The 57,671-nt window shown below is 60.9% G+C and carries 50 protein-coding genes and 2 pseudogenes (2 of these 52 cut by a window edge); 17 read left to right on the forward strand and 35 right to left on the reverse strand.

Features of this window, described 5'->3' with window-relative positions; genetic code table 11:
- The 4 genes from KW832_RS11245 to KW832_RS11260 form a co-directional block, all read right to left on the reverse strand.
- Positions 1-116: the start of a lipase family protein gene (locus KW832_RS11245; protein ID WP_218299954.1), read on the reverse strand. Its footprint begins 1,138 nt before the window's first position; 116 of the gene's 1,254 nt are visible here — the first part of the coding sequence; the start codon lies at positions 114-116; its stop codon lies off the left edge, out of view.
- 55 nt (positions 117-171) lie between these two features.
- Positions 172-1,158, reverse strand: a complete 987-nt coding sequence (locus KW832_RS11250) for a tripartite tricarboxylate transporter substrate-binding protein (protein WP_218299955.1) — start codon at positions 1,156-1,158, stop codon at positions 172-174.
- A gap of 66 nt (positions 1,159-1,224) precedes the next feature.
- Positions 1,225-2,097 (reverse strand): SDR family oxidoreductase, encoded by an 873-nt coding sequence (locus KW832_RS11255; protein ID WP_218299956.1) that lies wholly within the window; start codon positions 2,095-2,097, stop codon positions 1,225-1,227.
- A gap of 32 nt (positions 2,098-2,129) precedes the next feature.
- Positions 2,130-3,776, reverse strand: a complete 1,647-nt coding sequence (locus tag KW832_RS11260) for an AMP-binding protein (RefSeq protein WP_218299957.1) — start codon at positions 3,774-3,776, stop codon at positions 2,130-2,132.
- 101 nt (positions 3,777-3,877) lie between these two features.
- On the opposite strand from KW832_RS11260, the gene KW832_RS11265 reads away from it, so the two are divergent.
- The gene (locus KW832_RS11265) at positions 3,878-4,795 is read left to right on the forward strand and encodes a shikimate kinase (protein WP_218299958.1); all 918 of its coding nucleotides are present in this window, start codon (positions 3,878-3,880) and stop codon (positions 4,793-4,795) included.
- A gap of 407 nt (positions 4,796-5,202) precedes the next feature.
- On the opposite strand, the gene KW832_RS11270 is transcribed toward KW832_RS11265, so the two are convergent.
- Positions 5,203-6,141, reverse strand: a complete 939-nt coding sequence (locus tag KW832_RS11270; RefSeq protein ID WP_218299959.1) for a LysR substrate-binding domain-containing protein — start codon at positions 6,139-6,141, stop codon at positions 5,203-5,205.
- Between the two features lie 225 nt (positions 6,142-6,366).
- On the opposite strand from KW832_RS11270, the gene KW832_RS11275 reads away from it, so the two are divergent.
- Together KW832_RS11275 and KW832_RS11280 are read left to right on the forward strand one after the other, a co-directional pair.
- Complete coding sequence (locus KW832_RS11275) at positions 6,367-8,013, forward strand: carboxylesterase/lipase family protein (protein WP_255577682.1); 1,647 nt, start codon at positions 6,367-6,369, stop codon at positions 8,011-8,013.
- A gap of 352 nt (positions 8,014-8,365) precedes the next feature.
- Complete coding sequence (locus KW832_RS11280) at positions 8,366-9,586, forward strand: CynX/NimT family MFS transporter (RefSeq protein WP_218299960.1); 1,221 nt, start codon at positions 8,366-8,368, stop codon at positions 9,584-9,586.
- Positions 9,587-9,712: 126 nt separating this feature from the next.
- Here the strand turns inward: KW832_RS11280 and tnpA are convergent, their stop codons facing one another.
- The 12 genes and pseudogenes from tnpA to KW832_RS11335 all read right to left on the reverse strand — a co-directional run bounded on the left by tnpA (position 9,713) and on the right by KW832_RS11335 (position 17,788).
- Positions 9,713-10,144, reverse strand: a complete 432-nt coding sequence (gene tnpA, locus KW832_RS11285) for an IS200/IS605 family transposase (RefSeq protein ID WP_218299961.1) — start codon at positions 10,142-10,144, stop codon at positions 9,713-9,715.
- Between the two features lie 220 nt (positions 10,145-10,364).
- Positions 10,365-10,640, reverse strand: coding sequence for a hypothetical protein (locus tag KW832_RS11290; protein WP_218299962.1), 276 nt, complete (start codon positions 10,638-10,640; stop codon positions 10,365-10,367).
- Between the two features lie 8 nt (positions 10,641-10,648).
- Positions 10,649-12,598: a DUF3363 domain-containing protein gene (locus KW832_RS11295; RefSeq protein WP_218299963.1), complete on the reverse strand. Its 1,950-nt coding sequence runs from the start codon at positions 12,596-12,598 to the stop codon at positions 10,649-10,651.
- Between the two features lie 438 nt (positions 12,599-13,036).
- Positions 13,037-13,549 (reverse strand): S26 family signal peptidase, encoded by a 513-nt coding sequence (locus tag KW832_RS11300; RefSeq protein ID WP_218299964.1) that lies wholly within the window; start codon positions 13,547-13,549, stop codon positions 13,037-13,039.
- Positions 13,546-14,076: a DUF2840 domain-containing protein gene (locus tag KW832_RS11305; RefSeq protein ID WP_218299965.1), complete on the reverse strand. Its 531-nt coding sequence runs from the start codon at positions 14,074-14,076 to the stop codon at positions 13,546-13,548. Before KW832_RS11305 ends, KW832_RS11300 begins: the two co-directional genes overlap by 4 nt.
- On the reverse strand, positions 14,073-14,336 hold the full coding sequence (locus KW832_RS11310) for a chromosome partitioning protein ParB (RefSeq protein WP_218299966.1): 264 nt from the start codon (positions 14,334-14,336) through the stop codon (positions 14,073-14,075). The genes KW832_RS11305 and KW832_RS11310 overlap by 4 nt, the downstream gene beginning before the upstream one ends.
- Complete coding sequence (parA, locus tag KW832_RS11315; protein ID WP_255577684.1) at positions 14,333-15,094, reverse strand: ParA family partition ATPase; 762 nt, start codon at positions 15,092-15,094, stop codon at positions 14,333-14,335. The genes KW832_RS11310 and parA overlap by 4 nt, the downstream gene beginning before the upstream one ends.
- Positions 15,095-15,294: 200 nt before the next feature.
- A pseudogene (locus KW832_RS11320) lies at positions 15,295-16,119 on the reverse strand (replication initiator protein A); the annotation flags it as partial.
- Positions 16,120-16,144: 25 nt separating this feature from the next.
- Positions 16,145-16,447, reverse strand: a complete 303-nt coding sequence (locus KW832_RS11325; RefSeq protein WP_218299968.1) for an AlpA family transcriptional regulator — start codon at positions 16,445-16,447, stop codon at positions 16,145-16,147.
- A 92-nt stretch (positions 16,448-16,539) separates the two neighbouring features.
- Positions 16,540-17,136: a DUF2285 domain-containing protein gene (locus KW832_RS11330; protein ID WP_218338452.1), complete on the reverse strand. Its 597-nt coding sequence runs from the start codon at positions 17,134-17,136 to the stop codon at positions 16,540-16,542.
- Positions 17,093-17,371 (reverse strand): transcriptional regulator domain-containing protein, encoded by a 279-nt coding sequence (locus tag KW832_RS25915; RefSeq protein WP_370628681.1) that lies wholly within the window; start codon positions 17,369-17,371, stop codon positions 17,093-17,095. Before KW832_RS25915 ends, KW832_RS11330 begins: the two co-directional genes overlap by 44 nt.
- A 75-nt stretch (positions 17,372-17,446) precedes the next feature.
- Positions 17,447-17,788 carry a DUF2958 domain-containing protein gene (locus KW832_RS11335; protein ID WP_218299970.1) on the reverse strand — a complete coding sequence of 114 codons (342 nt, stop codon included), beginning with the start codon at positions 17,786-17,788 and terminating at the stop codon, positions 17,447-17,449.
- Positions 17,789-17,981: 193 nt separating this feature from the next.
- Between KW832_RS11335 and KW832_RS11340 the strand changes: the two genes are divergently transcribed.
- Complete coding sequence (locus KW832_RS11340) at positions 17,982-18,227, forward strand: helix-turn-helix transcriptional regulator (RefSeq protein ID WP_040329419.1); 246 nt, start codon at positions 17,982-17,984, stop codon at positions 18,225-18,227.
- Positions 18,228-18,323: 96 nt separating this feature from the next.
- Here KW832_RS11340 and KW832_RS11345 read toward each other — a convergent pair whose 3' ends face one another.
- The 5 genes from KW832_RS11345 to KW832_RS11365 form a co-directional block, all read right to left on the reverse strand.
- The gene (locus KW832_RS11345) at positions 18,324-18,671 is read right to left on the reverse strand and encodes a DUF2958 domain-containing protein (protein WP_218299971.1); all 348 of its coding nucleotides are present in this window, start codon (positions 18,669-18,671) and stop codon (positions 18,324-18,326) included.
- Positions 18,672-19,336: 665 nt separating this feature from the next.
- Complete coding sequence (locus tag KW832_RS11350; protein WP_218299972.1) at positions 19,337-19,645, reverse strand: DUF736 domain-containing protein; 309 nt, start codon at positions 19,643-19,645, stop codon at positions 19,337-19,339.
- Between the two features lie 503 nt (positions 19,646-20,148).
- Positions 20,149-20,613 (reverse strand): thioesterase family protein, encoded by a 465-nt coding sequence (locus KW832_RS11355; protein WP_218299973.1) that lies wholly within the window; start codon positions 20,611-20,613, stop codon positions 20,149-20,151.
- Positions 20,614-20,849: 236 nt separating this feature from the next.
- Positions 20,850-22,898 (reverse strand): ParB/RepB/Spo0J family partition protein, encoded by a 2,049-nt coding sequence (locus KW832_RS11360; protein ID WP_218299974.1) that lies wholly within the window; start codon positions 22,896-22,898, stop codon positions 20,850-20,852.
- Between the two features lie 95 nt (positions 22,899-22,993).
- On the reverse strand, positions 22,994-23,830 hold the full coding sequence (locus KW832_RS11365) for a DUF932 domain-containing protein (RefSeq protein ID WP_218299975.1): 837 nt from the start codon (positions 23,828-23,830) through the stop codon (positions 22,994-22,996).
- Between the two features lie 687 nt (positions 23,831-24,517).
- Between KW832_RS11365 and KW832_RS11370 the strand changes: the two genes are divergently transcribed.
- Positions 24,518-24,715 (forward strand): hypothetical protein, encoded by a 198-nt coding sequence (locus tag KW832_RS11370; RefSeq protein WP_218299976.1) that lies wholly within the window; start codon positions 24,518-24,520, stop codon positions 24,713-24,715.
- 286 nt (positions 24,716-25,001) lie between these two features.
- On the opposite strand, the gene KW832_RS11375 is transcribed toward KW832_RS11370, so the two are convergent.
- Entirely contained in the window at positions 25,002-25,886 is an 885-nt protein-coding gene (locus KW832_RS11375) for a hypothetical protein (RefSeq protein ID WP_218299977.1), read from the reverse strand.
- A gap of 54 nt (positions 25,887-25,940) precedes the next feature.
- On the opposite strand from KW832_RS11375, the pseudogene KW832_RS25680 reads away from it, so the two are divergent.
- A pseudogene (locus KW832_RS25680) lies at positions 25,941-26,099 on the forward strand (integrase); the annotation flags it as partial.
- 437 nt (positions 26,100-26,536) lie between these two features.
- On the opposite strand, the gene KW832_RS11380 reads toward KW832_RS25680, so the two are convergent.
- The 6 genes from KW832_RS11380 to KW832_RS11405 form a co-directional block, all read right to left on the reverse strand.
- Complete coding sequence (locus KW832_RS11380) at positions 26,537-29,575, reverse strand: EAL domain-containing protein (protein WP_218299978.1); 3,039 nt, start codon at positions 29,573-29,575, stop codon at positions 26,537-26,539.
- Positions 29,576-30,107: 532 nt separating this feature from the next.
- Positions 30,108-30,332 carry a hypothetical protein gene (locus KW832_RS11385; RefSeq protein ID WP_228896126.1) on the reverse strand — a complete coding sequence of 75 codons (225 nt, stop codon included), beginning with the start codon at positions 30,330-30,332 and terminating at the stop codon, positions 30,108-30,110.
- A gap of 279 nt (positions 30,333-30,611) precedes the next feature.
- A complete protein-coding gene (locus tag KW832_RS11390) occupies positions 30,612-31,193 on the reverse strand; it encodes a cysteine hydrolase family protein (protein WP_057228261.1) in 582 nt (193 codons plus the stop codon).
- A 202-nt stretch (positions 31,194-31,395) separates the two neighbouring features.
- Entirely contained in the window at positions 31,396-33,936 is a 2,541-nt protein-coding gene (gene ligD / locus KW832_RS11395) for a DNA ligase D (protein ID WP_218299979.1), read from the reverse strand.
- A gap of 6 nt (positions 33,937-33,942) precedes the next feature.
- Positions 33,943-34,953, reverse strand: a complete 1,011-nt coding sequence (locus KW832_RS11400) for a Ku protein (RefSeq protein WP_057228257.1) — start codon at positions 34,951-34,953, stop codon at positions 33,943-33,945.
- A gap of 8 nt (positions 34,954-34,961) precedes the next feature.
- The gene (locus tag KW832_RS11405; RefSeq protein WP_158004173.1) at positions 34,962-35,108 is read right to left on the reverse strand and encodes a hypothetical protein; all 147 of its coding nucleotides are present in this window, start codon (positions 35,106-35,108) and stop codon (positions 34,962-34,964) included.
- Positions 35,109-35,950: 842 nt separating this feature from the next.
- Between KW832_RS11405 and KW832_RS11410 the strand changes: the two genes are divergently transcribed.
- From KW832_RS11410 to KW832_RS11420, 3 genes are all read left to right on the forward strand, one after another.
- Positions 35,951-36,508, forward strand: a complete 558-nt coding sequence (locus KW832_RS11410; protein ID WP_057228256.1) for a DUF1003 domain-containing protein — start codon at positions 35,951-35,953, stop codon at positions 36,506-36,508.
- Between the two features lie 177 nt (positions 36,509-36,685).
- Positions 36,686-37,837: a DUF3182 family protein gene (locus KW832_RS11415; RefSeq protein ID WP_057228254.1), complete on the forward strand. Its 1,152-nt coding sequence runs from the start codon at positions 36,686-36,688 to the stop codon at positions 37,835-37,837.
- Positions 37,834-38,598, forward strand: coding sequence for a S9 family peptidase (locus KW832_RS11420; protein WP_057228252.1), 765 nt, complete (start codon positions 37,834-37,836; stop codon positions 38,596-38,598). The genes KW832_RS11415 and KW832_RS11420 overlap by 4 nt, the downstream gene beginning before the upstream one ends.
- 108 nt (positions 38,599-38,706) lie before the next feature.
- Here KW832_RS11420 and KW832_RS11425 read toward each other — a convergent pair whose 3' ends face one another.
- The 3 genes from KW832_RS11425 to KW832_RS11435 all read right to left on the reverse strand — a co-directional run bounded on the left by KW832_RS11425 (position 38,707) and on the right by KW832_RS11435 (position 41,648).
- Positions 38,707-39,183 carry a CBS domain-containing protein gene (locus tag KW832_RS11425; RefSeq protein WP_218299980.1) on the reverse strand — a complete coding sequence of 159 codons (477 nt, stop codon included), beginning with the start codon at positions 39,181-39,183 and terminating at the stop codon, positions 38,707-38,709.
- A 136-nt stretch (positions 39,184-39,319) separates the two neighbouring features.
- Entirely contained in the window at positions 39,320-40,075 is a 756-nt protein-coding gene (locus KW832_RS11430; RefSeq protein ID WP_057228247.1) for a hypothetical protein, read from the reverse strand.
- A 1,258-nt stretch (positions 40,076-41,333) separates the two neighbouring features.
- Positions 41,334-41,648, reverse strand: coding sequence for a hypothetical protein (locus KW832_RS11435; RefSeq protein WP_140426269.1), 315 nt, complete (start codon positions 41,646-41,648; stop codon positions 41,334-41,336).
- A 1,025-nt stretch (positions 41,649-42,673) separates the two neighbouring features.
- Between KW832_RS11435 and KW832_RS11440 the strand changes: the two genes are divergently transcribed.
- The 5 genes from KW832_RS11440 to KW832_RS25920 all read left to right on the forward strand — a co-directional run bounded on the left by KW832_RS11440 (position 42,674) and on the right by KW832_RS25920 (position 50,238).
- Entirely contained in the window at positions 42,674-43,501 is an 828-nt protein-coding gene (locus KW832_RS11440) for a hypothetical protein (RefSeq protein WP_218299981.1), read from the forward strand.
- Positions 43,494-46,724 (forward strand): DEAD/DEAH box helicase, encoded by a 3,231-nt coding sequence (locus KW832_RS11445; RefSeq protein ID WP_218299982.1) that lies wholly within the window; start codon positions 43,494-43,496, stop codon positions 46,722-46,724. The genes KW832_RS11440 and KW832_RS11445 overlap by 8 nt, the downstream gene beginning before the upstream one ends.
- Positions 46,725-47,277: 553 nt before the next feature.
- Positions 47,278-47,730: a hypothetical protein gene (locus tag KW832_RS11450; protein WP_370628683.1), complete on the forward strand. Its 453-nt coding sequence runs from the start codon at positions 47,278-47,280 to the stop codon at positions 47,728-47,730.
- A gap of 106 nt (positions 47,731-47,836) precedes the next feature.
- Entirely contained in the window at positions 47,837-49,072 is a 1,236-nt protein-coding gene (locus tag KW832_RS11455; RefSeq protein WP_218299983.1) for a hypothetical protein, read from the forward strand.
- Between the two features lie 848 nt (positions 49,073-49,920).
- Positions 49,921-50,238 (forward strand): PAS domain-containing protein, encoded by a 318-nt coding sequence (locus KW832_RS25920; RefSeq protein WP_218299984.1) that lies wholly within the window; start codon positions 49,921-49,923, stop codon positions 50,236-50,238.
- 195 nt (positions 50,239-50,433) lie between these two features.
- Here the strand turns inward: KW832_RS25920 and KW832_RS11465 are convergent, their stop codons facing one another.
- Entirely contained in the window at positions 50,434-51,411 is a 978-nt protein-coding gene (locus KW832_RS11465) for a LuxR C-terminal-related transcriptional regulator (protein ID WP_218299985.1), read from the reverse strand.
- A 662-nt stretch (positions 51,412-52,073) separates the two neighbouring features.
- Here KW832_RS11465 and KW832_RS11470 point away from each other — a divergent pair.
- Positions 52,074-55,268: an IPTL-CTERM sorting domain-containing protein gene (locus tag KW832_RS11470; RefSeq protein ID WP_218299986.1), complete on the forward strand. Its 3,195-nt coding sequence runs from the start codon at positions 52,074-52,076 to the stop codon at positions 55,266-55,268.
- Between the two features lie 215 nt (positions 55,269-55,483).
- Here KW832_RS11470 and KW832_RS11475 read toward each other — a convergent pair whose 3' ends face one another.
- Both KW832_RS11475 and KW832_RS11480 read right to left on the reverse strand, forming a co-directional pair.
- On the reverse strand, positions 55,484-55,654 hold the full coding sequence (locus tag KW832_RS11475; protein ID WP_304505078.1) for an ATP-binding protein: 171 nt from the start codon (positions 55,652-55,654) through the stop codon (positions 55,484-55,486).
- A complete protein-coding gene (locus KW832_RS11480; RefSeq protein ID WP_304505079.1) occupies positions 55,651-56,124 on the reverse strand; it encodes an Rrf2 family transcriptional regulator in 474 nt (157 codons plus the stop codon). Before KW832_RS11480 ends, KW832_RS11475 begins: the two co-directional genes overlap by 4 nt.
- Before the next feature lie 120 nt (positions 56,125-56,244).
- Between KW832_RS11480 and KW832_RS11485 the strand changes: the two genes are divergently transcribed.
- Both KW832_RS11485 and KW832_RS11490 read left to right on the forward strand, forming a co-directional pair.
- Positions 56,245-57,462 (forward strand): NnrS family protein, encoded by a 1,218-nt coding sequence (locus KW832_RS11485; protein ID WP_218299987.1) that lies wholly within the window; start codon positions 56,245-56,247, stop codon positions 57,460-57,462.
- Positions 57,463-57,528: 66 nt separating this feature from the next.
- On the forward strand, positions 57,529-57,671 hold the 5' end (the start) of the coding sequence (locus tag KW832_RS11490; RefSeq protein WP_218299988.1) for a DUF2249 domain-containing protein. 154 nt of this gene lie beyond the right edge of the window; 143 of the gene's 297 nt are visible here — the first part of the coding sequence; the start codon lies at positions 57,529-57,531; the stop codon falls past the right edge of the window.

A 57,671-nucleotide genomic window follows, 5' to 3' on the forward strand; every position in this document is an offset into this window, starting at 1 on the left:
GCGCCTTCGCCACCGCCGCTGAGCAGGACGATTGCGGTGAGGGACAGAGTACAGGCAAAGGCGGCGGGGGTACGCTTGCGCGTGTTGGCGCGAGTGGGGTTCGGTGTGCAGTTCATGGTGCGTTGTCTGCAGGTCGTTGTGGCTGGGGGAAATGAAAAGCAGGAAGGGGTGTCAAGACTCAGCGGTGAAGCCGATCTTTCGCACCAGCGGGCGCCAGCGCTCCAAGTCGTCCTTGATAGCCTGACCCATGTCAGCTGGGCTCGAGCCCTTCACGGTGAGGCCCAGAGTGGCCATGCCGTCGATGAAGTCCTTATTCGACAGGGCGGTGACGATGGCAGTTGCGGCTGCGGAAACCACGGCAGGCGGCGTGCGCGCAGGTGCCAGAAAGCCATACCATTCCTCGATGGTCAGTTCGGGATGGCCCGCTTCCGCAAAGCTCGGAACTTCGGGCGTGAACGGCGTTCTCGCTGCGCCTGACGTCGCTAGGATGCGCAGCCTGCCGGCACGATAGAAAGGCAGAAAGTCACCCGTAGGGGTGCACATCGCTGCCACCTGCCCGCCAACCAGATCCGTCACCCCGGGCACGGACCCGCGGTAGGCCACGTGGGTCAGCTCCAAGCCACTTCGTATGCCCAGCAGAGCCATCAGGAAGTGCGGCGCAGTGCCAGCGCCTGGAGACCCATAAGATGCCTTGCCCGCGTTCGCCTTGGCCCAGGTGATGAAGTCCTGCACCGTTCTGACGCTGGCAGGCACCATAGGGCCCACTGCCAGTGCATGCGTCATCATGCTGGCTGTCGTTACCGGTGCGAAGTCACGCATGGGGTCGTAGCGCAAGCTGGGATAAACATGGGGGTAGATGGACAGCGTGCCCAACGGTGTCAGCAGCAGCGTCTTTCCATCCGGCGGTGCAGCCTTCACAAATTCGCAGGCCAGGCGGCCGCCTGCTCCAGTACGGTTATCGATGACTGCGCCTTGGGTTGCGAAAGCGCTTCCCATCAGCAACTCCGCCACGCGCCTGGCGGTGCTGTCTGCAGTGCCGCCTGCGGGAAATCCGCAGACGATGCGCACGATGTCCGGGGACTGTGCGAGGGCCCAGGGCGCGCCTGCAGCGCCTCCAAGGGCTGCGGCCGATTGCAGGAATTCTCTACGGTGAATCATGTCTGTCTCCTGGTGTTGTCGTTGAAATGAGCGGAATGGAACGTGGCAGGTAGGCCCTGTGCGGAGCTAGTGCGCCGCTTGGGCCGTCGTGGTCGGTGTCGGGCGTTCCGAAGATCGGATCTGTTCGTCCAAAAATGCGCGGGCTCCGGCGTTGAAGTGCGCAGAACCCCCAAGGCACTGTCCGCCGTCCACTGCCAGCACGACTCCGGTGATGTACGACGCCATAGGCGACGCGAGGAACACGGCCGCTGCCGCGATGTCCTGGACGTGCCCCAGGCGCCTTAGCGGAACGCTGTCTGCGAGCCGACCCAGCGCGCTGCCGGCGGACAGTCGGCGCAGACCCTCGGTGTCACCAATGGGGCCGGGCATGATGCTGTTGGCGCGGATGCCGTGGCAGCCCCATTCGAGTGCGAGGTTCCGCATCATGTTGTCGACACCTGCCTTGGCGGCACCCACGTGCAGCTGGTACGCATGCGGCAGGCTGGCCATGGCCGCAGTGATGAACAGAATGCAGCCCTTCGAATCGCGTAGTTGCTCGAAAGCGAGGCTGGCGGCATGGAAGGAGCCCATCAGGTCGATGTCCACCACGGTCCGGAAGCCGTTCACAGACAGGTCTTCGGCCGCGGCCAGGAAGTTGCCAGCGGCGCCGCAGACCAGGATGTCGATGGTGCCCAACTCGTCCCGCGTGGCTTGCAGCGCATGCGCCAGTTGCTCCGGTGCGCGCACGTCGGCCTGGTAGGCGCGCACCTCGCCGCCGTAGGTACGCAACTGTGCTGCGGCGGTGTCCAGGCGCACCTGCGTCCGACCGCAGATCGCCACGCGGGCGCCGTGGGCTGCGTAGGCGCCTGCGATGGCTAGGTTGATGCCGCTGCTGCCGCCGGTGATGAAGGCCGTTTTGCCGGTAAACAGGTGACGTGAAAGTGCGAGGGTCGTGTCCATAAAAAGTCCGTCGGAAAGAGAGAGGAAGAAACTCAGGCGCGCAGCAGCCGGCGCAGGACCTTGCCGACGGGGCTCTTGGGCAGTTCCGCGACAAAGTCGATCTGGCGGGGCACCTTGTAGGCCGTTAGGCCCGTGCGGCAGTGCTCAATCAGAGCCTGCTCGCTCGGCTGCGCCGGGCCCCTGGGCACCACGAAGGCGCGCACGGCTTCGCCCGTGCGTGCATCTGGCATGGACACCACTGCGCATTCGGCAACGCCCGGGTGATTGGCAAGCACGGCCTCGACTTCGTTGGGGTAGACGTTGAAGCCGGATACCAGCACCATGTCCTTGCAACGGTCTGTGATGGAAATAGCGCCGTGCGCTTGCATTCGCCCGACGTCGCCGGTACGCAGCCAGCCATCGCCATCTAGCACCTGCGCGGTTTCTTCCTCGCGGCCCCAGTAGCCGCGCATAACCTGAGGTCCGCGCACGCAGATCTCTCCCGTTTCTCCGAAGGGCAGATCGCAACCCTGAGCGTCTCGTACGGCGATCTCGGTACCCGGCAAAGGGAATAGACCGGTCTGCGCAGCACCATCGACCGCAGCCGACAGTACGAATGGCGACGCCTCGGTCAGCCCGTAGCCCTCGACGATGGAACGGCCTGCGCGGTGCAGCCAGTTGCTGGACACCGCAGGCTGTGTGGCGGTTCCACCGGCTACGGCAAGCCGCAGGCCGCCGAGGTCAATGTCCGCAAGCTCGGGAGCGCTGAGCATGCTGGCATAAAGGGTGTTGACGCCGCTGACCACGGTGCAGCCGCTGCCCAGCGCAATCGCGATAGCCTGCATGTCGCGGGGATGGCTCACAAGTCGGTTGTGGGCCCCCAAGTGCAGCATCAGGAAGCAGTTGAAGCTGAGTGCGAAGATGTGGTACAGCGGCAGGATGGTGGCCACGATTTCAGCGCCAGGCCGAAGGACCTTGCCGTACCACGCCGCGGCCTGCTCGAGATTGGCCACCAGATTGCGGTGCGTGAGCACCGCGCCCTTGCTCACGCCGGTGGTACCGCCGGTGTACTGCAGCAATGCCACGCCATCGCTCTGCGGGAGCACCGCATCGTGTGCCAAGCTGCAGGGCATGGACGCAAGGACGTCTACCCATCGCCAGGTACATAGTGCGTCTTCCAGGAAATCGGGCGAGGAATCTTCGCCGTGCGGCCGGTCCATGTCGCCGGGGGCTGTCAGCACCATGTGGCGCAGTTGGGTGCGGTGAGCCACCTCGCGCACCAGGGGTTCCAGGCTCTCCAGCGCCACGATCACCCTGGCGCCTGAATCGGAGAGTTGCTCGGCCAGTTCGCGCGCCGTGTACTGCGGATTGATGTTGACCACCACCATGTTTGCCTGCAGCACCGCCGCAAGTGCCACCGGGTACTGGAGCAGGTTGGGCATCATCAGCGCCACCCGGTCGCCGGTCGCAAGACCCGGGGCGCTGCGCAGCCAGTTGGCCAGGCGCGCACTCCATTGCCCGAACTCCGCGTAGCTGAGGGTGTGGCCGTCTTGGGTGAATGCTGGCAGTGCCGCATACCGCAGGCATGCCAGCTGGATCACATGTGCGAGCGATATGGGTGTGGCGCTGTCAACCGCCGCCGGCGGCTCCGTGGTCGCCGGAACCTGGGCCGACTGGTGCACTAACCATCTGGTATCCATGTGATGTCTCCTTGATGGTTGCTGATCGTAAACATGCATTTCTCAATTGAAAACGATCAAATAAGATAGACAGCTACGGCTTTACAGCGAGACAAGCATCCATGGCAGACACACCGCAAGATCCCGCGCTGGGGCGCGATGACCGGCGCAAGAGGGAGGAGCAGCGCCTCGAGAGCTTGGCGGCGCGTGTGCGCCGACTGCGCGATCTGCGTGGCATGTCGCGCACCCTGTTCGCCGCACAGTCCCATGTGTCCGTGCCGCACATCGCGCGGTTGGAGGCGGGGCAGGGCAATGTGTCAGTGCTGGTTCTTGATCGCTTGGCGCGCGCGCTGGGCGTTCCTTTGGAGGCCATGCTGACGGATGAGCCCGAGGACGAAGGGGCGACCGAGCGCGCGCTGCTGCTCGAATTCATCCGCAAGCAGCCTGCCGCCGCGCTACCGGGCCTGCGCCGGGCGCTCCTTGGAGGATTGGGTGCAGACGATCCCAGTGCGCAACGCATCGTGCTGCTCGGTATCCGGGGGGCCGGCAAAACCGCAGTGGGGCAGTTGCTAGCCCGGCGGCTCAAGCTGCCTTTCATCGAGCTGGACCAGGAGGTAGAGCGCGAAGCGGGTCAGCCGCTCGAGCAGATTTTCGGGCTGTACGGCCAGACCGGCTACCGCACCCTAGAGCGGCGATTACTGGAGCGGTGTCTGATGCAGCATAAATCCTTCGTCATGGCTCCCGGCGGCGGCATAGTGACCGACCCGCACTCTCACGAACTGCTGATGCGTGCCTGCTTTACCGTCTGGCTGTACGCGGCACCCGAGATTTACTATCGGCGCACCCGTGCACAACAAGATGACCGAATCGCATCGGCAGCCATGCGGCGTCAGGCCATGGATAGCATCCGCCGTACCATGGCTGCCCGCGTGCCCCTTTACTCCAGCGCCTCCCTTGCCATCGACTCCAGTGAGCTCAAGGTGGAGGGTGTAACGCGGCGCATCCTCTCGGCCTTTAGGCTCGCGCGCGTAGGCAACTGACGCCGAATTGGCCTGCGCCCAACCGGTTCTACCGATGACACGGCATATAGACTAAACCTCTTTCCCTCCAAGAAGGCACACATCCTTGCCCTATCGGCCCAGGCGCCTACGGGGCATCGAAGCTGTCGAGGTACTCCTGGCAGGAGCTTCACATCGCCTCGGGCGCGACCAGCGCCACGCAGGGCAAAAGCGCACATGTGGCTAGGCTGACGCAAGCGGGCTGTCCACGAAGGCAGTCTGTAGACCCGCATCCAGCGCCACCAGGGTAGCGCCAGCCGCGGTGCAAATGAAAGCGCGGTCGTCCCCTAGACGCAATCCATCACCAACGCCCTTATCGTGGTGTTCTCGCAGACGCAAAAACCGCAGCTATCGAGTGCCGTCCCACTCACGATAGACGCATTCCTGACTCACGCCGAGCGCGGCTGACCTGAAGTGCTTCCTACATCTTTCATTCCGTCTTCCAGCATATCCAGAAAGCAGCGACCCGCCAGCGTTAGGTGGCGGCGCGACGGATAAAGGGCGTAGATGTGCATCGCGGGGGGAACCCAGTCGGGCGCTACCTGAAGCAGATGTCCGCTCGCGACAAAGCTGGCCGCCATGATCCTCGGAAGCTGCACAACCCCTAACCCCTGAAGCGCTGCGTCTCGGTTCAACAGCAGGTTGTCGCTCACAAAGCGCACGTCCAGCTCAACGTCCGCACTTTCGTTCTGGGGTCCGATCAGTGTCCAGCGAGCCAGTGACGCAGTAATACTCCAGCCCACAGCAGCGCAGCGGGATAGTGCCAATGGTGTCTCCGGGATGTTGAGCGCTGTAACGAGCGCTGGACTTGCATACAACCCATAGGGGACCGTTGCCAGCCGTCTGGCGACAAGGCTGGAGTCCGTCAGAGGCTGTGTGGTCGGCTGAATCACGAGGTCCACTGTGTCGTCCAAGGGGCGCAAACGACCGTCCGTGGTTTGAAGTGACAGGGTGACGCGAGGATAGCGAGCGCTGAATTGCAGGGCTATTCGGCCAACAAGGGATGCCGCGATGGCTGCTGGGCAAGCCACCCGTAGTTGTCCCCAGGGACTCTCCAGGCTCTCACGTGCGACGGAGATAGCCGTTTGCGTTTCAGCTCGCACCGCCTGGCCATGTAGAAAAATGCGTTGCCCTACATCGGTCAATTCAAACCGCCGTGCATAGCGGTGCAGCAGGGCAACCCCAAGGAATGATTCAAGAGCCGCCACGCGACGACTCAATCGCGACTTCGGTATGCCTGTGCGCCTGCTGGCAGCGGTGAAGCCTCCTGCGTCGGCTACCTCTACAAAACTCAGAAGGTCTTCCACAGCCAGCAACACGTTGTCCATTAGGTCCATCCGTCATCGTCGTTGTGCAAATAACGCGTGCGCCTGAGGTTCAAGCTCTACCGCTGTGCAATTCCCAGCTTGCCATAGGTTGCTGCAGCCCAGGCCTTCTTCGATGTGCCTGTTTTTGCAACGGGGTGTTCTACCACTGAGTCTCGCCACCGCAAGGTTGGTTATCTAGCATAAGTTTGTCAGCAACTGACATCTAGACCAACTATTCCAGGAGACATGATGACAACGCGAAGGATCTTTCTACAGGTTTCCTCCGGGGCACTTGCCGGTTCGTTAATAGGGTGCGGTGGCGGAGGCGATGAAAAGCCCGTGGTGGACACCACATCCGGTAAGTTCAGCGGAACTATGCTTGGTAGTACGACGGTATACAAAGGCATTCCGTATGCGCGTCCGCCTATTGGAGCGCTGCGGTTTCAATCGCCAAAGCCCTATGCGCCCACAACAGCGCAGGTGACCCCAGCCACAGCATTTGGTCCTGCCAGCCTGCAGACGCTCCCTGCGAATGTGACCTGGATCTACACGCAACCTGAAGAGCAGAGCGAAGACTGTCTCACTCTCAACATCTGGGCACCTCGCGACGTCAGCAAGGCCCCCGTGATGGTGTGGCTCCATGGCGGTGCGTGGCGCACGGGCGCGACCAGCATGCCCCTGATGGACGGGCAGAGGCTCGCTGAGCAGGGACTGGTTGTCGTCACGGTCAACTACCGCTTGGGTGCAATGTCCAGCCTGGCCCACCCAGATTTCACAGATCCTGAAACCGGACTTGCTGCGAACTGGGGCCTGCAGGATCAGGCGGCCGCGTTGCGGTGGGTGCACGAGAACATTGCTCGTTTCGGCGGGGACCCAGGCAACGTGTGCCTCGCAGGGCAATCGGCGGGCGCTGTCAACGCGGCATTGATTGCGCAGCATCCCGTCTGGAGCCAGTGGCTGCACAAAGCTGTTTTGTTCAGTTCTGCCGGTATTGCGGCGCCTGCAGGGTTCTCCCTTCAAGACGCGGCCAGCTACACCGAACTGCTAGCCACGACCCTCAAGACCACACCCAAAGGGTTGTTGGGCATCCCTGCGGCCACATTGCATGCGGCCGAGTTGGCATTGAACGCTCAACCGCTGCCCGCTACATTCCGATCCGGCTTTGGCGTCAAGGCGTCACCCGTGATGGACGGGAAGAGCGTGTTCGCCGATTGGACTCGGGTGGGATGGCCCCAGCGTGTACCGGTGCTGATCACGAACACGCTTACCGAGGGATCTTTTTTTGTTGACTTAGTCGACCCAGCAACGCAGGCCTCGCTCACAGCTCCGCTGCCTTCCTCCATGGAGGCGCTCACAGCCCTCGTCGCGCCACTTTCTGGTTCTGCGAGTCGGGCCTCCCAGGTGATAGCTGCCTATCAGGATGCTGCCTTGGCCGAAGGTCGCTCCTCAGCACCGGGTAACCTGTGGGTTGAAATCAACGGTGATCGCAACCTGCGCAACTTCTGCGTCCGCTATGCTGACAGTCTTGTAAAGCAAGGCGCCAACGTGCGATATGGAACCTTCATGCATGACTTGCCAGCCCCGGGGCGGGGCGTGCCACATTGTGCAGAGTTGCCCTTCTTGTTCGGCACGTATGGGCTTGATTACTACCGTCAAAAAGTCGGTTCGGGCTCAGCAGAGCAGCAGCTCAGTCGACATTTGATGAGCGCTGTGACCACCTTCGCCCAGAGCGGGACTGCTACTTTTGCGGACGGCACCGCCTGGCCAGGCTACGGCAGCGGTAGTGCGAACTCCGCGCTGATTGGCACTGGAGCGTCTTCATCCATCGCGTTCGGTACGGTGCCCAAGATCGCCCAGATGCGCGTGTGGGATGCCCTTTTGGGGTACCAATAATTAAAAAAAGGGCGCGAAGTCACTCGGCGGGCAGGGCCGCGTGCACTAGGGCTCCCCGAAATGTCAGCGATCGGATGGCAACGATTAACTCTTTAAGCTGGCGCAGCGCGAGTGCGCCAATCGGGGGGGGGGCCTGGAGCGCCGCAAAGCCTGCAGGTCATTCGCTCGGCGTGGTCGGTGTGGAATGCGTCGCTGCCCGCGATTGTTGCAAGCGCGACGCTGGGCCGGGACTGCCCGATCAATGACACGCCTCACCAGTGACGGCGGTGTTTCGTAGTGGCGGTGCTGCCTGCTATCGTGTGGACGACGACTGCGTGTCCGCCGCCCCCTTCCGTATCCAGGCCTTGAAGCAATGCGATCGTTGATTTCCTTTTCGCTGCGCGCACCTATCGCTGTCTTTGTGGCGGGCCTCGCTGCCGCCGTGCACATCGGCAAAATTCCACCCGCCATTGCCGTGTTGGGGGATGCGTTGGGGGTCTCGCTGGTCGAGGCAGGTTTCCTGCTGTCGGCGGTCCAACTGGCAGGCATGCTTCTGGGCGTTCTGGTGGGGGCGCTGGCCGATGGCTTCGGCCTACGGCGCACCATGCTGTGTGGGCTTTTCGTATTGTGTTTCGCCAGTTTGGCGGGAGTGTGGGCTCGCCAGCCTTCCGACCTGCTCGCATTGCGGGCGCTGGAGGGGTTGGGTTTCCTGTGTGTTGTGCTCCCAGCGCCTAGCTTGATGCGGCAGTTAGTGCCTGCTGTGAGGCTGCCTGCCTTCATGGGGCTGTGGGGTGCCTACATGCCCGCTGGCGTTGCTCTGGCGCTTCTGACGGGGCCTGTGGTCATGGCCTGGTGGAACTGGGAGGCTTGGTGGGGGCTGCTGGGGGTAGTCGCGGGCTGCGCGGGGCTCTGGTTGGCCTGGGCCGTTGGGCCGGATGCCCGGCGAGCCGCCGTGGCCCGTCCGCACACCGCCCCCCCATCTCCTGCGGTGTTGGTTCTGGTGAGGCGGCTGCGGATGACACTGGCCAGTCCCGGGCCCTGGGTGGTGGCAGTGGCCTTTGGTATGTACTCCTGCCAGTGGTTGGCCGTCATCGGGTTTCTGCCCTCCATCTACATGCAGGCCGGTGTCAGCGGCGTGGCCGCCGGTGCGTTGACCGCACTGGCCTGCGCGGCCAACGTGGTGGGCAACCTAGTGGCCGGTGGCTTGATGCGGGCGGGTTGGCGCACGCACCATCTGTTAGTCATCGGCTTCGGCGGCACTGCATTGGCCACGGTGGTGGCATTCAGCCCCTTGGCTGGAGATGGCCCGATCCTTCGTTTCGCTGCTGTGGTGGCGTTTTCGGCAGTGGGTGGGATGATTCCTGCCTCCTTGTTTGCTCTGGCGGTACGGGTGGCACCTAGCGAGCACACGGTGTCCACCACGATGGGATGGGTACAGCAGTGCTCAGCCTGTGGCCAGTTCGTGGGGCCACCGCTTGTGGCCTGGGTGGCGGGACTGGCGGGCGGCTGGGATTTCACCTGGGCTGTCACCGGTGTGGCTTCGGTGGTGGGCCTGGGGCTGTCGTGGTGGGTGCGCCAGCAGCGCGCCGCTTGAACACTTGCTCGAAACGGTAACCATCCCCCGGCAAAGCCGGGGGCTTTCGGGATGTGAGCCGCTCAAAGCGGCTAAACGGGGTCGCTAACGCGGCCCCAACTCTTTGCGCCACCTATTCGGTGGCCGCTACCTCCACAACCCAAGCTGTTCCAATCTCGCGTCCTCCTCCTCTTGGTGCCTTATGTAGTTGCGGATCACCTCTTCGTCTCGTCCCACCGTCGACACAAAGTACCCTCGCGCCCAAAAGTGTTGGCCTACAAAATTCCTTCTGCGTTCTGCATACACCCTGGCCAGATGGATCGCGCTCTTGCCCTTGATGTATCCCACCACCTGCGACACCGCGTATTTCGGCGGTATCGATAGCATCATGTGCACATGGTCCGGCATCAGATGCCCCTCTTCTATCTGGCTCTCTTTTTGACTCGCCAATGTCCGAAACACCTCCCCCAGGTGCTTTCGCAGCTCCAGGTACAGCGTCTTTCTTCGACATTTCGGTATGAACACCACGTGGTACTTGCAGTCCCATTTCGTGTGATTTAGGCTTTCCATCTTGTCCATCCAGTTCTTCCTTTCGTTTGCTTGGCGGCTCACGATTGGCAGTTTCTGCGATGGACATCCATACCTACGAATACGTCAAACTTCTACTGCCTCCCCGGCAGAGCCGGGGGGTCTCCCAACGGACTAGGTACGTCGGTCGATGCCGGAAGGGATGTGAAGGCTCGACTGCGTGCCCATCTGCGCGCTGCTATGAAGGCCAGGCATACCTTCGGGGCGAAGGTCATCCGAGCGCTTCACGGCAATCGACGACGCTGAGGCACCGCCCATCCACGCAGGTCAGGCCGCGTCTATCCAGCATCACTTCCGCACCGGATTGGAAGAAGTCGAACGGCTTCCACTGAGCAGTTCTCATGTGCACCGAGTGCTGTTGATAGAGATGGATGAGCGAGAGCGTGCGGCGGCGGAACTGGAACGTCTGAACATGATGGAACACGCCGAAGCCTTGCGCGCGGAGGGCTCCTGGCCAAGCGGTATCTGGAGTGATTGAAACCGCCATGCTTTGTCTCAAATCTTCATGCTGCGCTGTTTCCCGAACTCCCAAGACACACTGGTTTCACGCATGGTCGCCGCCACTAACTGCCCGAGCCGGCGCTCCAACACCGGCTTCCACGGCACCAGGATGAAACCCTTGCCGTCATCGAGCATGGCGTAACGCTCACTGGCCAGCATCACGCTGCGCCGGTAGATACCGCTGAACCGCTGACCGTCGCCCACAGGGCGGTGCTCCAAGCCGGTTTCGTCAGCGATGGTCTGCGCCGCTGCCGCTACCTCCCGCCCGCGCAGAGTTGCCAGCAGGTTGCGAGCCAGGATGACGCGCTGACCCCGGCACTCGGCCAGCCCCTGCTTGGCCAGAAAATCAATACGGTCGCGCACTGCATCGCGCACTTCGGCTCCAAAGCCTGTGCAGGACGCGATAGACCCATCGCCCACCAATTGCCTGTCCAGCCAAGTGGCACCTATGGCGCGCACCTGCTGATCGATGGACAGATGTGATCGCAGCTCGACCACCAATCCAAATTTCTTCTGCACGTCATACGTTCGGGCCTTCTGCAGCAGATCGGGCGGCACCGTCCAGGCACCATCGGCAATGCGCTCCACGATGCCGGCGCGACGCAGCGCTTCGAGTCGGCGCACGTGTGCATCGACGGTGGACTGAGGGTCTCGGTCATTGGCGCGCATCAGTCGCGCTAGGTGGTCAGCGGTCGCGTAAATGCCGTCTTTCGTGACGGTCGCGATGTTGCGATCCACCGGCTTCTCCTTGCCTGGCGCATTCGCCTCCACGATGCCTTGTACGGGCAGTTCAGCGAGGTCGGTGCCAACTGGCAGTTTCAGGTAGTGCGCCCGTCCGTCGATGCCGTCGACCACCAGATAGCCGTGGTCGTGCAGTTCGTCGAACAGGCCCTTGCCCAGGATCCGACCGATGACAGGGGAGGTCGGCCGCTCATCAACCACGCATTGCCGCCGCTGACCCTTTAGGGCAAGGCGAATCGTCTCCAGCGCATCTTCGCGCTGACCCATGGCGTCGAGTGTCGAGGCCACCCCGGGCTGGAGCTTCCAGCGGTGGGCATCCATCCTTTCGGCCAGGCCCATGCTTTCGAGCCGCTGCAGCCGTGCCCGCAGTGCGTTCTGACGTGGCTCGTCTCGCGGGTTGCCCGTCAGGTTGATGCCATCGGGACCGGCTTGCCGGATCAGTACCCGGTCCAAGCTGGTGAGCCGTTGCTGGTCAACTTTTCGCAGCAGGCTCTGGCGGATCTCCGCCTCGGTGCGAGGCCCCAGCCATTCGGTCGCGATCTCGCTGGCGCGCAGGCGCATGCCGTGGGCCATGTAGTCGGGTGCGATCACGAGATCCTCCCTGGCACTTGCGAGCCCGACTGTATGGCCGTTCAGCACGATGTGGGTGTGCGGATTGTCTGTATCCCAATGGTCCACGGCCACCCAGTCCAGTCGAGTCTCCAGGTCGGTCTCCATGCGGCGCACCAACTGGCGGGTGAAGCCCTTTAGGTCTTCCAGCTCCAGACCGTCCTCAGTCGAGACAATGAAGCGGAACTGGTGGCGGTCATTCTGTCCGCGTTCCTGGAACGCCTTCAGGTCGGCCGCATCGGTATCAGCGCCGTAGGCTTGGCCCTTCTGCCCCTCGCGTGTAACGCCGTCACGCTCGATGTACCGCAGGTGAACGGCCACCGAGTTCGGGCTGGCTCGATGCAGCACGACAAAGCGGGACTTGATGACAACGCGCCGTGCGTTCGGCGCCAGACGCTGGACGGACATGGAGACCGCAGCACGACCGCGCCCGAAAGTGATGGCAGACCTGCCAAGGCTCTTGCCGGATATCTTTGCGCCGGTCTTCGAGACCTGCTTGAGAACCTGCGAAACGAAGCGCTGCAAGCGCGGCCCGCCGCGCGACTTCGGCGCCGCGGGCTTAACGCTAAAGCGATTCTGGTCATTGTCAGTCATGAGGACCCCAGTGGGCGGTAGCACATCGCATCGCAAGCGGCACGCGGCAAACACCGCAGCCATGCGCACTCCAGCCTCTGCGCAGCACGCGCAAGCCCCCTTGCCGTGCCGCCGCAAACCCACGTGCAGACTGGCTTGACGGGGCGCGGCGTGCCACCCCTTTTATCTGGCCCTCCGTCTTCGCCTCCCGGCTCCGACCCGCCGCCAGCCGCGCACTAAGTGCGAAGCGCTGTCCGAACGGCAGCGACGGTGCAGCAGACGCAGCACGCTGGCGACAGGATGTCTGCACAGTGAAATGCAGCTCGTGCACATGCACGGGCGCATTTCGGCTGCTTCGGCGGCGTAGTACTGAGCACGTTCGCAGTGCAGGCTGAGTGCAGGCCCGCACCTGGCGTGGACGCACCACCCGATCTGTGCAAACGCGAGAAGTAGTACCGTTCATGGCGTGCCCCAGGTCCACAACGGATGCGCGCTGCCAATCACTGCTGACGCATCGACTGGACCGAAGTAGCGGCTATCGAACGACGCCGGATGGACATTGCTGAGCAGGAACAGCTCCCCAACGGCAAGCGTTCGGCACTGTGCCCAAGGCGACAGCAGCCGGCCCGAACCATCCTCCGCAAGCACCGCCGCCACGGCCATGCCATCGATGCGCACACCCCCTGCCCTCACGCACACCGACTGCGCCGCCACAGCACCAATCCGCTTGAGCAAAGGAACGCCCGTAGGCAGGTATCCGCGCTGCGCCGCGAGGGTCGCCACACCCGCAGGAAGGCGGACCAGCACGACGCCACCGACATGCAGCGAGTCAGGCGATCCAATGCGGTACCAGCCACGAGGAACGCTGTCGCTCGGGTTGTAGACCAACCGCGCGGGGAGCTGCACCACCGCTGGCGCACACAGCGCAGCGACGCCGATGCTCATGCAGGCCAAGGCCATGCGGCGATTCATCGCAACGCCTCGCGCGCAAGATGCGCCGCATGCCGCTCGGCCGTATACACCGGCAGCAGTTGGCGTGCGGCCAACCGGTTGCCCACCGTGCGCCAGTAGGTGGAGGCAACGGTGCACGGGTTGATGCCCAATACCTCGATGGCATCAATGGCCGCAAGCACCGCCTTGACCTGCACCTCGCCATCGGCACGCAGCAACAAACGCGCGCCCGGCAGCACGCCTGCCACGCGCTGCGCGTCCTCGAAAGGCGACGGCGCCTGCAATACTAGGAGCTGCCAAAGCACCGTCCCGTAGATGTTCCCGATCCACTTCACACGACAGCACACGGTACCCGGCATGAACATGGCCACGCGCCGCCAGCGGTCCAGCACAACCTCCACCGTCGGCTGCCCAAACCGCAGCCAGACGTTCACCCGGTCTTCGACGAAAGCGAGCGAAACGCGCATGCGGGTCGGCCTCTCCGGCACCCTCGCCTGCAGCGAAGTCTGCCGGACGGCTGGCGCCAGATGGGATGCCGGCGCCGTCATGTCCCGTCCTCCGGATACTCGCGCTCCAACAACTCGCGCAGCATGTCCGCAGCTGTGATGCCACGCCGGAACGCCACGACCTTGATGCGCCCGCGCAGCGCCGGTGTCACATCGATGGTGAGCCGCGCTGTGTAGATGGAGGCCTTGGCCGGTATCTCAGGCGCGTCCGCCTGCCGCACCCAGGCTGATGCAGGATCTGCCCCGGGCCTGCGTCCGATCGGCACCCTGTGCGGCGTCACTGCTGGAGGAAGTGCCGTCATCGCAGCACCTCCCGCACGGCAAGTGCAAACGCCGCGATCTCGCGCGCGGCCGCACACTGCGGCGCGACTTCGCATGCCAGCCGCCCAGCAGCCACACTGTCGGCGAACACGATGCGTTGCGAGACTTCCGTCTCCAGCGCAGCGAATGGCTGGTCCGCGAGCGCTGCACGCGCTTCGCGCCCGATCACCGTGCCAACCACGCGCCGGTTGATCACAAAGGCCGCGCGCAGCTGCGGCCGGAACACCCGAGCCTCCGTGATGAGCTGCACCATCTCATGGCTCGCCCACACGTCGTAGGCGCTGGGCTGCACCGGGATCAGCACCAGGTCGGCAGCAAGCAGCGCGGAGCGCGCAAGCGCTGCGACCCTGGGCGGCCCGTCAATGACCACGAAATCCGCCTGCAAGGCGATTTGCGGCGCTTCCTGGTGCAAGGAGTCCCGGGCGAGCCCGAACACCCCGTACAGCCGCTCCTGGCCGCTCTGGAGCCGCCGTTGGGCCCAGTCAAGGGCGGAGCCTTGTGGATCCGCATCCAGCAGCGTGACGCGGCTGCCTTGCAGGGCCAGCTCGCCCGCCAGGTGCGTGGCAAGCGTGGTCTTCCCTGCCCCTCCCTTCTGGTTGAGCAGCGCGATCACTTTGCCGGGTCGGTTGCCTTGCCTCTCTGGTGAGAAGCTCTGGGGTTCTGGGCCTGCCTGATTTGCCGTCGCAGAACCATTGCCCAAATTTTGAGCAGCTTCTGTTCGCGCGCGCGTGACTTCCATTTATGTATCCCTTTAGTTGTTTAGGGAGCGCCCAAACCGTTGCTGGGCGTGGTTTTGCGGGCGATCGGTGCGGGCGTTCCACCGATACTTCTGCGGGTGATCCCCCGAGGGTCGTGCGGGCGATCCACCGAGCCCATCCCCAAACCATCCACAGGTTCATCAACAGGATCTGTGGACAAGTCGCTCCGGGGTCGGTTGTCCGGGTCGGGCAGGAAGGCCAACCACTCGATGCCGCCACTGCGCTCAATGGACAGCCAGTAGCCCGGCAACGCCTGGCGCCGTGCCAGGTGGCGTACCTGGATGGCGAAGTCGGAGGGGCGCTGCAGGCTGCCGGATTTCAGGTGCAGGTGGCGCATGTCGAAGCGCCATCCCGCCTGTTGCCGGCCACAGTGCTTGCGCACGAGCCGGTACAGCCAGCGCTCAATCCCCCCGGAAAGCCGGAAGTACGTCGGATCGAGCGTGAGCACCAGCCCCTCGTCCATCACGCCGGTGAAGAACCAATCGGCCAGAACGAGCTCGATGCCGTCGGAACGTCCCCCCGGCTGGACGTACTCCTTCCACTCGTTGATCCAGGAGAAGCGGTGCACCCGCTTTCCTCCATTCGGACGTTCTCGCTGGCGCAGCGTCGTGGCGACGGTAGTGGACTGCAACCGGTCCAGCGCAGCGCGCAGCGCCAGGTAGTCGCTGCGGCCGGTGCCACGCTGTGCAAAGCGCAGGATCTCGTAGGGCGTGGCCACCATCAGGCGCGAAGGCGCAATGCCTTCCTTCTTGGCCTGGATGATCTGGCTCGCGGCCCAGATCAGCACGTCAGCGTCCCAGATGGTGGCAATGCCATGCTCGGGCACGCCTTCCACCGTGAGAGAAATGCCCCCTGCTTCAAATCGGATCGGCACAATGCGCGGCGACTTGGCGAGCGAGAAAAACGGATAGGCCATCAGATCCTGGGCATCGCGCAGCGCCATGTCGCCGCCCGGCAGCGCGCGGAACAGCGAAAGCTGCTCGCGTTCTTTCGGGTACTTCGACATCGGTAGTGCTCCCCGTCCGAGCCAATCAACGGACGGAGTCACGCTGCACGTAGCCGGGGTCCGAGGTCATGCCGTAGGCACGGCCATCGGCCCATGCACGCAGGTCAGTGGCCGCATAGACCACCCGTGCGCCGAACTTGCGGAAGCGCGGGCCACCACCCAGAACGCGCTGCTTCTCCAAGGTGCGCGGAGAGAGCCGCAGAAAGGCGCCCGCTTCTTCGGTGGTGAGGAACTCAGGATTTGCAGAAGCTGCGGGGACAGTCGCCGCAGAGGACTGCGGCGCAGCCACTGCAGCTGTGCGAGAAGGGAAAGAACTGCCAACGGCCATGACGGACTCCATCGCTGTCGATGGGCCGCAAACCATTCGCGACCCGATGGAGGCAGTCTCGGAAATCGGGCCCAATCCAGGCAGGGAGAGATTCAGCGCACCGGTTCGTCTCCGGGGGGCTTTGCAGCAGGATCCAGCACACCCGCCAAAGACAGGTACCCGCCATTCATGAAAGATTCGGCCCGCCGCAGCAGGTGGCGCACCTGCGCACGCAGTTCGCCATCCTCGTGCCAGCGCAGTACGACGGCTTCGAGGCCGAACAGGGCCTGGGCGATATCGCGATGCGACGCTCCCGCCTGCGAAGCATCGAGCGCCTGCAGGGCGCGCAAGTGCAGCAAGGCGGCACGGGTGGACGCCCGCACAGGTGGGATCTGAGGAGCATGGCCTTCCAAGGCCTGTGCGTGTCCATGGAACCCGTCGAGCTGACCGCGAAGCCCCGGAGTCAGCGGCACGGCGCCCGCATAGGCATCACCATCCTCCAGAGTGCCTGAGAGCGACAAGCGCATGCGCAGCGCGCTGAAATCTGCGGTGATCGTCATGTCGTGCCCGTCCATTGCCAGGCGCTTGCGCCCCGGGATGCGCCACAGATCGAACCGACGGGTTGCGGCACCGTGCGCATGCACGGCACGCACATGCAGCAGCCCGTCAGGGGACGACAGCCACAACGGGTGCGCAACCCGCCCGTCCAACGCAGGATCTTCGGCGACATCGCAACCCCCAGCGGGCAAAGGACACCACGCGCTTGCGTCGGGCCCAATCCGCGCTGTAGCCGGGGTGGCGACGCAGGTACTCCCACGCGAGGGCTGGAGCGTCGAGGTCCAGCACGTAGAGATAGGCGGCCGACACACCCCACGGGGCATGGGGAAGATCTTCGGGGATGGGTGTGGTCACGGAATCCTCCAGCAAAAAGGGGAAACCTGCCACAGAGGGAAAGTTACAGGGTGGCTATCTCGGCGACGGCACGTCGCGCACCGCGCGGTCGAGAAAGGACTGTGTCAATCAGTCGTTGATCGAACCGTCGCGCTGCGCGTCGGCCAGGTAGCCCGAGAGCGTCTGGCGCGGCTTGAAATGCAGATCGGCCACGATGCGCATGCCCCGTGGGCCCCGCACACCCTCCAGGGCCGAGAGACTGACATGCCCCAACCCGGGACACCCCGTGCCAGCATCGCAGAGCCCGAACGCCCGATCACCGTCGACATCCAGTTCCGTCAGCAACCACACGGCTCCAGCATCCAGCGTGTAGAGCTTGACGACTGGCAGAGGATCCAATGCCTCACCGCGCGCACGCGCAGTGCCGTTGGCCAACATCTGGCTTTGCTGTTCGTTGGTAAGAAAGGGCATTGTGGTCGTATCTAAGAGTTACATCCTAGAACAGAACGCAAACACTTCAACGGGTATTCCGTTTAAGGGCTTTCGTAGCCGTCATCGCATGCCACGTGCGTCCGGCCTGTAGTACCAGTGGATTTCAGTAGCACTCCTAACTGGGTATCTTATCCCGTGGTGTTATTTCCCGTCACCCGAGACAGTGACGGTTGTGGCCAAACCGTCTCCGTCTTTCGCAAAAGACCCGATCCTCATCGCAATAGGCGATGCGATCAGACGTACGCGTGCCACTCGCAATATTTCTCAGGAAGCATTGGCGGACCTCGCTGGCATTGATAGGTCCTACATGGGTGGAATCGAGAGAGGTGAGCACAACGTGGCAGTGATCAACCTGAGCAAGATCGCCGAGGCGCTCGAGGTTCGCCCATCCACTCTTTTAGCCACTGCGGGCATTTAGCTGTTCCTCATTGCGAACGCGTCGGCCCCGAACAAAGCACTGAAGCGACCGCCTATGTCACAGTGAAGGGCACCACCGAAGCGGCGCCCGTGACTGCTACGCCACAATGCGCCCCGCAAGCCGCGCCTCACGCGCGTAGGCACTCAGCCGCTTCTGCGAAGTGAAGTGCATGTCCCGTTCCACTGGAAGTTCCAGGCGGCCGCGCACAGTCGCAAGTTCTGCCAGGCTGACCCAGCCCAACTCGGGATAGCCCAGACCCAGGTCGCACAGCCCAAACACGTGGTCGTGATCGTCCGGATCCATTTCGCTCAGCAGCCAGGTCGCACCGGCATCCGGGGTGAACAGCTTGAGCACTGGAGCGGGGTCGAAGTTTTCCTGTTCGAGGGACTGCCGGCCATTGGCCAGCAGTTGCGCGCGTTGTTCGTCCGTGATGAGCTTCGTCATGGTCTTCTCCTTGGAAGGAATCAGGGCGGGATTGCCCCAGACCGGAAGCAGCACGGCGCAGCGCAGCCGTCAGGGTTCGAAGACGGCCGCCAGGACGCCAGCGTGCACCGCACGCGCAGACCTTGACGACGAGAACGGCGTGATACGGTGAAGGGAACAGCTAGCCAGCCCCGCCCGCCAAACAAGTCGGTCATCGGAGACACCGTCCTCCCTGCCGATCCGGCGAGCCGGTTCGGCGGTATCGAAGGGGGCGCCAAGCCCGGCGCGGCGGGGATGGGCCGCAGGTCGATCCCCAGGAGGCAAGCACAGCGCGCAGCACCGCAGGGGCGAAGGCGTCAGCGATGAAAGCCCGTAGGGACGAGACGCCACCAGCGGCTCGGTGCACAGCACGCCAGCGCGGTCCGGCCAGGCCGGAGACGCACAACTCAGTAAAGCCACAAAGACACATTGACGCAAAACCCCAGTCCCGAGAACCCATAACGACGGATATACGGAAACCCGCAAAGCAGCAAATACACAGATCCAACAATGCGCCCATCCGCAAACACGGATGAACGCTTTCTCGTACTTCCGTACTACCGCAAGGCGAAACAGCTCGCGCACCGCCCTCCCCTCCAAAGCGACGGGACAAAAGCGCCCCGCTGAGCGGGGCTCCGAGGGCGACGTCAGTCGCCCTTGCTGCGCGACCAGATCAGGTTGTGCGCACCGTCCTCGCCTTCGACCAGGCGGGCATAGAGGGTGGCAGGGAAGGATGGATCGTCCAGGGTCACGGACAGGTAGGGGCGCTCCGCCTTGCTGAGTTTCTTCCACGCTGCGCCGATCTCCAGTCCATTGCCTGCGACGACGCGGTAGTCCGGAGCGTTCTCGCTTGCCTTGTCGCAGGGCACGAGACGGACCTTGACGTTGAGCGTCAGGGTGCGAACCGTGCCGGAGTAGCTGCCGTTCTGTGCGGTGAAGGTGCCGATGTTGGCCATGATGAAGTCCTTTCGAGGTTGTCCAGGTCGCGCCCATCGCGGCCTTGGCGTGATCCGATGGGCGAGGGTCGGGCGCGCCGCATCCCGCAGCGAAGCAAAGGGGCCGCAGCGCAGCGAAGGACCGGGAGGCCCGAGAAATTTGCCGCGCGAGGAATCCGCGCAGCGGAGGGGAAATTTGTCGGGCCGGACGGTTGCGGCGAACAAGCCCGAGGCAGCGCAAACGAAGTGCAGCACCGCCGTGCCCGAGCCAGGATTCACGGCAAATACAAGGCCGCTGTGGGGGTGATCCTGTACAGAAAGGATTCATGGCCCCGGCGCCGCTCCGCCTCACCGAAGCGCAGCGCTTGCGGCACCGCGCCATACGCGACTCTCGCCAGCCGTCACCGACGCTCAAGCACCAGGCAATTCACGTTGCGGCAGGTACGGGGCACGTCCTGAGCACGGCTGCGGGAGAAGGTCAGGAAGTCGCCCTGGCAGTACGGACGCATGCTCGCATCCACGGGCTATCGCGCCATTCCCATGTGCTGGTGCACACGCTGAAGCGCCTCGACCTTGGCCGCGATGCGCGTCTCGATCGTCGCCCGCTGCACCGCCACCAGTGTGGCTGTGGCCTCGCACACGATTTCCTCCTTGTCGCAGGCCTCCACACGGAACGTCGCGCTCCGCTCCCCCATCCGTTCCAGCCATCCGCGCAGCCGCACAGAGGATCCAGGCGGGATGGGTCCTCGATGGTCGATGCGGATCGTTCGGCCCACCACCACTTCTGCCGCATCGACATGCTGCTGCATCTCCCGGATGCAAATCGATTCGATCACCGCCACCAGGTAGCCGGTGGCAAGGCATTCGATCAGCCGCTCGGCATAGCCGCTGCCATGAGGCAGCCGGGCGAAGAGCGACTTCGCCGTCTGGTCTGCAGGAACGGTGTAGGACTCTTCAAAGAATATCTCGCTGACGCCTTGGTGGTTCATGGGTTGTCTGGGTGAGTTGTCGCGAGCCAGATCAGCGCAGGATTACGGGTGATCGGTGCAGCTCGATGCTCCCGTGACCCGTAGGCTCCTTCCACCCACCGCAGCGAGTTCTGGCGTAGCGCGCCGCTCAAGTCGCAGCGGACTTGGCACCCCGGAAGTCCCAACGCGCGCGGCAGACGTGCCGCGCGCGTCGCGCCCATTTAAAAAGCCCCAACCCAACGGCCGGGGCTTCATGCTCACGCCACAGCGTGTGCGTCCTCGTGGACCTCCGCATCGGCGCTGCCGCTGGTATCGGCGCTGACATCGGCATCCCCCCCGACCTCGCGCCCCGCCTCCGCTTCGACTTCGACAGCCGCCTCATGCCCCCGGAACATCACCGGCAGCCATCCCTTCCCCGCAGCCAGCCGCTCGGCCTCGCTCGCAATCTCGGCCTTCTTGAGCTTGCCCAGCCGGTTCACCTGATCGGGCGCGAACACCTGCACCGCTTCCAGCGCCTTGGCTTTCGAGACATGGTCGAAGTAGCCTGCGGCGGTCGGGGTCCACCAGTCGTGCATGTCGAGGTCCACCGCCTGCGCCAGCGCAGTGGCGGGGACTTCTCCTTCTTGCGACGCCAGCGCGCTGACCGTGGAAGCCACACAAACCGCCAGCAGTGACAGCAGCTCCTGCTGCGGGAAGGCCAGCAGTTCGGCGAATAGCGCGTCCGGGTCACTGGGCAAGCGACGGCCCCAGGCCTGCCGCACCTTGCACATACCCACAGCTGCGGGGGCGTCGGCCATGTCGGGCGCATGCAGTCCAAGCCCGTCCTGTGGTGTCGCAGAAATGTTGACTGCCGAATCTCCCGCCCCGTAGCTCTCCATGATCATCCGCAGCGCAAGGCGATGCACAAGGGCCACCAATGCAACGTGGGGATGCCGCGCCACCTCGGCCTGCAGCGCCGCCGTGCGGTGCGCACTGAGGCGCTTGGCCAGTTTCTCCGAGATTCTGGACTTGGCGGGCTCGTCGGTGTCGGTATCCGGGTTGCCGCCCGCCCCGCACTCCTCCTGCCACGCCTGATCCCGCAGGGCCTTGGCCTGTTCCTCCCGCAACAGGCCACGGTGCACCACTACCACGCCGATAGAATCGACCGACACGATGGCTCCGGCCAGCGCTACCACGGCAGCCGGGTATTCGACCAGTTGGCGTTCCACGGCCTCCAGCTCATTGCCGAGTGCGTCCATGGCGTCGTGCAGCGCCTGCGCCTGCTCGTCGGTCATGTCTTCGCTGTCGTCGTCCAGTTGCTCCTGCAGCTTCGCCTGCTGGTCTTCCAGCTTGGCAATGCGCTTGGTCTCGGTCTTGGTGGGTTCCCGGCGTGTGCTGCGCGCCCGCTGGAACTGATACAGGTCGGATGCTGTGGCACGCGGAGCGGCATCTACCCAGGCCCAGCCTTCGGTGCGCACCTGCTCAACCACAGGGGCGAGCTTGTCCCGCGCCAGGGAGTCCAGCAGTGCACCATCGGTCAGGAAGATGCCGTTGTGATCATCCGCGAATAGGTCGCGCCGGACGCCGCCGCCTGCCTGTTCGTACGCCTCCAGCCCGACAAAACGCGCCACCGCATCGCGGCTGGCGTCGATCTCTTCGCTGGTCAGGTGGTCGCGCAGCGCGTCCGGGCTGCGCTGCCATTGCGGCGAGTCGTAGAACGCAGCTTCCTGCGCCGCATGGTCGTCGGTGATGGCCAGCGCCATCAACTGCTCCAGCGTCACGGCCTGCGTCCCGAAGTCGGCCAGCAGCCGGGGCGACACATTGGCAAGCTTCAGGCGGCGCTGCACCACCAAGGGTGTCACACCGAAATCAGCAGCGATGTCCTCCAGGGGCCTGCCTTCTGCCACAAGGTCTTTCCAGGCGAACAGTTCTTCGATGGGCGACATGGACTCGCGCTGAATGTTCTCGGTCAGGCTCACGGTGCGCGCTGCGTCATCCTGCACCAGCAGGCAATGGACCTCATGGTCCTTCGCCAGCTTGCGGCGCTTGACCAGCAGCTTGAGCGCTGCGAGGCGCCGCCGTCCGGCCACCACTTCGTAATGCTCGCCATCGGGCGCGGCCACCATGGTGAGGTTTTGCAGCAGGCCCACACGGGCAATGCTGGATGCGAGTTCGGGAATCGACGTGCCGCCACTCTTGCGGACATTGCGGCTGGAGGGCCGCAGCTTGGACAGTGGAATCAGCAGCAGTTCCTGCGAAGCCGCCATGGCGGCGGCGGTGCTGCCCGTGGCGATAGCTTGAGTTTCTTGAAAGGTAGCGGTGTTCATGATGAAGCTCCTATCGGTCAAAGAAAGGGAATGAGAAAAAGGGAAGCGAGAAAAACAAGGAATGGCAGGAGGGGCGGCGCCCCTCCGAACGAAGCTCAGGCCTTGAGCTGGCGCATGCCATCGGCCAGCAGCCACAGGGCGCGGTTCAGGCGCAGGTTCTGGTCAATGCCCTGCACGGGCCGGGTGCTCTGGCGGCGCCCGTTGGCGGCGCGGGCGCGCAGGCCGCCCTTGATGAGGTTTTCTTGGGTGCGGTTGAAGACACTCCACAGATCGCGGCGGTCGTCGTCCGTGCGGCGCGGCATCAGGATTTGCTTTTCCGTGATGGGTGCAGGCCTGGCCGGGTCGTCGTACTTGAGAGTCAGCGCGGCGCGGGCGAACACCTCCGATTCCCCTGCGTCCAGGGTGATCGCCTGCATCGACTCGCGGGATTGCTGGGCCTGACCGAAGCCATTCAGGACTTCATACGCGCCCTCGATGACCTGCCCCGCCACGTCGCCCTTGTGGGGCACGCGCACATCGGCCACGGTGTCGCCGCACACCAGCCCGTTCTGACAGACGAAGCGGAACATGCCCGCCAGCATCTGGTAGCTGCTGGTCCCGTCGTGGGAGTTGAGCAGGATGATTTCGTTGGCTTCGCGGCCATTGATCTGGCTGGCATGGCGCAGCCGAATCATGTGCTTGGTGAAGTCGCGCCGCCCTTCCTGGCGCACACGGGTCTGGCAGACCATGAAGGGTTGGAAGCCCTCCCCTCTCAATTCTTGCAGTACGGTGGCCGTGGGGATGTAGCTGTAGCGCTCGGAGCGACTGCCGTGCGGGGCCTGCGCGAAGATGGACGGGGCCACGGCCCTGATCTGGTCATCCGACAAGGGATGTTCGGAGCGAAGCACCGGCGATTGCGGCGCAAAGCTGGATAAACGGGATGCGAGTTGCATGGTGATTTCTCCTGACGAAGTTGGCTGTTGAAAAAGCCTCACCGGATTCCTAGATTCAGAGCCCTCTTCGGGCTTCCGGTGGGGTCGGCACGAAGAACCCGGTTGGCCTCGTTGCCACCGTCTTTCCTGAGTTCATCGCCCGCGACGGTCAGGAGCGCGCGGCCGGGTGCCGTCAAGGAGACAAGCGCAGGGTTGGTGCGGCCCGCAGGCGCAGCCGAGGACACGGCCCTGCGCGCCTTGACGGCACCCGGCCGCGGGCTACAGTCGCGAGCAAGGTGATGGATTCAGGAAAGATGGCTGGACAGGCAACGGCCCGCTTTCCACGCCGACCCCACGCAAGCGAAGCGCGCAGCGCCGCAGGCGCGAAGGCCGATCCGGCACAGCCGGTTCGGCGGTGTCCCAGGGGCGCCAAGCCCAGCGCGGCGGGGATGGGCTGCACAGCCGATCCCCTGGAGGCAAGCGAAGCGCGCAGGCCCGGTTCAACGAGCCGGGCCGAAGGCGTCAGCCGAGCGAAGTGAGGGAACGATGGAAGCCCGTAGGGGGCGAGACGCCGCAGGTGGCTCGATGCGCAAGCACGACAGCGCGATCGGCCAGAGACGCACAGACCATGCATCCAGCTCCCTACGATATGGGACCATAGCCTTATGAGAGTCACTTGCTCTCCGCCTAGGCACAATGACACCTGCCATGGAAATACAAGAATTGCAGGACGATGAACTGATTGCCCAAGCCCAAGAATGGCGGCTGCGGGCACTGCGCGGGGAGAAGGAAGCACGCGGCATGGCGCACGAGCTGGAGCGCGAAGTGCGCAGGCGGTTTGGCAATCCCCAAGCCGAGACGCAGCACTCACTCAAAGAGGTGCGCGTGCTGGGAGAGCTACCGTAAGGACTGAGCAGCGCCGAGTGCCTTGAACCACTGCATCCCCCACATCAGCAAAAGACCAGCGCAGCCAGGAACAGCCGATCACCAGCCAGTCGATGCCTCGGCAATCATCAGGCTCGACGGGAACAGACTTCGCAGAGACCCGCCCCGTCACCTGAGAGCAACCCATCCAGGGCTTGCAACCAGGCGCCGGAGCAGGCGGATGCCCGGACCTCAGGACATCTCGTACGGGAGAGCACTGGACTCCAATCCGTTCCGCAGAGGTGCACAAGGAAAACCCCAGAAAACCTCACTCGGGCCACCACAGCGGCCGATCCGGCGCCGCGCCTTCGGCCCGCAACGCGTCGGCAAGCCCATGCACGGGATCCTTGAGACTGCCGCGCATCAGGGCGATCCATGTATGCAGGGCCTCGTCCTCTGACCTGTCGCCTGCGATCACCTCCAGGCGGGACAACATGTCCAGGACACGGTGATAGTCTCCAAGCGCCTCCACAACGGCAAGGGCGCGCGGTAGCTGGGATGCCCGGGCTTCCCGACGCTCGGCGCGGGCCTCTTCGGCAGCGGCCGTGATACGGCGCGCAAGATCGGCTTCCTGCTGCGCCTTCGCCCGCATCGCGGCTTCCTCGGCCACAAGCTTCGAGCGAAGCGCCTCTGCCTCAGGAAATGCGATCAGAGCCTGGGTGATCTCGGGGAGGCGTTTCTCCATCTGCTCCCGGGTCCCCGACCACTGGCGGGCAATGGCGCTCCAGTCTCGCTCCAGCTTCAGCTTGTAGGCATCAAGGGCCCTGTACTCCGCAGGCTCATAGAGGACGCCCTTGCGCGGGGGCTTGATGATTTTTTCCGCCTGCTCGGCGAAGTTCAGGCAAATAGAGCCTCCCGCCCTGCGGATCTCGACCGTGTTACGGGAACCCTTGCCGCTGGCAACGATCTGGCAGCCTCCCGCGATGAGCCCACGGAGCAGCGCCTCGTGGAAACGAAGAATCCAGTCAATGTTGGCCGTCGTGGCGGTGACGCGCAGGCAGCCTTCGTCGGTGATGTACCGTCCCATCGACATATGGTGTCCGGTGATGCCACCGAAGAAAGGCCGTCCCAGACCCGCAGCACGTTCCCTGTCCCGCGCCCGCTTCTGTTCCTCGCGCTCGATGGACTGGAAGAAGCGGGCTGTTCTGGCCACCAGCGGATAGCAGTTGTCGAGTGAGGTTGGTATTTCGATGGGCGATACGGCGACGCCATGCGGCGCACCAAGGCTACGCTCATTTACCGCAGAACAAAGAACCTACGCGCAGTCCAGCTCCTCCTGGGCCACTCAAAGATCGAGTCAACTGTCCGTTATCTTGGCATTGAGGTCGACGATGCTCTTGAGCTATCCGAACAGACCGAGATTTGAGTTGACGGAGCACAAAATTCTCACCGGGGGCGGCTAAGCTGTGGGCCTTAGATCACCGGAAGCTGTGGGATCACGAAGGGCATCCCGGGCAGCAGATCCGAAGTTGATCGATTCCTTTTTTGGGAGCTATAGCCCTCAGAGTTTGTTTTTGCGAAACAGCGTTCGCTGCGGACGACAATAGTCATTCAGCTCATCCTGAAGAAACCGGCCCCACATCTTGGAGCTCAGTCGCGTAAGCGCAGGAGAACCCATCACGGTAGTCGCTAGCGCGTCTGGCCAATCCGTGCGCCCTCCGCTCGGACCTCGTGTACTTGGAACTCACACTATCACTCTACTTGCGGCAGGCTACTAAAGGTCAACGCTGGATCGGCATCAATGGTCCGTTTGATGTTGGCGCCAACATCTTGGAGCGTACGAGCAAGCCCAACCTGCCCCAGCTAAAGAGAATCTAATCGCGGTATGGCTCTGTTGCGGAAAGAGTCATGATGATTGAATGCCTCACGAATGTTCTCGCGCAGCAAATCATCGTCCCAGGGTTTAGTAAGGAACTTGTAGATGGATCCGCGATTGATCGCGTCCGCAATAGACTCAAGATCGGTGTACCCTGACAAGATGATCCGAATCGTTTCTGGATAAAGATCACGGACGCGGGACAAAAACTCCGTGCCGGACATTTCTGGCATCCGCTGATCCGACAAAATCACCTGCACATCGTGATCACCGAGGATTCTCAGGCCCTCTTTTGCACTCGAAGCGGCCAGGATTTCATATCCATCCCGCCGCAGTACGCGTCTTAGAGCTGAAAGAATGCCCGGCTCGTCATCGACCACCAGAATTCTTCGCACCGGAGCATCAGGCTCTCGCGGAACCGGAATACAAGCTCCGGTATGAAGCAGCTGTCCCATGTCCTGCATGGATAAGGGCTTGCTGAAGTAATACCCTTGTATCTCATCGCAGTGTTTGCGACGCAGGTAGTTCATCTGGGCTTCTGTCTCGACCCCTTCGGCAATCACTTTGAGCTTGAGATTGTGGGCCAGATCAATGATGGCAATACAAATTGCAGCAGCATCAGGGTCGTAAATAACATCTTTGACGAAGCTCTGATCGACCTTCAAATAGTCGATAGGCAGCTTCTTAAGGTAGGCCAACGAAGAATAGCCCGTACCAAAATCGTCAACCGCCACGCGAACACCGAATTCGCGCATTTTCCTCAGACACTGCACGCACGATGCCACGTCCTCCACGAACAGGCTTTCCGTGATTTCTATGTCCAGAATGCTTGCATTGAAGGCTTGGAGTTTCTTGCGAACAGCATCCGCGAAATCTGCTCGCCTCATCTGGACCGCCGACACGTTGACCGCGATTCGTGGGGGTACGAGCCCCAGGGCGCACCATTGCGCATGGTCGGCAAGAGCCCGTTCGATGACCCATTGCCCCACTTCACCGATCATGCCGGTTTCTTCCAAGATGGGAACGAACTGTGCTGGGGGTATCAGGCCGACTTCGGGATCTTGCCAGCGGATTAGCGCCTCCATGCCCGTAATCTTTCCATCATGCAACCCAACCTTCGGCTGATAGTGCAAGAGGAATTGATCGCTCTTCAGCGCCTTGTGCAGCTTGCTTTCGATGCTCAACTGATTGCGCACCCGAGTGTTCATCGAGGTGGCATAGAACTGGTATCGACCCTGGCTGGCGCTGGCCTCGCGGCAAGCGGCTTCTGCATTGGTGAGCAAGACATCCGCATCATGCCCATCCTCAGGAAACATCGCGATTCCTGCGCGCAAAGTCAGATACAGCTCTTTACCTTCGACGAGAAAAGGTTTGTCGATTTGCGGCTGTACTTTTTCACGCAAAAAATGTGCGACATCCGAAGGCGACCCGCAGTGTGTAAGAACACCCCCGAACTGGTCGGCACCGATTCTGGCTATTTGGTTTGTACGGCCAACAACCTCCGAAAGGCGCAAGGCCACGAGCTTGAGCAGTACATCGCCCACGTGCCTTCCTAGCGTGTCATTGACGTTCCTGAAGCGGTCTACGTTGAACCACAGCAACGCCATCTTCGAAGAACTCTCGGGGTTGTTCTGCGTCAACTGGCGTATGCGATCTTGAAGCAGACTCCTGTTGGGCAAACCGGTGAGTGCGTCGTAGTAGGCAAGATAGTTGAGCTCTTCCGCTTTCTCTAAATGATCCAGCGAAAACGCAATGTCGTTTGCCAGCTCCTCCAGCAAAAGAACTTCTTCGTCATCGAAAAAGTGTGTTTCTTCGGAATACAGCACCAATACCCCAATGGATTGCTGCGCGATGGAGAGCGGCAGAACGGCGAAACTTGCGAAGCCACGGTCGAGCGCCTGCTGTTTGAGCACAATCCGCTCATCTTTGGCGGTGTTCTGGACGAGGATTGTGAAACCTTTTCGGATGCTCTGCCCGACTATTCCGTACTCGCTCTCCTGCTCGACGCGCATTCCCATTGGGATGTGTTCGATATAGTCCTCCCCCGCCCCGGACCATGCCACAGCGGCTACGCGCTGCGAATCGTTATCCACAAGACCGATCCATGCGAGCTTGAAGCCTCCTGCATGGACAGCGATATTGCAGGCCTCCTGGAAAAGTTCTTCCCGATTCTGGGTTCGTACGATGAGTGAGTTGATTCCGCTGAGCACAGCGTAGACCCTATTGAGCCGCTGGACCTTAATTTCAGCGTTCTTGCGTTCAGTGATATCAACCACTGAGCCTGCCATGTAGGTGGCGCGTCCGTGTGCGTTCCAGACCGCCTGTCCCTTGGCGTGGGACCAGCGATAGCTACCATCCTTTGCCAAGGCTCTATATTCGACGTCATAGGGAACATGGTTCCTGATATGTGCGGAGAATGCAGCGAGGACTCGCACTCGGTCGGCGGGTTCTAGAAGCGCAAGCCATCCCTCTGCGGTGTTCTCGACATCTTCTTCGCTATAGCCCAAACGCATCTTCCACTGCGGCGAAATCTGGGCCAACCCCGTTTCGATGTCCCAGTCCCACACATCGCCCGTGGACGCTGCGAGTCTGAACCGCAACTCACTGTGACGCAATGCTTCCAGCGTTCTCCGCTGCTCAAGCGCTGACTGCGCATCCCCCAACGCGCGACGCACAGCTGGGGCCAACCTTGCAAGATCGTGCTTCAGGACGTAGTCGGTCGCACCGCTTTTGAGCGCATGGATGACGTGGTCCTCACCGAAGACCTCTGACACCAAAATGAAGGGTGTATCGGGACAAACATCCCTGGCGACTAGAAGGGCATCCAATCCACTAAATTGAGGCAACTTGAAATCCGAAACGATTAATTCGGGTAACTGGTCCTGCAGGGCAGAGCGCAAGCTCTTTTCGGAATCCACAACTCGGATCTCGGGATTCAGAGCCGCTCGCTGCAGAAGCTGCGCAACTAACTCGACGTCACTCGGGTTGTCCGAAACAGCCACAATGTTCAGGGATGCGATCTGCAACTGCCTCTCCTCGCTTCCGCAAGAGTGCGGGTGCGTCACGGTCAGTCTACGCAACGAGCCCTCGGATATCAAGAAATTCGGTCACCTTGCCCCGCTTCACATCTGAGCCCGGTCCTAACTGCCGGTTTCAAGTCAGGCACGCCCATCCCCAGTACAAGCGCAGGCTGCTCAGGCACTGGCGGCGGTGGTACCCAGCTGTTGCTCGGATAATCCGCAAAATCTTGCCCGCCCGCATTTGAGGACCACTTTTGCAGGCGCTTGATGGACATCCATGTGCAGTCCCTTGACGCCGTTAGGCAAGCCCAGTTCCTTACGAATCACCCGTACCAAAGCGGCTTCTCCTGGGTCTAGGTCAACGGTGAGGCGGTCGGTCGGTCGGTCGGTCGGTCGGTCGGTCAATTTTGTCTTCACCGACCTTTCAGGTGTGAAACTTAACCGCGTTCATCTGCGCAGGGCAGCAGCCCAGATTGCAGGGACACAATGTGCAAGAGCTGCGAGGGGCCCCTGAAAACTGCCACTGTCGCGCCCAATACTAGGGCTGCAGAGGTTCGTGCTCTCTAGCGAGCGCCTCACGTCCCTTTGGTGTTAGTGCTAGCACGCGCGCATGGTGTATGCCGGAGAGCGGGTGTGGCAGCAAAACGGACACCAGATCGGCAGCGCGCAACACCCGAAGCTTGTCAATGCTCTCCTCATCTTCAACGGTGATCGGCAACTGAGCTTGAGCGATCTCCCGCAGGTACTCGAAAGGCACAGGCATCTCCTCGAAAAACGTCTGGAAGCGAGAAATTTTTATGTAGTTGTCCGCAACGCTATGTAATAAATCGTTTACCCCACTCCACTCATGGACAAGCGAACTCTTGGGTCGAATGACGACTGCGGATTCGGAGACTCACGGGCTCCGAAGATGCCCCATGGCATCGTCCCTGCGATGGTTGCAATCTCGACAAAAAGCGTTGGACAGTAAATAGCGAGGGTATCGCTATCGCTGATAGTTTGCGGACCGTGCCTGGGGGGAGCCATGGAGCACGAAGCTCGACTATCTGGCTCTTCTTATAGAACACTTCAACACACGCGACATCTGGCGCAGGGCTGCGGCTTTCGAGGTGTCTTTCTCCGCAGCGGTGCAGTCGCTCGGCACCCAGACTTTGTACCCATGCATGTAGGCGTCCATCGCCGTCAGATGGACACACATGTCCGCAGCCAAGCCCACTACGATCAATTCGCGTGCCTTCAGCTGGTGTAAAAGATGGTCCAGCGGGGTTGAGTGAAATGCAGAATGGCGAGGCTTCAGGATTGTTAGGTCGCGCGGTTGGGGGGCAAGCAAGGTGGCAATCTCGCCACGAGCCCCGGCCAGAGCTTGGCAGGCCGTCACCAGCTGTTTGAAATCTGAATGCCAAATCCCGTAGTTGTCATTGGCATAGATGGCGGCAACACCTTTGGACGCCAAACGTTTTTTAAGCTGTGCTGTGGCCCTGGCAGCAGGTAACGCACGCTTGAGCAAGCTCTCCGCGCCCGGAAAGTGCATGGGGTTGATGAAATCCACCAATACTAGAACCGTCGGGCTTGCCTTCAGAGAGTGCTGGTGAGCCCTGTCAAGAATGGTGGTCCTGGAAGTCATAGCATGAACACCTGTGGGCCATCCGAGGTTTCAGTTGCCAGCCTTATCAGGAATGCGCCTGGCCATGGAGCTCTCCTGAAAGTAATCGGTCAGTCTGTTCTCATTGCTGTCGCCTGGTTGTAGGACGTATTCAGTCAGAGATGTCTCCTTCACCCGGCGGAGAATGGAGAAAGCTCCGTCCTTTCGGCGACCCCTATCTGCTTTAGGAGAGGCGACCGAGTGCCTTGATCGCCGCAGACAAAGAGACGGCAGCTCCGCCATAGTCTCGCCACGGTCCGTTACCGGTGCGCAGTCTGCGCCCGACAGATTGAACGTTCCAGTGCGCACCACCGGTGACCCTGCCTAGCTCTTCCCACGATACTGGCACCGACACCCCCATCCCAGGACGGGCTCGGGCTGTCCAGGCGCTGGCGGTGGTAGCGCCAAGTCCATTGCGCAGATAGTCCGCAAAAATCTTGCCCACGCGATTTTTCGGGCCACTCTTGGCTACGAACCGCTGCGGGATGGTGCGTGCCAGGTGTTGAACGACCTCATGGCTGAAGCCTTTGACGGTGTCCCAGTCGTGCAAGCGCTTGATGGGCACAATGATATGCAGACCTTTGCCGCCACTGGTCTTGAGAAACGCTGGCAAGCCTAATTCGGTGAGCATCACGCGTACCAAGGTGGCGGCCTCCTGCACATGTTCCCACAGCACTCCTTCTCCGGGATCCAGGTCAAAGGTAATGCGGTCGGGGCGGTCTATCTTGTCTTTGCGGGCATTCCAGGTGTGGAATTCCACCGTATTCATTTGCGCAGCTGAGAGCAAGCCCTCCAGGCTGCTCACCTCTAGCAAGGGCGGGTGAGACGGGTATAGCGCTTGCGCAAGCTCTCGCACGCCGCTCACCCCCTTTGCGCGCCCAACATCCCAATGTTTCTGGAAGAACAGGTCCCCGTCTATCCCATCGGGTGCGCGGACCAGTGAAGTTGGCCGTGCTTTGAGGTGGGGCATTAACAGCGGTGCCACGGTGGCGTAATAGCGCACTAGGTCCATCTTGGTGATGCCGGTGGACGGATCGATGATGCGGTCCGCATTGGACACGCGCACGCTGCCCACAGCCGAGTCGGCTGCTGGGGTGGTCTTGCTGAGTGGCTGGGGCTTTTCTTGCGGGATGAACTTGGGGGTTTTGTCGCTACGCAAGCCCCTGAACACCGCGTGGCGAATGCGACCCTCATGGGTCCACTCCGCAAAGGACACCTCTGCAAGAAGCCGGGGAGTGACCCAGTGCGCCTTCTTGTCGACCGCCCTGGCGTTCTCAAACGGGTTTTTCGATACCTTGATCCTCTGCAGTTTTGCATGCAAATCCGTCAGCAGTTGCTGACTGAAGCCCGTGCCCACGTTGCCCACATAGCGCAAGGTGCCATCATCGTCATGCACACCCAGCAACAATGAACCAAACCCGAAGCGGGAACCCTGGGGATCGGTGTATCCGCCAATCACAAACTCCTGACGATGGCTGCATTTGAGCTTGATCCAGTCCTTGGTGCGACGCGACACGTATGCACTGTCTTTTCGCTTGCCGATGACGCCTTCAAAACCCAGTTGGCAAGCCGAAGAGACTAAGTCCGAGGGCTGGACATCAAAAGCCTCGCTGAAGCGGATGTGGTCCGAGGAAGACGCACCAATAACCTTGCCAAGTTGCTCTCGGCGTTCCATGAGCGAAAGACTGCGCAGATCGTCGCCGTCCGCATAGGGCAAATCGAATACGTAGAAAACCAGCTTGTCCGTAGACTCGCCATCAAAAGCGTTTTGCAGCGCCTGAAAATCCGGGATGCCCTGTGCATCGGGCATCAATACCTCGCCATCGATCCATCCTGATTTCAGCGGCAGGCGGGCAACCGCCTGCGCAAGGTGCGGCGCCTTAGCAGTCCAGTCGTTGCCATTGCGGGTGTACAGGCGCGCCTTGCCATCCTCAACGCGCGCCATCAAACGGTAGCCGTCAAACTTCAGCTCCCAGATCCATTCTTCCGCATCTGCGGGAAGGCCCTCCACCAGTGTGGCGAGCTCGGGAGAGAGTTTGGTGGGGAGGGGCACTACGGGGGCTTTTTTCGAGGTCTTTGGTGGGGCGCTGGGCCGAGTTCGGACGGGTTTTCCTGTTGATCGTTTATCTTGCTGCGGCACTGTGTCGCCCTTCTTAGGCGGCAAGGGCGGCGGGATGGCTGCCACGCTGTCCGGCATTTCGTCTACTACGCTGAAAATCTGTGCAGAACGCTCCAGTCCGTCGCGCTCCTTAATGAGCAGCCAAGGGGGCTGGCGCTCGCCGCTACGGCCGTGCATGCGCACCAAAGTCCAGTGTCCCTGCAGCTTGTGTCCATGAAGCTTGAACTTGAGCTTGCCGTTGCGATAGCCCTCCGCGGGATCACCCTGAGGCTCCCAATAGCCTCGGTCCCAGATGATGACTCGGCCTGCACCGTACTGCTTGGGCGGTATCTCGCCTTCAAAGCTGTTGTACGAAATGGGATGGTCTTCCACCTGCACCGCCATACGTTTTTCTGCCGGGTCAAAGCTCGGTCCTTTCGGAACCGCCCAACTCTTCATCGTTCCCTCGATTTCCAGCCGCAGGTCATAGTGCAGGCGACTCGCCCAGTGCTTCTGAATGACGAACTGCAGCGCTTCAATACCAGGGGCCCCACCTTCTACAGGTTCTGGCGTGATGCTGAAGTTGCGTTTCTTCTTATACGCATCGAGAGCGTCCTTCATAGCCATGGTTCGTTATGCGGCGCGTCGGCCAGTTTTTTTGGAGGCGGGTTTTGTGGGCTTGGCGGACGGGGCGCTTTTATTTTTGGCAAGGGGCTTCTTGGCAGCAGCTTTCTTGGCGGGCGTGGACGGAAGCCGAGTCACGGATGCCTTGGCTTTGCCTGTCGACAGACTGCGCGATTTCTCCGGCGACTGGGAAGACTTTCCCGCCAGGCTACGTTTCAGGAGCGAAGTGAGATCCAACACCTCGGCGCCTGCAGATGCCGGCGGGCTGCTCTCCACCTTCGCAACATCGGCGATGTCTCCGGCTGAGGCCTTCTTCTCCACCAGCGCATTGATTTGGTCAGCAAAGGAGTTGCGGAAGCTGTCCGCATCCCATGCCTGTGTCATGTCATCGATAAGCTGCACGGCCATAGCCATTTCAGCATCTTTGATACCTGCGGTCTTGGGGTCCAAAGGTGGCAGATTCAATTGCTCGAATGATCGAATTTCGCCGCCCCAGCGAAGGAGATTTAATATGAGCGCCCGACCACAAGGTATGAGCACGGCGAGGTGCTGCTTGGACTGGATGACGACCTTGGCCACACCTACCTTGTTACTTTTGCGGAGCGCTTCGCGGAGCAAGGCGTAGACCTTCTCGCCCCGCTTGAGTGGAGCGGTGTAGTAAGGCCGCTCAAGATACACAAACGGAATCTCATCAGCGTCAAGAAACGCTTCGATTTCGATGGTCTGGGTGACTTTCGGAAAAGCAGCTGCGATCTCTTCGGGTGAAAGAACGACGTAGCGTCCTTCCTCGTACTCCACGCCCTTCACGATGTCGGTGCTGGCGATGTCCTTGCCAGTGATCTTGTTGATTCGCTTGTACCCTACTGGCTGCATAGAGCGTTTATCGAGCCAGTCAAAATCAACGCCCGAACTCGCGGTGGCCGAATACAACCCGACCGGGATATGTACGAGGCCAAAGCTGATAGCCCCTTTCCACATGGTGCGGGTAGATGTGGGTGCCTGGCCCCGGTCTTCTGCCATGACGCCGCTCACTGGGAAACAAGGTAATTGTTGACTGCGCCGCCCGAGGGCACGACTGCCACCACTGCCATCCAACAGTGGGGCCAGCCGCGCAGCTCGTAAGGCTCCCCCAATCTGATGAACGCGCCGTCGTGAATAGTTTTGTCGTAACTCATATATCAACTCCTTGAAAGGCACTTAGTCGAAATGCGTCTAGGGACTGGTGGAGGAAGAGACATTCAAGCGCATAAATGGGATCACCGAGCGTGCATGGCAATCAGTGCTTAGCGATACAACTAGACCGTGTGGCTTGCCCGTCCACCGTAGCGCTAAAAAATCATCCCAGCGGTTTCCACCGTGGCGGCTCGGGCTCTGGGTACGGAAACATTTCGCGCCGGGGACGCTGCAACGCTTCCCACTGCCGCATTCGCTTCAGTTGACGGGGTTTGAGAAGTACAGAACCGGAGCGATGGGTCTTCGACATATAGGCCTCCTCAACGCGTGGACCGAAATAACAATGCTGGCCGCCGTTGCGTTGTCACCTGATTTGCGGTGCGTTCAATGCGGCCCTCTGGGGTACTTTGCGTATGAGCCTCACACGCGTGCGTGAAGGCAAGAAAATTTTCGTATGTGAACGCAAGAACCCGGCGCTCGCAATTCTCACAAGAGGGTATTTGCGCTGCACTTTGCTTTCTCATTGGAGTGACCTCCACCATTGCCAGAACGTCACATCAGCGTAGGACATGCACCCAGCCTCCGGGAGCAGGAATCTTTCAATCGAGCGTGTAGGTCATCACCGATTCAAAGCTGGAGTGATCACATTGCTCCGGACTGTCGGGAGTACGGACATTGAGCCTTGTTGGCCACCCACGTTTGCCTACGACTTTCGCCTACATCGACCTCATTCCTGTCTATCGACGATGCAGTTCCCAACGATCTATAAGGGACATTCGGATCCCCTGGCGTTTGACTTCAAAAAACTGGTGGCTTCGGGTTGGCCAATTTTCAAGGAGATTCTGTGGACCACGTCAATGATCACATTGCGCAAGTCACTTATCGAAATATCGAGAACATCCTATGCGCCGAGGACGTTCGAAGGAACAACACTCAGCTTCTTTACCGGGCTGTGGCGAAGGTAACTCAGGCATGCGGCACGGTGGGCTTTCTGGCTCTAAACGCCTTCATTTTTATTGGTTGGATAGTGTTCAACGAGCTCATCGTTAAGTTCGATCCTTTTCCATACACCCTGCTGCTATTTGGAGTGTCGCTCGAAGCGATTTTTCTGTCAGTTTTGATTCTCATCAGTCAGAACATGGCAGCAGCGGAGAGTGAACGTAGACACCATTTGGACCTCCAGATGAATCTACTCTCAGAACGAGAAATTACGGCGCTCATGCGGCTTGTAGTGCATATGGCAGAGAAGAACGGTATCCCGGATGAAAAGACGGAGGAAGTGCGTGCTTTCGCCCACGAAACGGATCCTGCGGGTGTGCTCCATCAGATCGTCCGCGCTGAACACCGACATCGCCTGGTCGTCGCAGGGGAGACCGCCCAGCCCAGGGCCAAAAGTGGCTGATGGGCTCCGCTGAAGTTCGGCCCCTGGGCATATCCCGCGTCACTGGAGCGACTGGCCACGCACTCTTTGCTCGCTCGTCCTACACGAGGCGCTTCCCTCCAAAAATACGATGGCATCGTGAACTTTGAAGCCCAAAATGCCCCTTTCGCTTCTGACCTTTAATCGCGGAGATTTCTCATGTTTGAGAAAGCTGCTCGAAGCCACCTCCCGGTCGCTCGACAAGACATCCGGGGAACGCGGGAAGTCGTGATGCCCTTTACACGAGGGTTGGCAGGACATACGAGTCATCACGAAATTGCGACTCGGGCCGAAGTAGCTCGCCGGATAGCGCACATGAAAGGCTGCGGAGTGAGTGATGAACTTCCCCAGGCGCTGTGGCCCGCCCGTACCTATCTCATCCCAAGCGAAACAGTGGTGGGTCTGGAGCTGGCTAAGAGCATTGGACTTCATGGTGAGGACGATTTGTTCGGAGGTGTCGTACCTCACGCATTTATCGCCTCAAAGGCGATTACGCATCCATTGGTCTCACCCAACTCAAAACGCCCTGAAGGGTGGAATCCTCAATTTCACGAGTTGGTACGTGACGCAGTGCTACCGGGTTACACAGCGTTTTCTCGTTCTGACGCTACAGAGGCCGTGAGGGAGTTGTTGGCACTGGGCCCGGTTCGACTGAAGCCCGTCGCAGAGACAGGGGGTCATGGACAGGTAGTAGTGAAAGGCCTCAAAGAGTTGAATGCATGCCTGTCACAAACGCCGGTTCAAGCATTGCGAGGGCCTGGCCTAGTGCTTGAACACAACCTGTCAGCGGTCGAGACACTGAGTGTCGGGCAAGTTCGAGTTGCTGGCATATTGGCTAGCTACTACGGTAAGCAGCACCTCACCGAGAACAATGCAGGTGTAGTGACATATGGAGGGTCTGACTTAACGGTCGTGCGTGGGGATTTCGGTGATCTATTGAAAACCCTAGCACCGGGCGCGGAGCGCATCGCTGTGGAACAGGCGCTCACCTACGACGAGGCGGTGAGGGGTTGTTTTCCAGGATTTTTTTCTTCGCGTATCAACTACGACGTCGCGCAAGGCCCGAACGCCATGGGCCAGTGGTGCTCTGGTGTCCTTGAACAGTCTTGGCGCATGGGAGGCGCGACGGGCGCCGAGATCGCTGCGCTGGAGGCTTTTCATGAGGACCCAAGTCTCATGCTGGTTCACACAAAGTGTGTCGAAATATTTGGCCCTCTTGTGCCACTTCCAGACGGTGCCGTGAAGTATTTCCAGGGAGAGGATCCTGAAGCGGGATTTTTGACAAAGTATGCGCTGGTGGAAAACCGATGACTACACGACACAGGACCATAAAGATTCCCACAGGAGATCGAACCATTGCTGGAACGTTGGTCGCGCCCGACACAATCGTCCCCGGCGTTTTGCTGGTGCATGGATGGGACGGAAGCCAGGAGCAGTACTTGGCACGGGCTCACGCCATTGCCGCTCTGGGATGCATTTGTCTCACCATTGACTTGCGTGGCCATGCGAACGATCGGGTACAACGTGACATCGTGACCCGCGAGGACAATCTCAACGACATGTTGGCGGCGTACGACACTCTCGTAGGCCATCCCGCCGTCGACGAAGAGTCTGTTGTGTTGGTAGGAAGCAGCTACGGTGGCTACCTGGCCTCGATCCTCAGCGCTATTCGGCCCGTGCGCTGGATGGCCCTGCGCGCCCCCGCCTTATATAAGGACGATGAGTGGCTGACGTCGAAACAGCATCTTGATCGGCAGGAAATTGCCCGTTATCGGGCATTGGAACTTCCAGCCAATAGCAACAGAGCCCTTGCGGCAAGCGCCGCTTTCAAAGGGGATGTTCTGCTGGTGGAGTCGGAGCTCGATCACATCGTCCCCCACACAGTGATCGAGAATTATCTAGCAGCTTTCCTCAAGACCCGATCCATGACACACCGGATGATTCCTGAAGCCGACCATAGCCTTTCTAAGAAAGAATGGAGCAACGCTTACACAGAAATGCTGGTGAAGTGGATGTCGGAAATGCTCGGTCACGCGAGGGAAGGCTTGGCTTCTGGACCAACACTGCGGTAGTGCTATCTCGAGTTGGAGGCTGACAGTAAGAAACTCAGAGGATCACGCATTTCTGCCCCAACAAGGGAATCTCGATAGGGACTCACGATGCAGGGAGGGCAGACAAAGTCAATCCGTCTGCCCGCCTCCTGCAGCGCCGCTGGCCGCAGACAGACCACCGCGATACGGTTCTGACGGCTCGGAGATGGTTCGCAGCGCGTCCATGGTGTCTGTGTCCTCCTCACCCTTGGTGGCCAAGTCACCCAGCGATACCACGCCCACCAGTTGCTGATCCTTGTCTACCACCGGAAGCCGACGCACCTGCTGGCTGCGCATAGTCTCCAGCGCCGCCGCGACGGTGTCATCCTCCTTGCAATACAACAAGCCCTCGGACATGACCTCGCTAAGCGGTGCATGCACGAGCTCTTGTGCCACCCCCCGCACGACAATGTCGCGGTCGGTGACCATACCCACTAGGCGGGCTCCATTGCAGACAGGCAGGGCACCAACGTCCAACTCACGCATTGCTTGCGCGGCCGCCGTCACAGTTTCACTGGGAGCCATGGTGCGTATGCCTCGGGTCATAACATCAGATACGGTTTGCATGTTGCGTCCTTAAATCAGGTGTGAGGTAGAACGGCGAGAAGAGCTCCAGTCGGGTCTGTGAATGGGCCAGGCAGTAGCGAATTCTTCCGCCTGGCCCAACAGTCAGCATCAGCACGGGCTGAGTCAACCGCAACGATCAAGTCGCATCTTTGGACTTTTGGGTATTCCCCTGGGAGCCGCTGGCGCCGCTGCCGGGTGCAGTGTTAGAACCAGAGTTCTTCTGGTTCTGCTGCCCTTGCTGCTGACCCGACGATCCGGTGTTGCGGGTAGTCCGCCACTGGCTGAAGTCGTCTGAGAACTTCTGGTAACGCTCCTTGCGCCAAGTGTCGTAGTCATCGTCCAGCATGCGTAGCTGCTCATCTCGCCACTGCTGATAATCGGGATCACGGTAGCCTTGGCTCTGCTGCGCGGGCATTGAACCGCGGATGAAACCGTATGCGTTGCCGCCCTGTTCTCGGTCCCCATCACGATAGGACGAAGTGAAGCGACCTTGATCGCGAAAGCCCTGATTGTCAAACGGCGCACTCCACGCATGCGGTTGTTGGTCGGCGTCTTGGTTGTAGGCGGAGCGGCTTTGCGAGCCATACGAGCCGCCCCAGTCTCGGCTTCTTGGAGATGGATATCCCTGCGACTCGCTGCGGAAGTTCCCGCTATCACGGCTCATGCCATATTGGCCATAACCCTGCTGCCCGTAGCGCTCTTGACCCGAGCGTTCTTGGTCATAGCGGGCGCCGCGTGTCTCGAACTCCCGGCGATAACCGCCGGTACCGCTTCGTTGATCATCGCTGCTGTAGCCCTGGTGGTTGCTGCGCTCGCCGAGCCGCGTGTCATCGGCATCTCTGCCCATGCCGTGATGGGAAAAGTTGCTATCGTCGCTGTCTCTGTAGCCCATAGTTGACTCCTTGTGAAGTGGTTGAAAATTTGCACACGAACACCATGGGTGAGTCGTGTGAAGTTCATGTTCGGTGGGCGCAACAGAGCGTTTTGTAGGTCAGTTCCTATAGGCTTGTGAGCCCAGGGCGATGTGGTGTAAGAAGGAGCACTCGGTGTAGCAAGACGCAAAGACAATCTGCAAGTGAGCGATAAGACCGCCTTTAAAGGTTAGGGCGGAAACATTCCAGCCGATACCGGTTGGATGTGTGGAGGGGCCGCCGACGACGGCTGAAGAAAAGTCTTGCGTAAGTCGAGCTTGGCGACCTCGCAGAACATGGGCGTTGCGCGCCGTTCTGTGCTTCTCCCATCGCCGGGGCGCCCCCCCCCGAAAGTAGCTGATGCGCCATTCGTTCAATACGGAGATCCGCACCTAAACCCAACTCCCCCGCCATGCCAATCCGACGCGAGGGTGAGTGGTGCGGTCGTGTACGTACTGACTGAGACGCCGCAGGCTGATGAGGTGTTCGGCTCTCATTTCTCCAGCAGCGCTAGTAGCTCGACACGGCAAATCGATAGCCGGCCTCTCAGGCATACGCAACTGTCCGACAAGGCGAGCAGAGCTCGGATGACGCTTTAACCCTCGGAGTCTTTTAGCCTGAGGGTACCTAGCAATCGTGCTAGCGATCTACTTCATAGGAGCTATCAAATGTCTACCTTGAAATCCCTAAAAGCTGCGGCTGCTGTGCTTACATCCTTTTCCCTCATCAGCCTTGCAACCGCACAGAGCAATCCGCCGACTACTGCAAATCCAAACCCAGCCACTGGGGCAGGCCAGCAAAGCTCTCAGAGCACACCCATGGGAAGTACTGGTACTCAAGGAAACTCCAACACCGGGACTCCTGCATCTTCATCTGATATGGGCAGTTCCGGCTCAACGTCCAACTCTGCCAACCCTGCTGCGCCTGCACAGTCGAATGCAGGAGCATCGGCAAGTCGTCCTCCCCGTGCTGACCGAAACTGAGAATTCAAACGAATGTACAAGGGCGACGTCGCGAGCAAAATATCTGCAGCTTCGAGCCCTTTTCTGATTTCCCGGCAGAAGGAATTATTCTGGACTACGGCGCGTAACTGGCGATGCCTGCCGGAGAAACCATTTCCCGTCCACTTGTTGCGAACAGAGCACAGATGCAATTGGCACACAACATCAAAAGTCCATAACAGCGATCTCTGGGGACATTTGCTGGGTATACAAAATGCAGTCAGTTGTTGATGCAAACTCATCGGTCGTCGGCGAGGAGGATCCGGGTGCTGGTCTGGAATCCGTCCGGGGGTATATGCAACAGCAGCAAATGCAGCTGGGCGACCATGTCCAAATGGTGTGCAGAACGGGCGGTGAAGAGCTTTGTATAGAAATTCGTCCAAGTGAAAATAGCCCCTGTCCGACTTTCACGCATCTTCTTGAGCTCGTAGTCGGGCACCACAACTCCATCGCAGATGCCGTTTGGGATGTGTTTCAGGCAACAGGTCAACACCAGCTTGAAGTTGCAGTCTGCGAGAGAGTGGACGGGACACTCGCTGTAAAAATTGATCATCACTAACTCCAATACGTCGTGCATTGACTTCTGAACTCGTCGCATTGTGGTGAAGAGGGGTTCCAAGGACACGCTGCGCTTTGATCGAGGATGAAGAAAGCTCAGCTTGGGACTAGCCCGCCTACCCCCGGAACGGCACCGGCACAGCCAACTGCAAAAACCAGGTGCACTTGACCACGGAGTCCACTGCAACGTGACCACACGCGCCACATCTGCTTGACCGACCGGACCAGGGCCCCGTGCCAATCGGAGTTGCTCGGCGTAGGAGCTCCTCCTCCTCTGACAAACATCAGATCCCCACAAAGCTACCTTGCAGAACCGAAACGCGCTAGGTCGCATGCTGTTCGGACTGCCATCGGCAGGTGGTAGGGGCTTGGCTGATCATTGAGTCCGGCAGACTTGCCACCAATCCGTTCAATTGACTATGAGATTGGGCGCACTCGACTGGCACGTATCAGCACTCTGCAGTGGGCCATTGCGCTGCAGGCATGGAGAGGGCTGCCATGCATCGGTTCTACCCGAGTCATGTCAACGTCTGAATCAGGCTGGTTGCTGACCTTGAGATTTCAGGACTGAATGACAGCGATTTGCGAAACCCGCCATTCATGCCCGATGAACGCGTTGGTCTGCCGTATCCCCGGAACCGGTCAATCAGCGACAGCTCGTCGCTAGACCGCGCGAACGGCAGGTCGCGCGACTCGCGAACTTGTGCTTTGCGCCCGAAGCGGTCCTTGCTCCCGCTCAAACGCTAGCGTACGTTCAGGGCCGCCCCAGGGCAAGCGCCCGACCAAAAGGCGCGAGCGCGAGCCATAAAGCGACGCAAGCCGAAGACCTACTTCGCGAATTCGATGTCGGACTTGTTCCACGAGCGGATCCCGGACGAGTACGCCAGCATCCCAAGGTGCATTGCGCAGACCTTCCTTAGCACGCAGTCCCTTGCGAAAGCCACGTTAGACTTTCGTCCCCGGATGCAACGTTGTCTAACCGGATGCATGTGCGAAAAATAATCGTAATGGGAGCACGCCTTGATTAAATCGAGTCCGGTCGAGATCGACAAGGATGTGTCTGGCCTGAATTGGGAGGTGGCGGACTTTCAGGAACTGGCGAAGATTGTGGCCGTTATAGCAGTCGGTCAGGTCGTACATGCCGCGCGGATCCTGGATCAGCTTGAGAAAAATGCACCAGCGATTTCGATTCCGCAATTAAACGAGGCTGCGTGTGAACAACTAACCATCAAGTCGGGCCTGAATCCAGAGCAAGAAAAAGCGGCGCGCGCCCACCGTGACGGTTTTCTCTTCGAGTGCATTTCTTGGATCGCAACACGCCAAGGAGCAAACGACCGAATCTTCCAGAAAGATCCCCACATAAGTGCTACTTCGCAAGGTCTCGACGGATTGGTAGTTGAGCTTGAACCGATGAAGGCACAAATCAAGACGGTGACGATCTGCGAAGACAAGTGCACGGACTACCCACGGAATAAATTTCGGGACGAGGTGATGCCTACATTCACGGAGCACCACGGAAACCAGGTGCGTGGACGCGAGTTGCTCGCGACGGCGGTGGACATCATCAAGTCCAAGTTCACCAACGACACGGAGGCATTGATTGCAGCCCAAAGAGTAATGGAGCTAGGCCGCCGCCGCTACCGTGCAGCCTTGACAGTGGACGCCACCATCGTTACCCCGGCAAAGCGGGTCAAGCTGTTTAAGGACTACAACGGACTGGCAGGTATCGAGCAGTCTCAGCGAATAGGTGCCACCTTCGTAATGAGCGGGGACCTGCGCACATGGTTTCAACAGTTGGCGGACGCTGTGATCGCGGCAATCAAAAGCGGGAAGGTCAAGAGTGTTTGATGTACAGACCGCCGAACTCCTGGAAGCCGCGCCAGCGGTTCCCGGCCTGAATCCGGCGCAGCTCCCGCAGCTGCTCACCCGCCACTACGCCCAGCTGGTAGCGCGCCGCTTGCGTGGTTCCCAGTGGGATGACGATGAAGGCACAGACTGGCCGCTTGAGCGCGTGGCGGACGTCTACGAAATCATGGCGACGGTGAGCGATGACCCGGAGGTGCGCCGTCCAGCCGCTTTTGTGGCAGGCACCGCGCAACAAATCCTAGCGCGGGAGTCCGAGCTTACAGCGCCGGAGGGAAATCCCATGGCCGCAGTCGGCCGCGACCAAGTTAGCGCCACACTGTCCGCAGCGCTACTGTTCTTTATTGCCGAGCAGTATGCCGATGCCTACGAGGCCGGCGGGTTGATTAATACCGGAACAGGCAGTGCTGAAGTCAGGCGTTTGGCATTGCATGTCCGTGATCTGGTGTGCGGCCGGGTGGAGGCCATCCTCCGCCGATCGTCACGGCCGGGGGGCGCCAGGCCTACGCGGGAAGGGCGCATCGAGGAACGCGCCTTCAACCGGCTAGCCGCCACGCTGGCCGACGGCATCGAGCACTTGGCACGTTATGTATTGTCTGAACCTGTCGACGGCCCCATTGGGCACCGGCGGCAGGCGCAGCGAAACTTTAAGCAGGTGCTCCAGCTTTCTGGCAATGAAACGAGCTGGAAGGGACTTGCCGGTGTGCTTCGTACGTCCTACCCCGGGCCAGCGCAGCTCGCCGCACTTCTGTTGGCTGCCAGCGGTGGGCTCGCGGATGCCTCTCTGACTCGGCTACCTCCGCCAACAGGGTCTGATGAAGATTTTTGGAAGGGCTGGTTGCGGTTCAGGGCGAAGAGCAATCCCTATGTTTGGCAAAACCACCGAGAGGCCATCGCCGAGGATTTTCACCAGGTTGGCCGCAACGCGGTGCTCGTGCTTCCCACGGGCGCAGGCAAAACCACAGTATCTACTCTGAAGATCGCCAGCACTCTTGCCAGCGGCAAGAAGGTGATCTTCCTGGCCCCGACTCATGCCCTTGCGGAACAGGTTACAGATGACCTCCAGGGCCTCTTCCCGGCCGACAGGTTCGGCATGCAGGTATCCGGGGAGTTCGATTCGCTATTGCTGGAAGGCAGCGCACTGCAAAACATCGAGGTGATGACCCCTGAGCAGTGCCTGGCGATGCTGTCGTATTCGCCTGATTCTTTCTGCGACGTCGGGCTGTTGGTTTTCGACGAGTGCCACTTGTTGAGCCCGCAGACGCACAAGATAGGGCGCGCACTGGACGGGATGTTGTGTCTGCTGGAGTTCTGTACGCAAGCCCCCGACGCCGACCTACTTTTCCTATCGGCCATGCTGAAGAATGCGCAGGAGTTCGGTGCCTGGATTACATCCTTGACGGGACGCGACTGTGCCGTTGTGGAGTTGCTATGGAAACCGAGCCGCCAAGCCCGCGGTGTTGTCGTGTACCGACGCAGCGATATCAGCACGGTGGAAGCCGCGTCCCAGGCTATCCAGTTGGCGATGGACGAAGATGCGGAAGAGCCCGCGGCGGGGCTGCGCGCTGCAGCGAGACGTGCCCTGACGGCGCAGCCTTTTGTGGTTTGGGGATTGCGCCACAATTGGGCGGCCGTACCCGATGCGCGTGTCTTGACCGCCTTGTCCAACGATACATTTGCGCTCTCTGGAAGGCTCAGCAATGGTGGTGTTGTCGCGCTGCCTAATGCTAATGAGACTGCCGCCCGCATTGCTGTGGCGGCCGCAGGTACAGGCGCGAAGTCCATCATCTTTGTCAACACCAAGCCAGTATCGGTCAGCACCGCCAGAGATATCGCAAAGCAACTCGCGCTGGACGTTGTACTCAACGAGAGAGAGGCCGCCCTGTGGTCCACGATCCAGACCGAGCTGGGACATGCCAAGCACTCGGTTTTCGGAAATGGCGCCTTCGGTGCGGTGCCCCACAACGCCGCGATGCTGCGTATTGAGCGCATGCTGTCCGAGCAGCTGTACAAGCGTTCCGATGGAGCGATGGCCATCGTCGCGACGCCGACCCTGGCGCAGGGCTTGAACCTGCCGGCGCAGATCGCGGTGCTCGCCGGCGATAAGCGGGCAGCCGAAGAGGGGAACGGTAGAGAGGACCTTCAGGCCCATGAGCTGTTAAACGCGGCAGCGCGCGCTGGACGTGCAGGCCATCTGGCCAACGGGGTTGTCCTCCTGGTGCCGGAGCCGTTGGTGACCTTCCGCAACGCCGCGCTCGATGACTCCCGGCTGTTGGCGAAGTTGAGTTCGGTCCTTCCGGAGGACGATCGGTGCGTAACCATCACCGATCCTCTTGAACGCATCCTGGACCGCATCGCTGAAGGCGAGACCGAGGACACGGAGGTACGGTATACCGTCAATCGCTTGGCGACGCTGGCTGGGGTCGACGGAGATCCAAGCCAGATGGATGCGCTCATGGCGCGGAGTTTTGGAGCTTACAAGGCCGGCCAGCGTAGGCAAGAAGATGCCTACCTGGAAAAGGTCCTGGGCTTGTGGACTGAGGTCCAGGAAGCAGCAGAGGCCGAATGGGAGTCTGTGGTGGTAGGACTGGCGTCTAAGACCGGACTACCGCTGGACCTGCTGGAGCGCCTCCGCAATAAGCTGGAAGCGGCGGCTGAGGACCTACCGACGTCGGTGGTCGGTTGGGTGCACTTCATCTTCGGGTGGCTGCAAGAGGACGTAGCTGCCCGTGATCACCTTCTGGCTGGTGTGCGGGAGGCCGCGCTCAAGGCAACAGGCGCAGCTACTACTAGCAAGCTCAAGAAGTCGACGCTGGTGGCTATCGAGCCTGCTGTGATGGCCTGGCTACATGGCGAGCCTCTCAATGCCATCGAGCGCATCCTGAAGGGCGATCCAGATGCGAAGGCACCGACAAAGGCGATTTGCCCGCGTGCGCGTGAGTTGGCCTCGACGTTCGTCGTGCGTGGCTTGTCCTTTATTGCTGGCGTAGTAGCACGAATGGTCATGGACATGGACCTCACGTCGGATGGCGACCCTGAGGCTTCTCAGGTTGTGCAGAGCCTCGCTGCGGCGGTCCGTCGGGGCTTTGATTCACCCGAGAAGCTCGCATTCGCCAACGGCCATCCGCAAGTGTTGGGTCGGGTGGAACTGCACCGTCTGTACGCGGCGGAAAGGTCAGAGGATGACCTGGGTTTCGAGGACGACTAATGAGGCGACAGGGGGAAGCTTCTTGTCGTAGGGTGTTTCAGCAGAGTCCCGACCTAGGCCCTTTGCTGTCCTTGACTAGGACTCCTCTGCGCAGGGAGGAAAAATAGGGTCAGCGGCCAAATCGGGGTCATGCCTTGTCTGTGATGCAGACCGGACTTAGAGCAAGCCATTGTTGGCTCTTCGCCTTCATTTGCTTTGAGGATGTTTGGCAATCGAAAGCCAGGCACCGCTATCGCCGCCTGACTGCGGGCCATGGCATAGGGGGTGCCGGCTTGAGGGGCAACTTGCATTTCACAGTCGTGGAGGTGAATGACAGAAGTGCGGCGACTAGTCCGGCACGACGTGTGTCGGCCCAGGGCGCGTAGCGCCGTCAGATTCTCAGGATGGTCGAGCTGGTGCGTTTGCCGAGCTTGATGTAGAGCTCAACGGCTCGGATTCGGTCTTCGTAGGAATACATGAACTACCTTCTAGTAGTCCAAGTTTTCGTCCGCACCCCCAGTGGGTCACTTCTGCGTGGAAATCAACAGACAAGGCTTGCTTCGACCTAGCTTGCATGGCCGCTGCAGCCAGCTTCTTTCATGAACTGCGTCACGTTCAGTTCTTTGCGCAGGGAGATACACCGGCCGACCGACTGGAGGAAAAACGCCAATGCGACGTCTTCAGCCGGGAGTTCCTCACCGCGAAGGTCAGCGAATACTGCAACAGCAGCGGGGATGATCTGCTACAGACCAAGAGTAAGCGCATTGTCGCCTTGTCCTGCGCCGCATTTTCGATCGGAATGGCAGAGAGCAAGGGCATGGCGAATGCCGTCGCTGGAACTCACCCACCCGTCGCCGATCGCTTCAGGCATCTGGTGCTCAAAGCCCACGCCCCGGACGATGCGACTTGCTGGCACTATCTAGCATGCCTCCTTGTGGCGATACTGCGTAAGGAGCACCATCCCATTCGACTCTTCCAGGTCCTTGTGCGAGCAGCTAGTCGCGCTACTTTGATACGACTCGGATAACGTGCCGGGATGCTAGCCTTCAACGAATATGCAGGCACCACTACCTCTGCAACACCTTTACGTTTGGTCTCATAAGAAGTCCATGCGCCACAAACGGAGCTGAAAGATGCGTCGCTGGGAAAAACGGCTTTCCGATGTAGCGCAACTTCTGCGCCAGTGTGCCGCCACCTACTTTGAACCGGATCGATTCCGCTTGAACTGCAATCAGTTCCTGACTACATCTAGGACGGTCAACTTCCTGATTCAAAAAGACAAGGCACTGATCCCTGACTTTGATGCATGGTACGCGGCGCATGTAATCGAACTATGGGCCGGCGACAAGGTTATGGCTTGGGGAAGAGACTCGCGAAACCACATTGAGAAGGTCGGTGATCTTGACCTCGAAAGCGAGTTGGCTGTGACACTAATCTTCACTCACGATGAAGACCAGGACATCTCCATCTTGTGTGGTCGTCATGAGCTCATTGGGGCTACTGTTCGGCACCTGCTAAGGTACGCCGAGAAAAATTTGCCTACGGGCGTGTCAGACTCATCGGTACTGAGAATCCGCCGAAGGTGGGTTGCCAATACATTGCCCGGTAGAGAGTTGCTGGGTGCGCTGACTTACATCTATGGGCGTCAGCGCGCCTTGGCGGTCTCACTCGCTTCCTACCTAGGACACTCGTTACCTTGTGAAATCCCGGAAGTCAACGACATCCGTGAAGTTCGTGAGCAAGAGCGTCAAGTCCGCTACGTAAAATTCAGGGATCGCAAGCCGTCTCGGATGGCAAACCATGTGGTACGCCGAATGCCGGACTACTCCCCTCCTCAATGGCTGCAAGAGCTAGCAGGAGAGCGCGACCCAAGCAAGGGACTTCCGGGGCTAAACGCTCAGCTTGAATTTCACGCCAAGATGGCCGAAGGTACGTTTCAGCAGTTTGGGAACCACGTGCCAATGATGTGGATGTATGACGAGGCTGGCCAGCCTGTGGACTATGGAGGCATGATCCCAGATGACCAAGCAACGAAGTTCATTTATTGGCGTACCGTTGCTGATCGAGTGGAGTCCCTGCGTCCAGCAACACTGATTTGGGTATCGGAGATATGGATACGAGACCTGGCGCGCCGCTTTGAGTTGCCAATGCGCAAAATGCCCATTAAAGGTGAAGCCCTTCATGTCGTAGGCATCGATAGGAGCGGAGTTGTCAATACGATCTACTGGGACATCCAGAGAGATTTGGCAAGCGCCAGGCCGCGCTTGGTTCGTCGGGAGCCGTCTCCTGAGACGCAGTACGGAGCGCCCTATTTCTTGCTGTCGGTAAAACGAGCATTCGCACGAATGCATCAAACAAAGGCATGCTGAGACTTGACCCCTCACTGGCGGACAGCGCTCCTCACGTTAAACACTAGTGCGGGCTATTCATACCTACAACCGGTAGACATTGGGCGGGATCACCTATTCGCGAAAGGGCTGGGCGGCCCCTTCAGTTACCTGAAAATACTGCCAGCTACCGATGTTAGATACTTGAAACCGGCCCTTTAGTGAGGTTGGCGATATCTTCTGGATGACCGCTCCTGAAAGCAAAGCGTGATCTGGCGATAGGAGCGCGAATGGCGGCGAACGCTGCAGAACCGACGTTCGGCGCCACTAGCGGCCATTGACGGGGAAGGCAAGTTGTACTACCCAGAATGTGCCGTTTTTGATGGTTTCCAAAGTGTTAGCACGCACACTATGGGTACAAGAAGAAACGCTGATCCTGCCAGATAGTGATTGGGATAGAACCAACTATTGGCCAACGCGGTGCCAAGTAAGCAAGCGACTACCAGCAATATGCAGTTTGCAATGCGCCATCCAATCCGCCGTTGGGGCAACAGGGATCCCGAGACTCCAAAAAGTAGGACGAACATTGAGTCCACTAACGCGAAACCGATAGGTATGCCTATCGAATCAGCGTCCGCAGGATAAATTCCCATTTCTTGATTCGCACTAAGCACAACCCACAGGGTGGCATTGGCATACACGACGGCACCAGACATAGCCAGTGCAGATTGGACACAAGATAGCGGCTTGAGATTCGGCATGAAAGGCATAGTAGAAGCCTTTCGTGTGCAGAAAATGAGCCTAGTTTGAACTGAGTGTGAAGTAGCCTGTTGGCTGGTTGCGAACCGGCGGCCGATGAATACCGAGTCAGCTCAATTGACCCGCCCTGCGTGCAAGGATGCCCCGGCCGTGCGTCGCGCCTTGGGGGCGCAAAGCTGGCGCTGCCGCAGCGGCAAACGCTGGAGGCGCTGCGTCACAGCGAGTTGCGCTTCAGACTCGCGGCGTCCACGGGCGACGTGTGGGACTGCGACATCGCAATCGGGTTGGCCCTGATCTGGCAGCAATGGAAGATGCGGCTGGGCTACGCCGAAGAAGAAATCGAAAACACCGCGGAAGGATGGTTTTCCCTTCTAGAGCCCACCAACCGCCTACAAGTCCTCACGGCATTCTCTGCACACATCAGGAGCCGTACGCCCTACGACATTTAATACCGAGTTTTGGCAAAGGGCGGTAGCTATCGCGGGTCGCATGCCAAGGGCCGTACAAGGGCCACACCGCGAGGCGCGGACAGGGCGAGATGCGGCTGCATATTGACGGTCAGATCCCTCTACGGAGTGCGTGAATATGACGCAAGAGTGAAGGTGCAATGCGAAAGGGCATTCGCCAAATTCCAAGTGGGGCAGTCACTCTCGCAGCACCAGCAACGGCCCCAACATCGCCACGCTGTTGATGCCGAGTTTGTCGAAGATCGCCTTCACCTGGCTGCGTATCGTTTCTGGTGATCGCTCCAGTTTGGCTGCAACCTGCTTTTGCGTGAGCCCGCTCACCAGCAGCCGTGCCACTAAGAACTCGCGTGTGCTCAACTCATCCACAGCTTCGCGCTGTCGCGCCTTCAAATACAGTAAGCCACGCTCCAGGTTGCGGCGCAGGATGATGTGTGTGCCGCTCACTTGGTTGCAACCTTCCATCAGGCAGTTATGCAGAGGGCTGGGAAGACGCTCCTCATCTTCCACTGGCCACTCCTGGTGAACCAACTCAAGGAAACGCCGGTCTGCGTGGTAGAGCACACCGCGACTGTCTGCAATGGCTACGGCCCACTTCTCGCGGGCGGCGTCGCCGGTTAGTCGGTCCAGATGCACCCGCCGATTGATGGCCAGGGCCTGCATCAGGTGCGGTGCCAAGCAGGACAACAGTTCCGTTTCTTCCGGTGTACAGAGTTGGTTCTTGTCGAAGCGGTAGAGCGACACCCAATGAGCAAACCGCGAGATCGGGTTGATTTCCGATGTGATGAAAAAATTCTCATGATGGTATTCATGAAGGAATTTTTTGTAGGGCTCTATCTCCTCTTCCGAAAAATCCTCTGCTGTGTTGAAGCCGATGGTCGCGGTGGGCCGAGCCGTCACTTGCATAGCCGCCTTGTCCAAGTGCTTAACCTTTTCGTAGGCGTCGATCATCGCCTGCGTAGTGTTGTGCAGGTGCAGGCTATGAATGTCGATGCCGGTGTTGGTCATCCGCGCCGTGCCCCACATAGATGAATCGAAAGGCAAATAGGTCTTTAGGGCGCAGAGTATTCCGTCCTGGAATTCGTGAACTGGGAGATCCTGGGCCAGCCGGTAGATGTTCAGGAGGAGCTTGCTGTATTCCGAGAGAACGGTCTTCATTGCAGTGAGCAGGGGGACTTCGGTCCTATATGTTAAATGTATCTATCCGTAACGCAATCGTGAGGCTCGGTGGTATTGCCTTTTCGCCGTAGCGTGTCGTGGCCCTTTTGCCTTCATGCTAAGCAGCGTAACGACATTCAGACCATCGTTACTCCCACGACAAGCTGGTCTCGGTCAGAGCAGCTAGCCCCCAAAATCGCGGCGAGTTGCCGCGCTACCGGATTACTTCCCAGGCCGGAATCCCATAGACGGGTGATTGAATTGGTTTTCCCCTCTCATTACGCTTGGGGAGAAGGCAAAGAGCAAGAAGCCGCGGCAGACGAACTGTTGACGCCTAGCGTGTTCGACCGAGAAACGCAATGCCACGATGACGACTAGATCCAACTTGTATCGCTTGTACCTCGTGATCGTTCTTAGCGTGTTGTGTTTCCTCCACCGCAATGCACAACTAGCGGCCGCGAGAGCCCTCATTTGAACGCCGCTCCCAGCCTTGTCTCGTCTTGGAACCAAATCCCTTTTGCGCGGCCGCCGGGTGGGGGACACAGGCCCGGCGACGCGGCGCTTAAACCTGATTCGCTTCTATCGATCGATGATTCACGAACCTTAAAAAAATGAGAACTGCTGCTACCGCACATCTGGCAAGCGCCGAAGGCAAAAAACAAGTGAAATTCGCTGCGCCGTGGCTGCTGCGCTGGCTGCTGGCCCTGGGTCTGCTCTTGCAGGCCCTTGGTCTTTCGACGGCTTGGGCGGCCAATGCGTGGCAGCCAGCGGGGCTGGCGGGTACCCTTGTGCGCGGGCTGGCCATCCACCCCACTACGCCCACGACGCTGTATGCCAGCCGAGGTGCCGACGGAGTGGCCAAGAGCACCGATGGTGGCGCCAACTGGTCCTTCGCCGGCAATGGGCTTGGCGGGGCTTTCGCATGGCCGCTGGCCATAGACCCTGTCGCGCCTTCCACGGTGTACGTGGGTTCACCGGGAGGCGGGGTGTTCAAGAGCACTAACGGGGGCGCAAGCTGGGCCGCTGCCAGCAGCGGTTTGACGAACAATATCGTGTGGTCCCTGGTGGTAGATCCCTCCACGCCCACAACGCTGTATGCGGGCACCGATGGCTACGGTGGCGGGGTGTACAAGAGCATCGATGGGGGCGCAAGCTGGGTGCAGCTAAACCTCGGGCTGCCTAATGGTTCCTATGTGAATGTGCGTCTTTTGCTCGTGGACCCTGCCGTGCCCGGCACCCTCTACGGCGTCGTGAATGATCGGGTGTACAAGAGTACTAACGGCGGCGGGGTCTGGGTGGAGTTCAACAGCGGGCTCACGGGTGCAGCCTTGTCCCTCGCCCTGGACCCCGTGACGCCTGGCACCCTGTACGCCGGCACCTATGATGGCCGGGTGTTCAAGAGCACCAATGGCGGTGCAAACTGGTCGGTGGCGGGGGGGGCGATGGCGAGCAGTGGGGTGCAGGCCCTGGCGGTTGCACCCACCACGCCGGTGACCTTGTATGCCGCCACCTTCACCGCCGGGGTGTTCAAGAGCACCGACGGAGGGGCAAGCTGGTCTGCGGCCAGCAGCGGGCTGACGAGCAATCAGACGCTTGCCTTGGTTTTGGATCCAACGGCGCCCGCAACGCTGTACGTTGGTACCTCGGACGCCGGGGCATTCAAGAGCACCAATGGCGCCCTTTCCAGCGAGACGCGCCTGAGGGGCCTCGTGTTGGAAGCAGGGGGCGGACCCATCGCACTGTCCCCTGCTTTCAGCCGCGATACCCTGGGTTACGCCGCGACGGTTGCGAGCGGCACCGCAAGCGCCGCACTCATTCCCACTGCATGGAGCGGCGATGCCTCCATGCTCGTCAATGGCGCCGCGGTGGCATCGGGCAGCGCATCGGCGCTGCTCGCGCTGAACTCGGGCGTCAATACCTTGACCGTGGTGGTGGTGTCTGGCGACGGCACCTCCTCACAAACCTATACCGTGGCGGTTACGCGGCAGGCGCCGCCCGCTGCTCCTACGGGCGTATCCGCCACAGCGGGCAACGGCCAGGCCACCGTGAGCTGGAGCGCGCCTGCGGACAACGGCAGCGCTATCACCAACTACACCGTGACCGCCGTGGAAGACGGCAGCAAGCAATGCACGCCCAGCCCTGCGACGGGCACGATTTGCACCGTCACCGGCCTGACCAATGGGACGGCCTATACCTTCACGGTGACGGCGACCAATGGCGTGGGCATTGGCAGCGCATCCGCCGCCTCTGCACCGGTGACGCCCGCAGGACTGCCGGGTGCCCCCACGGCTATCACTGCCAGCCCCGGCGCGCCCGGCAGCGGCCAGGTCACGCTGACCTGGACTCCACCCATCCACAACGGCAGCGCTATCACAAGCTACACCGTGACACCCGCTGGCACTGGCCCGGCCTGCACGGCGTCACCCTGCGCCCTCTCGGGCCTGGCCAATGCGGCGCAGTACAGCTTTACCGTGCAGGCCACCAATGGCGTGGGGCAGGGCGCGGTCTCGGCTGCCAGCAATGCCGTGTGGCTGCAGGGCACACAGGCCATCAACTTCCCCGCACAAGCGGGCCAGACCTATGTGCCCCATGGCACTTTCGCCATCAACCCTGGCGCCAGCGCCACGTCCGCCCAAGCGGTGACTTACGGCAGCCAGACTGTGGGCGTGTGCACGGTGCTGGGCAGCACCGTTACCATGACAGGCGCGGGCACCTGCATCCTCTCGGCCAACCAGGCGGGCGACGCAGCCTGGGCCGCTGCTCCCCAGGCCACGCAAAACGTCGCCATCGCCCCGGGCGTGAACGCCATCACCTTCCCGGCACAGGCGAACCAGGCTTTTGCCCTGGGCGGCAGCTTCGCCATCAGCCCGGCGGCAACGGGCCGCTCCAGCGCTGCGGTGATCTACACCAGCCTGACCACGGGCGTGTGCACCGTGTCGGGCAGCACGTTGGCAATGGTGAGCGCGGGCACCTGCACCATTGCCGCCAACCAGGCGGCGGACGCGAACTGGGCCGCCGCGCCGCAGGCCACGCAAGGCGTGCAGATCGCTTCTGGGGTTCCGGGTGCCCCCCCGGCCGCCACGGCCATGCCGGGCAACGGCCAAGCTGTGGTGAGCTGGACGGCTCCCATTGAAACGGGCGGCGGTATCACTCAGTACGGCGTGACGGCCCCGGGCACCGCAGGCTGCACGGCCGCGTGGCCCGCCACCAGTTGCACCGTGCCGGGCCTGACCAACGGGGCGACCTACACCTTCAGTGTGCGGGCTGAGAACAGCGCGGGGCCTGGTGCTCCGGCGGTGGCGCCTCCGGTCACGCCGCTGGCGGACAGCAAGGCGTTCTCTGCGCCGTCGCTCACCGGCAGCGGCACGGTGGGCGTTGCGGTATCGGGCGGCGGCGCTATCTGCGCCTTCGAGCGCGTGCAGTTGCTGCATGCCGGCAGTGCCAGCACCGCGCCGCCCGCCAACGTGCAGTTCCCGTACGGGTTGCTGGACTTCGTGCTCGCGGGCTGCAATCAGTCAAACGTGGCCGTCACCATCACCTATCCCGGCCCACTGCCGCAGGGCGTGCAGTACTGGAAGCTCTCGGGCGGCGCCTGGGCGCCCTATGGCGGCGCCACGGCGGTGGCGGGCGCCACTACGGCCACGCTGGTGCTGGCGGACGGCGGCCAGGGCGACGATGACGGCACGCCCAATGGCCGAATTGTGGACCCTGGCCAGGTGGGCGTGCTGGCAGCGCCCGGCCCCGGCGGTGTGGGCGCGGCAGCCATCCCCACATTGTCAGAAATGGCATTGTTGGTCTTGACGACCCTTATGGCGTTGGCGGGTGCGGCTCGTGTGCAGCGGCGGCGGCCGAATTGAGGCGGCGCTGAGCGCTTGAAGACTTCCTGGTGGGAGCCGCCGTAGCCGCGGTGCGCCACTTGAATCGTGAGCCAGGGGTGAAAGCCGACGCTGTGATGGTCGGCTGTGGATTAGTGTATGTCTTGCCTTGTTCTGTGACCTCCTTTCGCTTCTGTGATCGAACTCATAAGGCGCGAAGGGCGAAGCCCATAGCGCCTTGCCACGCGCGGCGACCGTCAATCAGCGGTGTCTGTTGGATCGGCCTTGGTGCCTGTTTTGCGGGTCCGCTCTCTGGCCTTGATGCGCTTCTTCGCCGTGGCGCTGCTGTGCAGGAACCGGTCGCTCTCGTTGCCTGTCTCCACGATGTGACAGTGGTGCGTGAGGCGGCCGAGCATGGCGGTCGTCATCTTCGCGTCGCCGAACACCGTCGACCTTCGGCGAAGTCCAGGTTGGTCGTGATCACCACGCTGGCCGACACGGGCGCAACGAGGTCGGCGAGCGTCATGCCGTCGAGTTCCCTGAAGTAGGCCCCAAGCGCAGCGTTGAACACCCCCTTCAAGCGGCAGGTCGGCGACAGCGTGCACTGGTTGGAGTCAGGGTCGAAACACTCGACCAGCCGGAAATCGGTTTCAGAGGCGCGCACCACATCACCGATGCGCAGCTCGGCCGGGTCCTTGAGCAACCGCAGGCCGCCGCCCCGCCCGCGCGTGGTCGCCAGCACACCCTGTCGAGCCAGGTCGTTGACGATCTTCATCAAATGGTTTCTGGACACCCCGTGGTGCTGGGCAAGCTCGCTGATGGTCACCAGCTGCTGCGGGCGGGCCGCGCAGTACATCAAAACGCGCAGTGTGTAGTCGGTGTACTCCGCAAGTCGCATGGATGCCCCTAAAGATGCATTTACTATATTCGTTTAAAGCCGCTTTGGATATAAGATTCATTTCAAATACCTCTTACAAGGTTTTTGCAGGATCCATCCAACCTGCATTGCCCAGCCATCATGTCCAGTCCGCCCTTGCACGCTTCGCCCATCGAGCCCACCGCAGCGCCACAGCTTTCGGGCTGGCCGCTGCTGAGACTGGGGTTCAGGCCCTTCTACGTGGGGGCAGCGGCGTTCGCGCTGCTTTCCATTCCGCTATGGGTGGCCGTGTACCTGGGCCAATGGAATCTGGCCATGGCGCTGCCACCCCTGCTGTGGCATGCGCACGAAATGCTGTTTGGCTTTGCGGTCGCGGTCATCCTGGGCTTTCTGCTGACTGCGGTCAGAGCCTGGACAGGACTGGGCACGCCGCGCGGCGCTGCGTTGGGCGCCCTTGCAGTGCTGTGGCTTGCGGGGCGGGTGGCGGCCGTGGCGGGGCCCTACACGTTGTTCGCCGTGCTGGACCTGGCGCTGCTGCCGCTGGTGGCAGCGGTGCTCACCCGCCTCCTCCTGCGCGCGCGCAACCGGCGCAACCTGCCGCTCGCCGCGATGCTGATGCTACTCGCCCTGGCCAACGGTGTTTTTCACCTCAGTCTGGTGGGCGTTCTGGATGTCTCCCCGCTGGCCCCGTTGTATGCGGCCCTGGCCCTGATCGTGATGATCGAATGCGTGATTGCGGGCCGGGTGATCCCGGCGTTCACCATGAGCGCAACCCCGGGTCTGAAACTCCAGGTGCGCGCGCCGGTGGAACGCGCCGCGCTGGCGCTGACAGCGCTGGCCTTGCTGCTGTGGGTGTTTGCCCCAACAGAGGCCGGCTGGAACATGTTCGGTGGTTTTACATTGGTGCTTGCAGCGCTGGCTCAGGTCGGGCGGCTGCTGCAATGGCAGCCTGCGATCACGCGCCACCGCCCGATCCTGTGGATACTGCACCTTTCGTATGCGTGGATTCCCCTGGGTCTGGCATTGCTGGCGGCGGCCCGTTTCGGCGCGCTGAGCATGTCGGCGGGCGTGCATGCCCTGGCGATCGGCGCCACCGGCGGACTCATCATCGGCATGATGACCCGCACCGCCCGTGGCCACACCGGGCGCGCGCTGCAGGTTTCGCGCGCTGAGATTGCAGCGTACGTACTGGTCATGCTGGCAGCTGCCATACGCGTGCTGCTGCCGCTGGCCATGCCGTCCTGGCTGCCGCTGGCCCTGGTGCTGTCTGCATCCGGCTGGGCGACGGCCTTTGCGATCTACCTCTTCATCTACACCCCCTGGCTGCTCAAGACACGCTTTGACGGCAAGGATGGCTGAGCCAGTTTCTCATCCCGCTCGGCTTTCCGAAGCCGAATCCTTTTCCCCCAACCTCAGGACATTTCGATGAACACTCCCCACACTCCTTCCGCCACCGTGGACCTGCGCAGCATCGCGCCGCGCGACCGCCATTCGCTGGTGTTCACCACTTTCATGGCCCTGCCTCCCGGCGCGGCGCTGGAGCTCATCAACGACCACAATCCGCTGCC

Origin of the sequence: Acidovorax sp. sif0632 (assembly GCF_019218805.1) — a bacterium.
Taxonomy (GTDB): domain Bacteria; phylum Pseudomonadota; class Gammaproteobacteria; order Burkholderiales; family Burkholderiaceae_C; genus Acidovorax; species Acidovorax facilis.

Coding starts and splice junctions, on each gene's coding strand:
- KW832_RS11250 (WP_218299955.1), bottom strand. CDS start 1,158: ATGATTCACCGTAGAGAATTCCTGCAATCGGCCGCAGCCCTTGGAGGC.
- KW832_RS11255 (WP_218299956.1), bottom strand. CDS start 2,097: ATGGACACGACCCTCGCACTTTCACGTCACCTGTTTACCGGCAAAACG.
- KW832_RS11260 (WP_218299957.1), bottom strand. CDS start 3,776: ATGGATACCAGATGGTTAGTGCACCAGTCGGCCCAGGTTCCGGCGACC.
- KW832_RS11265 (WP_218299958.1), top strand. CDS start 3,878: ATGGCAGACACACCGCAAGATCCCGCGCTGGGGCGCGATGACCGGCGC.
- KW832_RS11270 (WP_218299959.1), bottom strand. CDS start 6,141: ATGGACAACGTGTTGCTGGCTGTGGAAGACCTTCTGAGTTTTGTAGAG.
- KW832_RS11275 (WP_255577682.1), top strand. CDS start 6,367: ATGATGACAACGCGAAGGATCTTTCTACAGGTTTCCTCCGGGGCACTT.
- KW832_RS11280 (WP_218299960.1), top strand. CDS start 8,366: ATGCGATCGTTGATTTCCTTTTCGCTGCGCGCACCTATCGCTGTCTTT.
- tnpA (WP_218299961.1), bottom strand. CDS start 10,144: ATGGACAAGATGGAAAGCCTAAATCACACGAAATGGGACTGCAAGTAC.
- KW832_RS11290 (WP_218299962.1), bottom strand. CDS start 10,640: ATGGCGGTTTCAATCACTCCAGATACCGCTTGGCCAGGAGCCCTCCGC.
- KW832_RS11295 (WP_218299963.1), bottom strand. CDS start 12,598: ATGACTGACAATGACCAGAATCGCTTTAGCGTTAAGCCCGCGGCGCCG.
- KW832_RS11300 (WP_218299964.1), bottom strand. CDS start 13,549: ATGAATCGCCGCATGGCCTTGGCCTGCATGAGCATCGGCGTCGCTGCG.
- KW832_RS11305 (WP_218299965.1), bottom strand. CDS start 14,076: ATGACGGCGCCGGCATCCCATCTGGCGCCAGCCGTCCGGCAGACTTCG.
- KW832_RS11310 (WP_218299966.1), bottom strand. CDS start 14,336: ATGACGGCACTTCCTCCAGCAGTGACGCCGCACAGGGTGCCGATCGGA.
- parA (WP_255577684.1), bottom strand. CDS start 15,094: ATGGAAGTCACGCGCGCGCGAACAGAAGCTGCTCAAAATTTGGGCAAT.
- KW832_RS11325 (WP_218299968.1), bottom strand. CDS start 16,447: ATGGCCGTTGGCAGTTCTTTCCCTTCTCGCACAGCTGCAGTGGCTGCG.
- KW832_RS11335 (WP_218299970.1), bottom strand. CDS start 17,788: ATGCCCTTTCTTACCAACGAACAGCAAAGCCAGATGTTGGCCAACGGC.
- KW832_RS11345 (WP_218299971.1), bottom strand. CDS start 18,671: ATGACGAAGCTCATCACGGACGAACAACGCGCGCAACTGCTGGCCAAT.
- KW832_RS11350 (WP_218299972.1), bottom strand. CDS start 19,645: ATGGCCAACATCGGCACCTTCACCGCACAGAACGGCAGCTACTCCGGC.
- KW832_RS11355 (WP_218299973.1), bottom strand. CDS start 20,613: ATGAACCACCAAGGCGTCAGCGAGATATTCTTTGAAGAGTCCTACACC.
- KW832_RS11360 (WP_218299974.1), bottom strand. CDS start 22,898: ATGAACACCGCTACCTTTCAAGAAACTCAAGCTATCGCCACGGGCAGC.
- KW832_RS11365 (WP_218299975.1), bottom strand. CDS start 23,830: ATGCAACTCGCATCCCGTTTATCCAGCTTTGCGCCGCAATCGCCGGTG.
- KW832_RS11370 (WP_218299976.1), top strand. CDS start 24,518: ATGGAAATACAAGAATTGCAGGACGATGAACTGATTGCCCAAGCCCAA.
- KW832_RS11385 (WP_228896126.1), bottom strand. CDS start 30,332: ATGCCTGTGCCTTTCGAGTACCTGCGGGAGATCGCTCAAGCTCAGTTG.
- KW832_RS11390 (WP_057228261.1), bottom strand. CDS start 31,193: ATGACTTCCAGGACCACCATTCTTGACAGGGCTCACCAGCACTCTCTG.
- ligD (WP_218299979.1), bottom strand. CDS start 33,936: ATGGCTATGAAGGACGCTCTCGATGCGTATAAGAAGAAACGCAACTTC.
- KW832_RS11400 (WP_057228257.1), bottom strand. CDS start 34,953: ATGGCAGAAGACCGGGGCCAGGCACCCACATCTACCCGCACCATGTGG.
- KW832_RS11405 (WP_158004173.1), bottom strand. CDS start 35,108: ATGAGTTACGACAAAACTATTCACGACGGCGCGTTCATCAGATTGGGG.
- KW832_RS11415 (WP_057228254.1), top strand. CDS start 36,686: ATGTTTGAGAAAGCTGCTCGAAGCCACCTCCCGGTCGCTCGACAAGAC.
- KW832_RS11420 (WP_057228252.1), top strand. CDS start 37,834: ATGACTACACGACACAGGACCATAAAGATTCCCACAGGAGATCGAACC.
- KW832_RS11425 (WP_218299980.1), bottom strand. CDS start 39,183: ATGCAAACCGTATCTGATGTTATGACCCGAGGCATACGCACCATGGCT.
- KW832_RS11430 (WP_057228247.1), bottom strand. CDS start 40,075: ATGGGCTACAGAGACAGCGACGATAGCAACTTTTCCCATCACGGCATG.
- KW832_RS11435 (WP_140426269.1), bottom strand. CDS start 41,648: ATGATCAATTTTTACAGCGAGTGTCCCGTCCACTCTCTCGCAGACTGC.
- KW832_RS11450 (WP_370628683.1), top strand. CDS start 47,278: ATGGCCGCTGCAGCCAGCTTCTTTCATGAACTGCGTCACGTTCAGTTC.
- KW832_RS11455 (WP_218299983.1), top strand. CDS start 47,837: ATGCGTCGCTGGGAAAAACGGCTTTCCGATGTAGCGCAACTTCTGCGC.
- KW832_RS11465 (WP_218299985.1), bottom strand. CDS start 51,411: ATGAAGACCGTTCTCTCGGAATACAGCAAGCTCCTCCTGAACATCTAC.
- KW832_RS11475 (WP_304505078.1), bottom strand. CDS start 55,654: ATGACGACCGCCATGCTCGGCCGCCTCACGCACCACTGTCACATCGTG.
- KW832_RS11480 (WP_304505079.1), bottom strand. CDS start 56,124: ATGCGACTTGCGGAGTACACCGACTACACACTGCGCGTTTTGATGTAC.
- KW832_RS11485 (WP_218299987.1), top strand. CDS start 56,245: ATGTCCAGTCCGCCCTTGCACGCTTCGCCCATCGAGCCCACCGCAGCG.